Genomic DNA, 41,142 nt, shown 5'->3' with positions numbered 1-41,142 from the left:
TCGGCATCGGCATCGGCATCGGCATCGGCATCGGCATCGGCATCGGCATCGGCATCGGCATCGGCATCGGCATCGGCGACAGCGAATGGCGGCGATCGTTCGAAATTGACGGTTGCGCGTGGCGATTCGTTAGCGTCGACGGCCGGCGTCGACGGCATCGACGGCCGGTCGACTTGACGGCCGTTGAGCGTCGAGTCAGCGCGACGCGAGCCGGCCGTGTGAATCGGCGCGCGTGAAGCGACGTGTGCGAAGCGACGCGCGTGATGTGCGAAGCAGCGCGAATCGATACGCGTGAAGCGATGCGCGTCGGGCCGCTCGGAAGAAGAAACGGAGCCGGCGCGCGGGCGTCCCGCTTGCATGGAGACGACGGGCGGCGCGGCCACGGCGTCGCCCGCCGCCCGCCGCCCGCCGCCCGCCGCCCGCCGCCCGCCGCGCCCGCGGCTTACGTCATCCGGCTCTTCGCGAGCGGCGGATTCGCCGCGAAATAGCGCTTGATCCCGCGAAAGATCGCGTCGGCCATCTGGTCGCGGTACGCGTCGTCGTTCAGCCGGCGCTCTTCGTCCGGATTGCTGATGAACGCGGTTTCGACGAGGATCGACGGAATGTCGGGCGCTTTCAGCACCGCGAACCCCGCCTGCTCGACCGAGCCCTTGTGCAGCTTGTTGATGCCGCCGACTTCGCGCAGCACGTAGTTGCCGTAGCGCAGCGAATCGCGGATCTGCGCGGTCGTCGACATGTCGAAGAGCGCGCGGTTCACCGCGACGTCCTGCGTCTTGATGTTGATCCCGCCGATCAGATCCGACGAGTTCTCCTTGTTCGCGAGCCAGCGCGCGGCCGCGCTCGACGCGCCGTGATCCGACAGCGCGAACACCGACGAGCCGCGCGCGGACGGCGTCGTGAACGCGTCCGCGTGGATCGACACGAACAGATCCGCGCCGACGCGCCGCGCCTTTTGCACGCGCACGTTCAGCGGCACGAAGAAGTCGGCGTCGCGGGTCATCATCGCGCGCATGTTCGGCGCGGCGTCGATTTTCGCGCGCAGCTTCTTCGCGATGTCGAGCGCGACGTGCTTCTCGTACGTGCCGCCGCCGCCGATCGCGCCCGGGTCCTCGCCGCCGTGGCCCGGATCGATCGCGACCGTCAGCAGGCGCACGGTGCCGCGGCCGGACTTCGGCGCGGTGAACGCGTAGGTGTCGGCGTCGCCCGAATCGTCGTCGTCGTTCTTGCGCGCGATGACGGGCGGCGGCTTGACCGCGGGCCGCGACGGCGCGACGGGCGGCGGCGTTTGCGCGAGCGGCGGATTGGCGGCGGCGCCGGGCGCCGGGCGCGCCGCGTGCGCGGGCGGCGGGCCGTTCTGCGCGAAGCGCTGGAAGAATGCGTCGCTGTTGTCGGTCGCGGCGGGCGGCGCGGCGGTCGGGCCGTTGAGCGCGGCCGTCGGCGGCTGCGCCTGCTGCGCGCGCAGCGTGTCGTTCAACTGCTGCTCCTTGCGTTCCGTCTGCGCGATCAGGTCGGACAGCGGATCGGGCGCGACGGCCGGATACAGGTCGAACACGAGCCGGTACTTGTAGGTGCCGACGGGCGGCAGCGTGAACACCTGCGGCTTCACCGAGCCCTTCAGGTCGAACACCATCCGCACGACGTGCGGCTGATACTGGCCGACCCGCACCGACTGGATCTGCGGATCGTTCGGCGCGATCTTCGATACGAGGTCGCGCAGCGCCTGGTCGAGCTCGAGGCCGTTCAGGTCGACGACGAGCCGGTCCGGCCCTTGCAGCAACTGCTGCGTGTTCTGCAGCGGCTGGTCCGATTCGATCGTCACGCGCGTGTAGTCGCGCGCGGGCCACACGCGCACGCCGAGCACGGAGCTCGCGTGCGCGAGGCGCGGCAGCGCGAGCCCGAGCACGAGCGTCGACGCGCCGGCGCGCAGGATCTGCCGGCGTCGCCAGTTATGGGTCGCGGTGGCCGCCGATTCGATCGAGCGGAACGGTTTGATCAACATCTTTCGAGACATGCCTTTCCTGATGCGCTGTACGCCCGGGCGGTGAGGAGCCGGCCTTCGCCGTCCACCTCGAGCGAGAACACGAGATCCGGCACGCCGAGGAGCGCGCCCGCCCGCTGCGGCCATTCGACGATGCAGATCGCGCCGGAATTGAAATACTCGCGAAAGCCGGCGTCGGCCCATTCGGCCGGATCGCTAAAACGGTACAGATCGAAGTGATAGACCTCGAGTTCCCCATCGGAACGCGCGAGTGCGTACGGCTCGACGAGCGTGTAGGTGGGGCTCTTCACGCGGCCGGCGTGGCCGAGGCCGCGCAGCATCGCGCGCACGAGCGTCGTCTTGCCCGCGCCGAGATCGCCGTGCAGCTGGATCTGGAGGCCGTCGAACGCGTGCGCGGCGGCGCGCGCTTCGCGCATCGCGTCGAGCGCGTGCGCGAGGCGTTCGCCGAACGCGATCGTCGCCGCTTCGTCGGCGAGCGCGAGCGTGCGCTCGGCGAGCGGAGCGGGCAGGGTGGGCGCGGCATGCGCGTGGCTAGGCTGCTCGGGCATTCTCGTAAAATAGAGCGATGAACCGAATTCTGGAACTCGCAGTCGCAGATGCGCGCCCCTCGCACGACGGGCGCGCCGCGCCGTCTCGCCTCGACGATGCGAAGCTCGCCGAGCTCGCGTCGCGCATCAAGGCGTGGGGGCGCGAATTGGGTTTCGGGGCGATCGGCATCAGCGATACCGATCTCTCGGATGCCGAAGCAGGGCTCGCCGCCTGGCTGGAAGCCGGATGCCACGGCGAGATGGATTATATGGCCAAACATGGGATGAAACGCGCGCGGCCGGCCGAACTTGTGGCCGGCACGCGACGCGTGATCTCCGCGCGGCTCGCCTATCTGCCCGCCGCGACGCTCGGCGACGCGTCCGGCTCCGCAGGCGCTCGGCGCGACTGGCGCGCGCGCGAGGCGGCGCGCATCGCCGATCCGCAGGCGGCCGTCGTGTCCGTTTACGCGCGCGGCCGCGACTATCACAAGGTGCTGCGCAACCGGCTGCAGACGCTCGCCGAGCGGATCGAGGCCGAGATCGGCGCGTTCGGCCATCGCGTGTTCACCGATTCGGCGCCCGTGCTCGAAGTCGAGCTCGCGCAGAAGGCGGGCGTCGGCTGGCGCGGCAAGCACACGCTGCTGTTGCAGCGCGACGCGGGCTCGTTCTTCTTCCTCGGCGAGATCTACGTGGACGTGCCGCTGCCGACCGATGCGCAGACTGCGCCCGACCTCGCGCCCGAGACGCCGGGCGCGCACTGCGGCAGTTGCACGCGCTGCATCGGCGCGTGCCCGACCGGCGCGATCGTCGCGCCGTACCGCGTCGACGCGCGGCGCTGCATCTCCTATCTGACGATCGAATTGCACGGCAGCATCCCCGAGCCGCTGCGCCCGCTCATCGGCAATCGCGTGTACGGGTGCGACGACTGTCAGCTCGTGTGCCCGTGGAACAAGTTCGCGCAGGCTGCGCCCGTTGCCGATTTCGACGTGCGGCACGGGCTCGATCGCGCATCGCTCGTCGAGCTGTTCGGATGGACTGCCGAGCAATTCGACGAACGCATGCAGGGCAGCGCGATTCGCCGGATCGGCTATGAGCGCTGGCAGCGCAATCTCGCGGTGGGCCTCGGCAATGCGTTGCGCGCGGCGCCCGGCAGCGTCGAGCCTGCCGCGCGCGCGGCGATCGTCGCGGCGCTGCGCGCGCGCTCGGGCGACCCGTCGGTGTCCGCGCTCGTGCGCGAGCACGTCGACTGGGCGCTGCGCGCCGCGTGAAGGCGGCGTAAAGTGACGGTTTGGCGGGCGGCCGGCGCGTCGTGCGTGCGCGCCCCTTTCTGGAGACAACGATGTTCAACGCGGTAATCGATGCGCCGTTCGGCAAGATGGGCATTCGCACCGATGCGTCGGTCGTGCGCGAGATCGTCTATTTGCCCGAATCGATGAAGAGCGTTGCGCCGGACACGACGCTCGCGAAACGGGCCGTGCGCCAGATCGAGCGTTATTTCGAGCGCGCGTCGGCCGGTTTCGACCTGCCGCTCGCGGAAGTCGGCACGCCGTTCCAGCATCGCGTGTGGAGCGCGATCGGCGCGATTGCGCCCGGCGTCGTACTGACCTACGGGCAGCTCGCGAAGCAGATCGGCAGCGCGCCGCGCGCGGTCGGCCAGGCATGCGGGGCGAATTATTTTCCGCTCGTGATCCCGTGTCACCGCGTTGTCGCGTCGGGCGGGATCGGCGGCTTCGCGAACCGCGACGACGAAGGCTACTACCTCAAGGTCAAGCGCTGGCTGCTCGCGCATGAGGGCGTGCGGTACTGATGGCGCGCGCAGCACGGGTTCCCGAGGCCGACATGGCGGCCGCCGATGCCGAGCGCGCGCTTGCGCCGTCGGCGGACCGTCCGTCCGGCGAACTGGCCGCGTCGCCCGCGTGGGTCGACAGCCGAGCGTCGATCGATCTGTTCTGCGATGCGATGTGGCTCGAGCACGGGCTGTCGCGCAACACGCTCGATGCGTACCGGCGCGATCTGCAGCTCTTCGCGCAGTGGCTGGCCGCGCGGCACGCGGTGAGCGTCGATCATGCGAGCGAGCCGATGCTGACGGGCTACATCGCGGCGCGCAGCGACGGCAAGGCGACGTCGTCGAATCGCCGGTTGTCGGTGTTTCGGCGCTACTACGGCTGGGCGGTGCGCGAGCATCGCGCGACTGTCGATCCGACGCTCAGGATCGCGTCGGCGAAGCAGGCGCCGCGTTTTCCGTCGACGCTGTCCGAGGCGCAAGTCGAGGCGCTGCTCGCCGCGCCGGACGTCGACACGCCGCTCGGCTTGCGCGACCGCACGATGCTCGAGCTGATGTACGCGAGCGGGCTGCGCGTGAGCGAGCTCGTCACGCTGAAGACGGTCGAGGTCGGCTTGAACGAGGGCGTCGTGCGCGTGACGGGCAAGGGCTCGAAAGAGCGGCTCGTGCCGTTCGGCGAAGTCGCGCACGGCTGGATCGAGCGCTATCTGCGCGACGCGCGGCCCGCGCTGCTCGGCGCGCGCGCGGCCGATGCGCTGTTCGTGACCGCGCGCGGCGACGGCATGACGCGCCAGCAGTTCTGGAACATCATCAAGCGCCACGCGCAGCAGGCGGAAGTTCGCGCGCATCTGTCGCCGCACACGCTGCGGCACGCGTTCGCGACGCATCTGCTGAACCACGGCGCGGACCTGCGGGTTGTGCAACTGCTGCTCGGCCATAGCGACATCTCGACGACGCAGATCTACACGCACGTCGCGCGCGAGCGGTTGAAGACGCTGCATGCGGCGCATCATCCGCGCGGATGAGGCTTGCACGGTGCGGTTGCGAGGGCGGTGGGCGTTCGCATCGGATACATCCGATGTGTCCGATGAGTTCGATGAGTTCGATGAGTTCGATGAGTTCGATGAGTCCGATGTATCAGACGCATCGAGGCGCGCATCGCGTGCGAATTTGGCGTTTCGCAGCCGCGGGATATCCGATGGCTCGCGGGCCGCACGCGCCGGCCGCCGGTGCGGCGCGCGGGCCGCGTTTCGTCAAAGCATCTCGCGCAGCCGGTGCTTGAGCACCTTGCCCGTCGACGCGGCCGGCAGCGCGGCGAGCGTGCGAATTCGCGCGGGGCGCTTGTACGGCGCGAGGCGCGTCGCGCACCAGTCTTTCAGATCGTCCTCGGTCGCGGCCGCGTTCGGCGCGAGCTCGACGAACGCGATCACTTCCTCGTTGCCTTCGATCGCGCGCCCGATCACGGCCGACTGGACGACGTCCGGATGCGCGTTCAGCGCCTGCTCCACTTCGGCGGGATAGACGTTGAAGCCCGAACGAATGATGAGCTCCTTGCTGCGGCCGGCGATCGTCACGGCGCCGTCGTCGCCCGCGTGTGCGAGGTCGCCCGTCTTCAGCCAGCCGTCCGCCGTGACGGCCGCGCGCGTGCCTTCCGGATCGCGGTAGTAGCCGAGCATCACGTTCGGCCCGCGCACCCACAGCTCGCCGACTTCGCCCGGCGCGACGTCGGCGCCGCACGTCGTGCAGAGGCGCACGGCGACGCCCGGGATCGGCACGCCGACCGAGCAATCGGCGCGCGGCGCGTCGATCGGCGTTTGCGTGATCGTCGGGCTGCTTTCGGTCATTCCGTAGCCGTTGTGAAGCGGCAGGCCGTAGACACGTTCGACGCGCGCCTTCAGATCGGCGTCGAGCGGCGAGCCGCCCGAGTAGATGAAGCGCAGATGCGGCGCGCGCCACGCGTGCCCGTGCGTGCGCAGATGCTCGAGCAGCTTTGCGTGCATCGCGGGCACACCCTGAAAAATCGTGACGCACTCGTCGACGAGCGCGCGGCGCAATGCCTGCGGTGAGAAGCGAGGCGCGAGCCTGAGCGTCGCGCCCGCATAGAGGCTGCCGAGGCATACCGACGCGAGCCCGTAGACGTGCGACACGGGCAGCACCGCGTAGACGACGTCGGTCGGCGCGACGCGCCGCTGTGTGCTCGACACGGCCGCGACGAACAGCAGGTTGCGGTGCGACAGCATCACGCCCTTCGGCGCGCCGGTCGTGCCGGTCGTGTAGATGAGCGCCGCGCACTGGTGCGCGGCGTCGGTTTCGACCGGCTCCGCGCGCGCGTTCGCATCGATCGTGTACGACCACGCGCCGATGTCGGGCGTGACCGGCGCGGCCGGCTGCGCGCCGCTGCGTTCGGCGTGCGCGCTTGCATCGGGCAACGTGCCGGTGACGAACGCGATCAGGCGCGGTCGCGCGTGTGCGGCGATCCCTTCCAGCTCGGCTGCCGCGAGGCGCGCGTTCGATGTGATCGCCCATGCGTCGAGCCTTGTCGCGGCGAGCAGCAGCACGATCTGCGCGACGCTGTTCTCCGCGACGATCATCACGCGGTCGCCGGCTTGCACGCCGAGCGCGCGCAGCCGGTCGGCCGCGGCGTCGATCGCGCGCGCAAGCTGCGCGTACGTGAGCGCGCGCGCGTCCTCGATCAGCGCGACGTGATCGGGCGCGTGTTCGGCGATGCGCGCGGGCAGCGCCGCAATTCGCGGCGGCAGGGCGGCGAGCAGCGCGTCGACGTCGATCGTCGGGCCGGCGGTGAATTGGGTCGTCATGGTATCTCCGGTTGATCGGCGCGAGCGCGGTGCCGCGCAGTTGCCGACCGTGTGGCGACGATCGTGCCATGCGTCCGTCGCGCGGACAATCTGCCATTCGGACAATAGTCCCGCGCGCCGCCTGCAATTAAAATGCGCACATGAGCAAATCCAAACACGTTTCCGAAACGCCCGCGACGCAGTTCCTGCGCCGACACGGCGTCGCGTTCGACGAGCACGTCTACGAGTACGTCGAACACGGCGGCACGTCCGAGTCGGCGCGCCAACTGGGCGTCGACGAGCACGCTGTCGTCAAGACGCTCGTGATGGAGGACGAGCACGCGAAGCCGCTCGTCATCCTGATGCACGGCGATCGCACGGTGTCGACGAAGAATCTCGCGCGGCAGATCGGCGCGAAGCGCGTCGAACCGTGCAAGCCGGAAGTCGCGAACCGGCATTCGGGCTACCTCGTCGGCGGCACGTCGCCGTTCGGCACGAAGAAGGCGATGCCCGTCTACGTCGAATCGTCGATTCTCGAGTTGCCGTCGATCTACCTGAACGGCGGCCGCCGCGGCTATCTCGTGAGCGTTGCGCCCGTGGTGCTGACGACGCTGCTGAACGCGCGGCCCGTGCAATGCGCGAGCGTCGACTGAGGGTTTCACCCGCGTGGCGCGCCGCGCCGCTTCGGTAGAATGAGCGCCGCCGCGGCTTCGCGATCGAGGCCGTCCAATCCATCCATACGTTGAAACAAGAGTCCTTCGCATGCAGATCCTGCTCGCTACCGTCGCCGCCTATCTGATCGGATCGGTGTCGTTCGCCGTCGTCGTCAGCGCCGCGATGGGGCTCGCCGACCCACGCTCGTACGGCTCGAAAAACCCCGGCGCGACCAACGTGCTGCGCAGCGGCAACAAGGGGGCCGCGATCCTCACGCTCGTCGGCGATGCGTTCAAGGGCTGGCTCGCAGTCTGGCTCGTCAGGCGCTTGGGCATCGGCGGCGAGATCGGCGTCGCGCTTTCGGCGATCGCCGTGTTTCTCGGCCACCTGTACCCGGTGTTCTTCCGCTTCCAGGGCGGCAAGGGCGTCGCGACCGCGGCAGGCGTGCTGCTCGCCGTGCATCCGGTGCTCGGCCTCGCGACCGCGCTGACCTGGCTCATCGTCGCGTTCTTCTTCCGCTATTCGTCGCTCGCGGCGCTTGTCGCCGCGGTGTTCGCGCCGGTTTTCGACGTGTTCCTGTTCGGCACGCGCAACAATCCGGTGGCTTGGGCGGTGCTCGCGATGAGCGCGCTGCTGATCTGGCGGCATCGCTCGAACATCTCGAAGCTCCTCGCCGGCGAGGAAAGCCGGATCGGGCAGAAGAAGACGGGCGCGTGAGTCGCGCCAATCCGGCCCGTGCGCTGGGATGAGGCACGCGGCGCGTGCCGGCGCCCGACCCATCGGGCCGAACGCGATCGGCGCCGTCACGGCGGCGCTGCGATGGCGGCCCGTGCGTTTCGGATTCGGACGTCGACTGCGTTCGCGAACGATCGATGCCACAGCTCGCGCAAGCGGCGTGCGAATGCGTATGAATGCGTGCGAATGCGCGCGGGACCGAACGACACGCGTGGCGCGCTCGCGCATTCGTCGCTGCTGCGATGCGGATCGCTCGACGGCATCGAATGTCGAACGCGAATGCCGAAACGCATATGACGGAAGGGCTTGCGCGGCGCCGGCGACTGATTGCCCGGCGAACGTGGCATGCGGTCGATTCGGCCCGGTCATCCTGCCGTTCGTCACGCCGCGAGCGACGCGGCGGTCGTTGTGGCGTCATGCTGCGTCGTGCGGCGTCGTGCGGCGAGACGAGCGGCACGACGATCTCTTGGATGCCCGATCCCGTCACGGTCAGCGCCCGCCGAATCGAAGCCGTCCTCCGCGATATGGCCGGCGAGTTACACGATCGGCGAGTTAGACGACCGGCGAGCCGCACGACGAGCGAGCCCCGCAACCGCCGAGCCCCACGACCGCCGACTTCCGCGGCCAACATCCTTCCGCCTTCAGTCGCGGAAATTGTTGAAATCGAGCGGCGTATCGGCCACTTCCTTGCGCAGCAGCGCGATCACGCTTTGCAGATCGTCGCGCTTCGCGCCGGACACGCGCACCGCGTCGCCCTGGATGCTCGCCTGCACCTTGATCTTGCTGTCCTTCACGATGCGCACGACTTTCTTCGCGAGGTCGCCCGACACGCCTTTCTTGATCGTCGCGACCTGCTTCACCTTGTCGCCGCCGATTTTCTCGATCTTGCCGTATTCGAGGAAGCGCACGTCGACGTTGCGCTTCGCCATCTTGCCGATGAGCACGTCCTTGACCTGGCCGAGCTTGAAGTCGTCGTCGGCGTAGAGCGTGAGCTCGCGCTCCTTCTGCTCGACGCGCGCGTCGGAGCCCTTGAAATCGAAGCGGGTCGAAATTTCCTTGTTCGACTGCTCGACTGCGTTTTTCACTTCGATCATGTTCGCTTCGGAAACGACGTCGAACGATGGCATGGCATTCTCCTGTAGGGTGTGCCGCGCGCGGCCTGCGCGCGGGCACTCGCTATAATTGCGGACTGACCGCCATTTTACCGGCGCCCCTAGATTTGCCCAAGGCCGCGGATTTGACCGTGTGCCGGCGCAACCGCGAATGCCGATGTCCCGTCCCGATTCCTCCGTTCAGTTGATTCCCGATTTTCCGCTGCGCGCGCACAACACGTTCGGCTTCGACGTGCGCGCGCGCCTTGCCGCGCGGATCGGCTCGCCCGCGCAGTTCGCTTCGCTCGCGCGCGATCCGCGCGTCGCGGGGCTCGACGTGCTCGTGCTCGGCGGCGGCAGTAATGTCGTGTTCACGGGCGACTTCGACGGCCTCGTGCTGCTCGACGAGATTCGCGGCCGCGCGCTCGTGCGCGAAGACGAAGGCGCGTGGTTCGTCGAGGCGGGCGGCGGCGAGAACTGGCATGCGTTCGTCGAATGGACGCTCGCCGAAGGGATGCCCGGGCTCGAGAATCTCGCGCTGATTCCGGGCACGGTGGGCGCCGCGCCGATTCAGAACATCGGTGCGTACGGGATCGAGATGAAGGAACATTTCGCGTCGCTGCGCGCGGTCGAGCTCGCAACGGGCGAGATCGTCGAATTCGACGCGCAGCGCTGCGCGTTCGGCTATCGCGACAGTTTTTTCAAGCGGGAAGGGCGCGGCCGTTTCGCGATCGTGTCGGTGACGTTCCGGCTGCCGAAGGCGTGGACGCCGCGGCTCGGCTACGCGGACGTCGCGCGCGAGCTCGCCGCGCGCGGGATCGACGCGAGCCGCGCGAGCGCGCGCGACGTGTTCGACGCGGTCGTCGCGATCCGCCGCGCGAAGCTGCCCGATCCGCTCGAGCTCGGCAACGCGGGCAGCTTCTTCAAGAATCCGGTGATCGACGCGCAGGCGTTCGTCGCGCTGCGCGCGAGCGAGCCGGACGTCGTGTCGTATCCGCAGCCCGACGGTCGAGTGAAGCTCGCGGCCGGCTGGCTCATCGACCGTTGCGGATGGAAGGGGCGCTCGCTCGGCGCGGCGGCCGTTCACGAGCGGCAGGCGCTCGTGCTCGTCAATCGCGGCGGCGCGTCGGGCGCCGACGTGCTCGCGCTCGCGCACGCGATTCGGCGCGACGTGCTCGAGCGCTTCGGCGTCGAGCTGGAGGCGGAACCCGTGTGCCTGTAGTAGGCGGCTTGGCCGCGCGCACATCGACCATAAAAAAACCTCGCTGATTCACGGCGAGGTTTCTGGTCACGCCGAAGGAGCGCGCCGGCGCCGCGATCCGCGGGCGCCGCGCTCGCGCGCCGAGCGGCAACGCGCGGCCGCCGCAGGCGCGCGTCAGTGGTTCAAGCGTCCGAGCAGCAGGAACTCCATCAGCGCCTTCTGCACGTGCAGGCGGTTTTCCGCCTCGTCCCACACGACGCTCTGCGGGCCGTCGATCACGCCCGCCGTCACTTCCTCGCCGCGGTGCGCGGGCAGGCAGTGCATGAAGAGCGCGTCGGGACTCGCGTGCGACATCATTTCCTCGTCGACGCACCAATCCGCGAACGCCTGCTTGCGCGCCTCGTTTTCCGCTTCGAAGCCCATGCTCGTCCAGACGTCGGTCGTGACGAGATCCGCGCCCCTGCACGCTTCGTTCGGATCGTCGAACACCTGGTAGAACGGCGCGCTTTCCGGGTCGACGAGCTTCGCGTCGAGCGCATAGCCGGGCGGCGTCGACAGCCGCAGCTTGAAGTCGAGGATGCGCGCGGCCTGAATCCACGTGTACAGCATGTTGTTCGCGTCGCCGACCCATGCGACCGTCTTGCCGCGGATCGGCCCGCGGTGCTCGTAATACGTGAAGATGTCGGCGAGCACCTGGCACGGGTGGTACTCGTTCGTCAGGCCATTGATCACCGGCACGCGCGAATTCTCGGCGAAGCGCTGGATGATGTCCTGCTCGAACGTGCGGATCATGATGATGTCGACCATCCGCGAGATCACCTGCGCCGAATCCTCGACGGGCTCGCCGCGGCCGAGCTGCGTATCGCGCGTGCTCATGAACACGGCGTGGCCGCCGAGCTGGAAGATCCCGGCTTCGAACGACAGGCGCGTGCGCGTCGAGCTCTTCTCGAAGATCATCGCGAGCGTGCGGTCGTGCAGCGGGTGATAGGTCTCGTAGTTCTTGAATTTGCGCTTCAGGATACCCGTGCGTTCGAGCACGTACTCGTAGTCTTCCAGCGAGAAATCCTTGAACTGCAGGTAGTGACGAATGGTTTTGGCGGTCATGAAACGAAACGCGGCGGACTCACCCGGCGGCCGATGCGCCGGACGGCGCCGCCGTCGGATGTGATAACTCGAAGCAGCATAAAGGATTTTTTACGCTTTGACGAGCCGCGCGCCCGCGCCGCCCGGCGCGCGGGACGGCTTGCTGCCGGCTTGCGGCGCGCGCGCGACACGACGCGCGATGGCGCGCTGCGGTATAATTTCGAAGTTTTCTCAAGCCCGGCGGGCAAGATTCATGCTTGGTCTGCCGGACACAATCGACCAAGGCGGCGGCTTGCCTGCGCGCGATGCGCCGCAAGCCGGAACGCACGTTCAGGCGGGCTCGTCGCGAGCCGCCGCGAAACCGCTTCCATTGTGTTCGAAGTGTCCAGGCGAAGCTTCGCCGGTGCACTGCTGGGCCGTCACTTGGGTACCCTCATGGCTGAAACTCTCCCGACCGAATATTTCATTCAGGGCATCACGAAAGATGGGAAGAAGTTTCGGCCGAGCGACTGGTCCGAACGTCTCGCCGGCGTGATGTCGTGCTACGGTCCGGGGGCGAGCGGGCCCAATGCCCGCCTTCAATATTCGCGCTATGTGCGCCCGACGCTGCTCGGTGACCTCAAGTGCGTGATCGTCGATTCCCGGCTGCGCGACATCGAGCCGATGGCGTTTGATTTCGTGATGAATTTCGCGAAGGACAACAACCTCGTCGTTACCGAGGCGTGCGAACTGCCCGATTACAGCAAGGCGCAGAAGTAAGCAATGCGCCGGCGCTCCGGCGGCGGGGCTCGGCGATCGCGTGGCGGTGGCGCCGCGGCAATCGCGCGCGACGGCCGCGGTTGGCGGAACATCGAGCGAAGTCGAAAGGCGCAGCGCGAAATCCAGCAAAAAAAGCCCGCGCGAAGCGGGCTTTTTCGTCGATCGCAGAGGAAACAGGGCGCCCGCCTCGCGGGCGCGCCGGATTTACTGCGCGGCTTGCGCCTGCAGGCCCTTGACGGCTGCGGCGAGGCGGCTCTTGCTGCGAGCGGCCTTGTTCTTGTGAACGATCTTCTTGTCGGCGATCGTGTCGATCGTCTTCGTGGCGGCCTTGAACAGCTCGGCGGCCTTTGCCTGATCGCCGGCGTCGATCGCCTTGCGGACTGCCTTGATCGCGGTACGGAATTTCGAGCGCAGCGCCGAGTTGTGCGAGTTTGCCTTCGCAGCCTGGCGGGCGCGCTTGCGTGCTTGTGCGGAGTTAGCCATGACGGTTCCTTATCCTGTCCTGTTTCCAGAGCTTGGAGCCTGACGGCCAAGCGCTGCTTTTCGATCCGACTCCCGGAAGCGATTGTCCGGGAGCGCAAAAAAACGTCGGTTTTAACCGAGGCCGGCCGACACGCTTGACCGCGAAACGCCGCTCGCGCGACGCACGCAATGCGTATGACAGGCTCAGAAACCGGCAATTATAACAACAAAATCAAGCGAGTGGCAAGCGCAAGCCGCACCTGCCGGATCGCCCGCGCCGGGTCGTCCGCCTTTTCCTCGGACGTACCGGCCGCCGCCGCCCGAGGTCCGTATAATAAGCGCCCCATGAATCTATTCCGAGCCCTGCTGACGGTCAGCGGCTTCACGCTGCTGTCGCGCGTGACCGGACTGGCCCGCGAGACGCTGATCGCCCGTGCGTTCGGCGCCAGTCAATTCACCGACGCATTCTACGTTGCGTTCCGCATTCCGAACCTGTTGCGCCGGCTGTCCGCCGAGGGCGCGTTCTCGCAAGCGTTCGTGCCGATTCTCGCCGAGTTCAAGAATCAAAAAGGGCACGATGCGACGAAGGCGCTCGTCGACGCGATGTCGACCGTGCTCGCGTGGGCGCTCGCGTTCCTGTCGCTCGCCGGCGTCGCCGGTGCGTCGTGGGTCGTGTTCGCTGTCGCGTCGGGCCTGCGCACGGACGGGCAGGCGTTCCCGCTCGCCGTCACGATGACGCAGATCATGTTCCCGTACATCGTGTTCATCTCGCTCACGACGCTCGCGTCGGGCGTGCTCAACACGTACAAGAGCTTTTCGCTGCCCGCGTTCGCGCCCGTGCTGCTGAACGTCGCGTTCATCGTCGCGGCGGTGTTCGTCGCGCCGCATCTGAAGGTGCCCGTCTACGCGCTCGCGTGGGCGGTGATCGCCGGCGGCGTGCTGCAGTTCGCGGTGCAACTGCCGGGGCTGAAGAAGATCGACATGGTGCCCGCGATCGGCGTCAATCCGAGGCGCGCGCTCGCGCATCCGGGCGTGAAGCGCGTGCTCGCGAAGATGGTGCCCGCGACGTTCGCGGTGTCGGTCGCGCAGTTGTCGCTCATCATCAATACGAACATCGCGTCGCGGCTCGGGCAGGGCGCCGTGTCGTGGATCAACTACGCGGACCGGCTGATGGAGTTCCCGACCGCGCTGTTGGGCGTCGCGCTCGGCACGATCCTGCTGCCAAGCCTGTCGAAGGCGCACGTCGACGCCGATTCGGCCGAGTATTCCGCGCTCCTCGACTGGGGGCTGCGGGTCACGTTCCTGCTGGCGGCGCCGAGCGCGCTCGCGCTGTTCTTCTTCGCCGAGCCGCTGACGGCGACGCTCTTCAACTACGGCAAGTTCGACGCGCACACGGTCACGATGGTCGCGCGCGCGCTCGCAACGTACGGGATCGGCCTCGTCGGCATCATCCTCATCAAGATTCTCGCGCCCGGCTTCTACGCGAAGCAGGACATCAAGACGCCCGTGAAGATCGCGGTCGGCGTGCTCATCGTCACGCAGTTGTCGAACTACGTGTTCGTGCCGATCATCGGCCACGCGGGGCTCACGCTCAGCATCGGCGTGGGCGCGTGCCTGAATTCGCTCCTTCTGTTCATCGGGCTGCGCCGCCGCGGCATCTATCAGCCGTCGCCCGGCTGGCTGCGCTTCTTCGCGCAGCTCGCGGGGGCGTCGCTCGTGCTCGCGGGCGTGATGCACTGGCTCGCGATCAATTTCGACTGGACGGCGATGCGCGCGATGCCGCTCGAGCGGATCGCGCTGATGGCCGCCTGCCTCGTTCTGTTCGCTGCACTATATTTCGGTATGTTGTGGCTGATGGGTTTCAAATACGCGTACTTCAGACGGCGCGCCAAGTAACGGACCCCAATGACTCGCGTTCTCGACTATTTCAGTGCGCTCGTCGCGGAAGACGACGGCCTGCCGCTCACCGAGGCGGCGCTGTCGCTCGCGCTGGACGCCTATCCCGACGCGGATCTGCAGGGCGTCCTCGCGGAGCTCGACGCGCTCGCGGTGCGGCTCGTCAGGCGGCTGCCGGACGGCGCCGGCGCGAGCGACAAGCTCGCGCTCCTGAACGACTTCTTCTTCCGCGAGCTCGGCTTCGCGTGCAACCACAACGACTACTACGATCCGGACAACAGCTACCTGAACATGGTGCTCAAGCGCCGTCGCGGGATTCCGATCTCGCTCGCGGTGCTGTATCTGGAGCTCGCCGAGCAGGTTGGGGTGCCCGCGCGCGGCGTGTCGTTTCCCGGGCATTTCCTGCTGCGCATCGCGCTGCCGGACGGCGATGCGATCCTCGATCCGACGACGGGACGCTCGTTGTCGGAGACGGAGCTCGTCGAGATGCTCGAACCGTACGTCGCGCGCGCCGACGGCGGCGCGACGAGCATGCTGCGCGCGCTGCTGCAGCCGGCCACGGATCGCGAGATCGTCGCGCGGATGCTGAACAACCTGAAGGCCGTCTATCTGCAGACGGAACGCTGGCAGCGGCTGCTCGGCGTGCAGGAGCGGCTCGTGATCCTGCTGCCCGGGCAGCTCGACGAAGTGCGCGACCGCGGCTTCGCGTACGCGCGGCTCGACTATCTGCGCCCGGCGCTCGAGGATCTGGAGACGTATCTCGGCGAGCGGCCCGATGCGGCCGACGCGACGGTCGTCGAAGCGCAATTGAGCGAATTGCGGCAGCGGATGCAGCGCGACGACGACGATTGAGCGGCGAGCCGGCTGGGCAGCGGCCCGATGCCGGTGCGCGACGCCGGTGATCGGAGCGGCGCGACCGACGATGCGATGGAAGGATCGTCGCTCGCACCGCGCCTGCTTCGATGTCGCGTTCGAATCCGACGATTGACGTGATGACGACGTGACGACATGACGACATGACGACGCCCGCGGATGCCGACGCATCCAGCGGGCGTTTTTTTTTCGTGCCCGACGACGCGCCGCTCATGCGGCGCAGCCGGTGCCGAGCGCATGCGCGCGGCCGCATTACTTCGGTTGCATCCGGATCGCGCCGTCGAGGCGGATCACCTCTCCGTTGAGCATCGGGTTCTCGACGATCTGCTTGACGAGCATCGCGTACTCGGCCGGCTTGCCGAGGCGCGGCGGGAACGGCACCATCGCGCCGAGCGCGTCCTGCACTTCCTTCGGCATGCCGAGCAGCATCGGCGTTTCGAAGATGCCGGGTGCGATCGTCATCACGCGGATCGCGTTGCGCGACAGGTCGCGCGCGACGGGAAGCGTCATGCCCGCGACGCCCGCCTTCGACGCCGCGTACGCGGCCTGGCCGATCTGGCCGTCGAACGCCGCGACCGACGCGGTGCTGACGATCACGCCGCGCTCGCCCGTTTGCGTCGGCGCGTTCGCGGCCATTGCGGCGGCCGCGACGCGAATCATGTTGAACGTGCCGATCAGGTTCACGGTGATCGTTTTCGCGAACAGGTCGAGCGGGTGCGGGCCGTCCTTGCCGACCGTCTTCGCCGCGGGCGCGATGCCCGCGCAATTGACGAGCCCGCGCAGCGTGCCGAGCTTCGTCGCGGCGGCGACGGCCGCCTGCGCGTCTTCCTCGCGGGCGACGTCGCACTTGACGAACACGCCGCCCAGCTCGCGCGCGAGCGCTTCGCCCGCTTCCTGATTGAGGTCGGCGAGCACCACCTTGCCGCCCGCCTCGGTCAACAGGCGCGCGGTGCCCGCGCCGAGCCCCGATGCGCCGCCCGTGATCAGGAAGACGTTGTCGCGAATCTCCATGTTTGCTCCTTCTCCTTGGATTGGTACGAATGCCGATCGAATGTCGTGACGCGCCGTGCGCCGTGCGACGATTGTACGGGCGAGCGCCGAAGCCCGGCGCGAAGCGAACGACCGGACGAAAAAAAACCGCCCGGGGAGGGCGGTTTTCCGTTCGGCGTCGCGCGCCGCGTGCGCGGGGCGCGATTACTTCAGTGCGTCGAACACGCGCGTGCGGATTTCGTCGACGCCGCCGAGGCCGGAGATCTTCCGGTACGCCGGCGCTTTCAGGCCGTTCTCCTCGCCGCGCTTCGCCCAGTCGCCGTAGTACGTGATGAGCGGCTTCGTCTGCGCTTCGTACACGTCGAGACGCTTCTTCACCGTCTCTTCCTTGTCGTCGTCGCGCTGGATCAGGGGCTCGCCCGTCACGTCGTCCTTGCCTTCGACCTTCGGCGGGTTGAACGTCACGTGGTACGTGCGGCCCGACGCCGGGTGCGTGCGGCGGCCGCTCATCCGTTCGATGATTTCGGAGAACGGCACGTCGATCTCGAGCACGTAGTCGATCGCGACGCCCGCTTCCTTCATCGCGTCGGCCTGCGCGATCGTGCGCGGGAAACCGTCGAACAGATAGCCGTTCGCGCAGTCCGCTTGCGTGAGGCGCTCCTTGACGAGGCCGATGATCAGCGAATCCGGCACGAGCTTGCCTTCGTCCATGTACGTCTTCGCTTCGACGCCGAGCGGCGTGCCGGCCTTCACGGCGGCGCGCAGCATGTCGCCCGTCGAGATTTGCGGGATGCCGAACTTTTCCTTGATGAAGTTTGCCTGGGTGCCCTTTCCCGCGCCGGGCGCGCCCAACAGGATCAAACGCATGGTGATATCTCCGGTATGTGAATGCTTTGGCGCGAGACGCTACGGGACCCGCGGCGCGGCTCGGCGGTTCTGTCGCAAGCGCGGTCGACCGGTCTAACTGCGGCGCGTCGGTGGCGACGCGTGGCGGCCGGCGAATGACGGGCTTGGAGCGAATCTCGGTGAGCGGCGCGGGCGGATCGCTCGCACAATCGTTCGATTATGCCATGGGTTATTTGGCGCGAGACCGAAAAAGGGCCTGCACGCGTTCGAGATCGGCCGGCGTGTCGATGCCGGCCTCGGGCGCGTGCTCGGTGACGAGCACCGCGATGCGCTCGCCGTGCCACATCGCGCGCAACTGCTCGAGCTGCTCGGCCGCCTCGATCGGCGCCTGCGCGAGCGTCGGATACGTGCGCAAAAAGCGCGCGCGATACGCGTAGAGGCCGATGTGCCGATAGACGGGGCACGTCGGCGCGGGCATCGCCGCGACGTTCGGCCAGTGCGGCAGGTACGCGTCGCGCGACCACGGAATCGGCGCGCGCGAGAAGTACAGCGCGACGCCGTTCGCGTCGAGCACGACCTTCACGTAGTTCGGATTGAACACGTCCTGCGCTTCGTGCAGCGGGTGCGCGGCCGTCGCGATCGCGCACGACGGATGCGCGGCGAGGTGCGACGCTACGTCGCGCACGAGCTGCGGATCGATCAATGGTTCGTCGCCTTGGACGTTGACGACGATCGTGTCGTCGCCGAAGCCGAGCTTGGCGGCGACTTCGGCGAGGCGGTCGGTGCCGGACGGATGGTCGGCGCGCGTGAGCACCGCGTCGAAGCCGTGTTCGCGCACCGCGTCGAGGACGTTTTGCGCGTCGGACGCGACGAGCACTTGCTGCGCGCCCGCCTCGCGCGCGCGTTCGGCGACGCGCACGACCATGGGCTTGCCGCCGAGATCGGCGAGCGGCTTGTTCGGCAGGCGGGTCGACGCGAGGCGGGCGGGAACGACGGCGACGAAAGGGAGCGAGGAGGTCATCGGACGTGCGCGAAGCGGCAAAGGGTTCGAAAAGTGCGCCCGCGTGGCTTGGCGGGCGGCGGAGTCGGGGCGGGCGGTGCTTCGGCGCCCGCGCGCGGGTGAGGCGGCAACGGCGCGCGCGACGCGAGGCGCGCGGCGCGGCGTTGCCTTCAGCGGCCCTGCGCCGGGCCAGCCGGCTCGACCGGCGTGCCTTCGACCGTCTGGCGCGCTTCGTCGACGAGCATCACCGGGATGCCGTCGCGGATCGGGTACGCGAGCTTGTCGGCGTTGCAGACGAGCTCCTGCGCGCCGCGGTCGTAGTGGAGCGAGCCCTTGCAAATGGGGCATACAAGGATTTCAAGCAGGCGTGCGTCCACGGAGTTTCTCCACAACGAGAGCGATAAGGCGGGGGTCGAGCGCGGCTTCGACCGGGACGACCCAGATTCGAGCGTCGCGCCACGAAGTCCCCAATTTTACTGCATCCTTCTCGGTGATCAGGATCGCGTCGAAATGATCGTCGACGAACGGGTTGCGGGCGAACGCGTAGTGGTCGGGCAGCGCGCGCGTCGCGGGCGCGACGCCCGCCGCGCGCAGCGTCGCGAAGAAGCGCTCGGGCGCGCCGATGCCGGCCGCCGCGAGCACGCGCTCGCCCGCGAACTGCGCGAGCGGCTTGCGGCGCGACGGCTCGTCGAGATGCCACGCGTCGCCGGGCGCGAGCGAGAGCGCGAACGTGTCGGGCCACGGCGGTAGCGCGCGGCTGTACGGATCGTTGACGAGCGTCGCGTCGCGACGGCGCGACAGCGGCTCGCGCAGCGGGCCGGCGGGCAGCAGGAAGCCGTTGCCGCCCAGGCGGTGATCGAACACGACGATCTCGACTGCGCGAGCGAGCCGGTAATGCTGCAGGCCGTCGTCGCTCACGACGACGTCGACGTCCGGATGCGCGGCCGTGAGCGCGCGCACGGCCGCGACGCGGTCCGGGCACACCCACACGGGCGCGAGCGTGCGGCGCGCGATCAGGAGCGGCTCGTCGCCCGCCTGTTGCGGCGGCGACGCGGGCGTGACCGCGGTGGGCGCGGCGATCTTCGCGCCATAGCCGCGCGACACGACGCCCGGCGTGAAGCCCGCGGCGCGCAACGCGTCGACGAGCGCGATCACGGTCGGCGTCTTGCCGGTGCCGCCGACCGTCACGTTGCCGACGACGACGACGGGCACGCCGCAGTCGATCCGCTCCTTCCAGCCGCGCGCGTAGGCGGCGCGGCGCAGCGCGGCGATCGCGCCGAATGCGCATGCGAAGGGCGCGAGCGCCCATGCGAGCGCGCCGCGGCGCTGCCACTCGCGGGTCAGGCGCGCTTCGGCGCGCGCGAGGAGTCGCGGCTGCGCGCTCATGGCGCGAGGCGCGAGGCGCCGCGCGGCGCGGCAGAGGACGGATTCGTCAACACGTTTCTCCGGAAGGCGGCCGGCGGCCGCGCGGTCTGCGAAAGGCGGCACTCTAGCGCGCCCGGCGCGCGGCCGGCAAGTCGCGCGGGTGCGGCGTGCGGCCCGCGCCGCGCCGTCGCGCGCTGGAACGGGCTGTGGATAACTCTGTGAAAAACTTGGCGCCCGGCTGTCCGGCAGGGCCGCGCGGCGGGCTTTCAATCGGCGGGATGCGTGCGAGGGATGCCGAAAAACTCATTGAAATCAAGTGCTTGCTTGAAATCATCAGGGGTTTCGGGGCGATTGTTACGACGCCGTCCCTGTTTCGATGCCCGTGTGGACACTTGAGCGGCCCCGCACGCGCGGCTTGCCGTGCGCGCCGAGGCAGTCTATCGTTGGGCCGCCTGAAATCATCCGACCGTCCATGCATTCCGAAACCACTTTCGCCGGCCCCGGGGGCGCGCCCGCGGGCGACGGCGTCATTCCCGTGTCCGCGCTCAACCGCGCGATCGGCACGATGCTCGAACGCACGTTTCCGCTGCTGTGGGTCGCGGGCGAAGTGTCGAACTTCACGCGCGCGGCGAGCGGCCATTGGTACTTCTCGATCAAGGATCAACAGGCGCAGATGCGCTGCGTGATGTTCCGCGGCCGCGCGCAGCACGCGGAATTCACGCCGCGCGAAGGCGACAAGATCGAGGTGCGCGCGCTCGTCACGATGTACGAGCCGCGCGGCGAGGTGCAGCTCAGCGTCGAGGCGATCCGGCGCACGGGCCAAGGGCGGCTCTACGAAGCGTTCCTGCGGCTGAAGGCGCAGCTCGAGGCCGAAGGGCTCTTCGCGCCCGAGCGCAAGCGGGCGCTGCCGACGCATCCGCGCGCGATCGGCATCGTCACGTCGCTGCAGGCGGCCGCGCTGCGCGACGTGCTGACGACGCTCGCGCGCCGCGCGCCGCACGTGCCCGTGATCGTCTACCCGGCGCCCGTGCAGGGCGCGGGCGCGGCCGAGAAGCTCGCGGCGATGGTCGAGGCGGCGAACGCGCGGCGCGAGGTCGACGTGCTGATCGTCTGCCGCGGCGGCGGCTCGATCGAAGACTTGTGGTCGTTCAACGACGAGGGGCTTGCGCGCGCGATCGCGGCGAGCGGGGTGCCCGTCGTCTGCGGCGTCGGGCACGAGACCGATTTCACGATCGCCGATTTCGCGGCCGACGTGCGCGCGCCGACGCCGACGGGCGCGGCCGAGCTCGTGAGCCCGCAGCGCGCGCTGTTGTTGCGGGAGCTGAGCGACAGGCAGGGCGCGCTCGCGCGCGGCCTGCGGCGCGGGCTCGATCTGCGCGCGCAGCAGCTCGACTGGCTCGCGCGCCGATTGGTCAGCCCGGCCGAGCGTCTGGCGCGTCAATACACGCACGTGGGCCAGCTCGCCGCGCGGCTCGCGGCGGCGGGCGCGCGGCCCGTGCGCGACGCGCGCGCGCGCTTCGCGCTCGTGCAACTGCGCTGGCAGCGCGCGCGGCCCGACGTCACGCAGGCGCGGCAGGCGCTCGCGACGCTCGCGCAAAGGCTCGAGGCGACGCTGCAGCGGCGCCTCGAACGCGATGCCGCGCGCGTTGCCGCGTGCGCGGCGCGGCTCGAGGTGTTGAGCCCGCAGCGCACGCTGGAGCGCGGCTATGCGGCGCTCATCGACGCGCAGACGGGCCGCGCGGTGCGCGCGCCGTCGACGCTCAAGCCGCAACGCCGGCTCACCGTGCATCTCGCGGAAGGCTCGGCCGACGTGTCGCTTGCCGACGTGCAACCGCGTCTTTCGGATACATTCTGATGATGCGACGCGCGTGCGGCATGCGAAACGGCACGTGCTTCGCGCGCGCCGTTTCGCGCGTCGCGGATGCCGCGTCAACGTCGATTTTTCGGATGTGACGGATAAAGGCCCGCGAGTTTGCGGGGTTATTCGGAGTCGCCTACAATCGGGCGTTCCGCGGCATCCAATATTGCCCTCCCTACATACAACTTCGAAGGAACCGATCATGGCTCATACGCTCCCGCCGTTGCCGTACGCTGAAGACGCGCTCGCTCCGCACATCTCGCAGGAGACGATCCAGTTTCACTACGGCAAGCATCACCAGGCTTATGTGACGAACCTGAACAATCTGATTCCCGGCACCGAGTTCGAGAGCCTGTCGCTGGAAGAGATCGTGAAGAAGTCGTCGGGCGGCATCTTCAACAATGCCGCGCAAATCTGGAACCACACGTTCTTCTGGAACAGCCTGTCGCCGAACGGCGGCGGTGCGCCGACGGGTGCGCTCGGCGACGCGATCAACGCGAAGTGGGGCTCGTTCGACGCGTTCAAGGAAGCGTTCACGAAGGCGGCGGTCGGCACGTTCGGCTCGGGCTGGGCGTGGCTCGTGAAGAAGGCGGACGGTTCGCTCGACATCGTGTCGACGAGCAACGCCGCGACGCCGCTCACGACGGCCGACAAGCCGCTCCTCACGATCGACGTGTGGGAGCACGCTTACTACATCGACTACCGCAACGCGCGTCCGAAGTTCGTCGAGGCGTTCTGGAACATCGTGAACTGGGACTTCGCCGCGAAGAACTTCGCGTAAGCGGCCCGTCATCCGACGAATTCAATTCGGAAAAGAATCGAGCGATACGCAGTGACAAGATTTCGAATCCGTCTCGAAGAAAAAGCCCTCCGCCGGAGGGCTTTTTTTTCGCCTTTAACGGGGGCTCACCCTACTTGCATTGCGTTGACGTTACATCAGCGGATTGGCCGATGGCCGTGAGTTTCGGCATCGACGAGCGGGCCGCATGCGCTCGTCGGGGGACGCATCGCGACGGCCGGCCGATCCGTCCGTTCACCGCGCGCTCTGCGTGAGCGATTGCGGTTCCATCGCATTTTTTTCGGGGCGTGGCGTTGGCTCGCCACGTCCCGTTTCGCCGGGCGACGGTGATTTCATCGTCGCCCGGCATCTTGTGTGCCGTCGCGTCCGGGGGGGCGCGGTGCTTTTCTTTCTTCTTAGAAAAGGTAGATGACAACATGGCACTTTCACGAGGCACTCGCACCTTGATCGGTGCAACGCTTTGCGCATCCGTCGCGCTGATGACCGCTGCTTGCGGCGGCTCGGACGGCTCGGGCGACGGGGCGAGCGCGAGCGTGCTCAAATCGCCGCATGGCCAGGGCAAGTCGGGCACCACCAGCAGCACCGGCGGCACCAGCACCACCGGCAGTACGGGCAGCACCAGCGGCAGCGGCGGCACCAGCAGCACGCAGAGCACGATGGCGCTGCAGATGGCGGACTTCATCCTCGCGCAGCAGGACGTCAACGGCGCGATTCCGGACGAGGCCGGCACCGCCACCGCCAATACGGACTCCGACATGGAGTACGCGTTGATCGGCCTGGCGGCCGCCTACGGCGCCACCCATGACGCCAAGTATCTGAACGGTCTCGAGAAGGGCATCGCGTGGCTCGCCGCACGCGAGGAGATGACCGATCCGGCGTGGACGGGCAGTTGGCGTTACGCGTATTCGATGACGCCGCCGTACGACGCGATCCCGACGTCGCCCGGCGCCGGCATCGCCGACGTGCGCGGCGTGGACGCGACGTCCGCGCTCTTCGTCTATCTGCTCTACCTCGACCGTCAACTGACGGGCAGCACGGCGCTCGTGACGCAATACGGCGCCAACGCGCGGGCGGCGCTCGACTTCGTTCTGGCGAAGAACATCAACCCGAGCGGCTACTCGGGCAGCTCGTGGCAACTGCCCGTCGGCAGCACCACGTGGCAGTTCTGGCCGTACGAGTACGCGGCGGATCAGGGCGACGTCTATCTCGGCATGAACGCGGGCGGGCTGTTGTTCCCGGACAATCCGAACTACGCGGCGAAGGCGGCGTTCCTGAAGGCCAACGTGCCGTCGCAGTTCTACATGACGGACGCGCAGCGTTATTCGGTCGGCCGCGACACGGGCGCTCCGCTCGACGCGGATCTCGGGATCGACACGATCTTCCCGCAGGGCTACCTGCCGTGGGTGTTCGGCGCCAATACGCAGAGCATGGGTTCGATTCAGTGGATGATCAACCAGACGGCCGCCGACGGCAGCATCCGCTCGCCGTCCACCGATCCCGCCTATGCGCTGTCCAACGTGATCCTGCTGCTCGGCGCGCCGACGCAAGGCATGCAGGCGCCGTCGACGACGCTGCCGTGGATCGTCAACAACGTGCTCGATCCGCAGACGTACGGCATCCACGACTTCCCCGGCTCGCCGGACCTGGAGACGAACGTCTCCGGCTTTGCGGTCACGGCGCTGCTCGGGACGAAGGCGTTCCCCTGATCGGGGCGTGAATCCGGCGGGCGGCATCGGATGCCCGCCGGGTTCGGCAATGGCGGCCGGATGCGTTCGACGGAACGCGTCCGGCTCGCCCGCCCGCGCTGCCGGCGACGGCGGCGCGGGGGCGCACGGCGCGATCGCGCCGGCTCGCGCGGCATCGGCGACGCCAAGGCGATGCGCATTCGCGCGCCCGATCCCGCAGCGCAATTCCGCATCCCTTTCCGTGATGTCGTTGCGTCATCCGATCGATGGCGGGCATGCGCGCGCGATCAACGAGGTGCGCGCAGGCGTGGCCGCCGCAGCGGCGGCCGTCGTCGTCGTCGTCGTCGAGCCGCGTTCGACGATCCTCAGATCCTTCGTTCCTTCAATATGCCGATTCGCCGATTCGACGATTTGACGATTTGACGATTTGACGATTTGACGATTTGAATATCCGACCACCGGCGACGATTTGCGTGCCGCAATCGGCCGATCGGGTGGTCGATGCAATCCGATCACGCGGAAAAGACGGCCCACCCCGCGATGCAAGCGCCGATCACCACGATCCAAGGCGGCACGCGCCAGAACGTGAGCGCGACGAACGCGACGAGCGCGGCGACGAAGTCGCGCGGCGCGAGGATCGCGCCCGTCCACACCGGCTGATAGAGCGCGGCGAGCAGCAGCCCGACGACGGCCGCGTTGACGCCCGCGAGCGCCGCCTGCATCCGCGCGTTCTTTCGCCAGCGCTCCCAGAACGGAATCGCGCCCGCCACGAGCAGGAACGACGGCGCGAAGATCGCGACGAGTGCGAGCGCGCCGCCGAGCCAGCCCGACGGCGCATCCTTCATCGACGCGCCGAGAAACGCGGCGAACGTGAAGAGCGGGCCGGGCACGGCCTGCGCGGCGCCGTAGCCCGCGAGAAACGTCTGGCCGCCGACCCAGCCGGGCGCGACGACCGACGCCTGCAGCAGCGGCAGCACGACGTGCCCGCCGCCGAACACGAGTGCACCCGCGCGATAGAACGCATCGACGATCGCGAGCGCGTGGCTGCCCGACGCGCGCGCGGCGAGCGGCAGGCCGATCAGGAGCGCGCCGAACAGCGCGAGCAAGCATGCGCCCGTGCGGCGGCGCAGCGCGATCGGCAGCGGATCGTGCGCGCCGTCGCGCGCGGGATCGACGTGCAGCAGCCCCGCGCAGCCCGCGGCCGCGATGACGGCGAGCTGCGTCCACGTCGACGGCGCGACGAGCGCCGCGCCCGTCGCGATCGTCATGATCGTCACGCGCCGCGCGTCGGGGCACAGATTGCGCGCCATGCCCCAGACCGCCTGCGCGACGACGGCCGCCGACACGATCTTCAGCCCGTGCAGCGCGCCCGGCGCGAGCGCATGGCCGGTCGCGCCGGCCATGCCGTAGGCGAACGCGATCATCGCGAGCGCGGACGGCAGCGTGAAGCCGGCCCACGCGGCGAACGCGCCGGCGTAGCCCGCGCGCGACAGGCCGATCGCGATGCCGACCTGGCTGCTCGCGGGGCCGGGCAGGAATTGGCAGAGGCCGACGAGGTCTGCGTAGCTGCGCTCGCCGAGCCAGCGCCGCCGCACGACGAATTCGTCGCGGAAATAGCCGAGGTGGGCGATCGGACCGCCGAACGACGTGAGGCCGAGGCGCAGGAACGCGACGAAGACGGGCCAGGCGCGGCCGGGGGCGGAGCGGGATGCGTGCATACGGTGGCGGTCGGGCGTGCGGACGGAGGGCGATACGCGATGATAGCGGACGCGCAGGGAGCGCCGCACGGGTGCGCGGATTCCGATCCTGCCGCCGCTGTTTGCGGCTACGGCTGGCCGCGCGCGGCGCGCGCGCGGCTCGCGTCGTCGGTGTCGTTCGCGTTTTCCGCGTCGTTCGTGTTGTTTGCGTCTTTCGCGTCTTTCGCGGCGTCCGCGTTATCCGTGACGTCCGCGTCGCCGGACGCCCGTGCATCGCCTGGCCGCCGCGCGCCGCCGCGCGCGCCATCGCCGGCGTTCCCCGCGTCGCCCACGCCGCGCGCGCCGCCTTCCGCGCGATCCGCCGCGCCGCTCGCCGCCCATAGCGCGTCCAGGTCGATGATCTCGATTTCGCCGACGTGCAGCTTCACGACGCCGCGCGCCGCGAGATCCTTGAGCAGCTGGTTCGCGGTTTGCCGCGACAGCGACAGCATCGCGCCGAGCCGCTCCTGCGACAGCCTGATGCGCCGATGCCGCGCGCTGATCCCGCCGTAGCCTTCGGCGATCATCAGCAGCCGCGCCGCGAGCCGCTGCGCGGCGGGCAGCAGCGTGAGCGCCTCGACGTTCAGGAACGACATGCGCAGCTTCTGCGCCATCAGAAGCGCAAAATGTCGCCAGTAGCGCGGCGTGTCGTCGAGCAATTGCTGCAGCGCAGCTTGCGGGATGTGCAGGAGCAGCGCGTCCTCGAGCGCGATCGCGTCGTGCGTGCGCGGCAGTTCGTCGAAGAGCGCGATTTCGCCGAACCACGTCGTCGGCCCGGCGACGGTGAGAAGCGCCTCCTTGCCGCTCGCGTCGACGGCGCCCACCGACAGCGCGCCGCCCAGCACCGCGTAGAGCCCGCACGGCGCGTCGCCGCGGCGGAACAGGACCTGGCCTGCCGCGAGCCGCCGCGGCGTCGCGGCCGCGGCGAGCGCATCGCGCAGCTCGGCGGGCAGCGCGCCGAACCACGGATGCGCGTCGAGCTGGGAGCGGTAGGGTTCGAGGAGCGGATGCATCGGCCGTGGGGGTGTCGGGTAGCTGACAGAGAAATCGTCGCGTGACGGGCATGATAGCGCTCACTCGCAACCGGCATCGAACATCAGGCGTCAGGAGGAGACACGATGAGAACCTTGGTCGATCAACTCGCGCAGTACGCGGCCTATCATCGCGACGCGCGCAACATCGCGACGCATCTCGTCGGCATTCCGATGATCGTCGTCGCGGTGACCGTGCTGCTGTCGCGGCCGGCGTTCGCCGCGTGGGGCGCGCTTGCGCTCACGCCCGCGGCGCTCGTCGCGCTCGCGGCGGCGATCTTCTATCTGCGGCTCGACCTGCGCTTCGGCGCCGCGATGGCCGTGCTGCTCGCGCTGAGCCTCTGGGCCGGCCGCGCGCTCGCCGCGCAGACGACCGCGCTCTGGCTCGGCGCGGGTCTCGGGCTCTTTTTCGTCGGTTGGGTGATCCAGTTCGTCGGCCATTACTTCGAGGGGCGCAAGCCCGCGTTCGTCGACGATCTGGTCGGGCTCATCGTCGGGCCGCTGTTCGTCGTCGCGGAAGTCGCGTTTTTCGTCGGGCTGCGCGGCGAAGTGCGCGACGAGATCGAGCGGCGCGTCGGGACGGTGCGCGCCGGCGCGCGCAATGCGCGCGTCTGATTCGCGTCGATGGCGACGATCTGCATCTACGGCGCGGGCGCGGTCGGCTGCTACATCGGCGGTCGGCTGCTCGCGGGCGGCGCGGACGTCGCGCTGATCGGCCGCGAGCGGATCGGTGCCGAATTGCGCGCGCACGGTCTTGCGCTGTCCGATTATCGCGGCCGTGACGCGCGCGTGCCGCCTTCCGCGATCGCGTTCTCGACCGTCGATGCCGACGCGGATGCGAACGCTAACGCAGACCTTAGCGCCAGCACCAACGCCAGCACCAACGCCAGCACCAACGCCAGCGCCAGCGCCAACACCAACGTTGCCGCGGCCGCCGAGCTCGTGCTCGTGACGGTGAAATCGGCGGCGACCCCTGCCGTCGCCGCCGCGCTCGCGCGCGTCGTGCGGCCTGGCGCGATCGTCGTCAGCTTCCAGAACGGCGTGCGCAACGCGGACGCGCTGCGCGCCGCGCTGCCTGGCGCGACCGTGCTCGCCGGCATGGTGCCGTTCAACGTGATCGCGCGCGGCGCGGGCGGTTTTCATCAAGGTTCGGCGGGCGAGCTGCAAGTCGAGGCCGCGCCCGCGCTGCAACGTTTCGCCGGCGCGTTCGAGCGCGCGGGGCTGCCGCTCGTGCCGCGCGCGGACATGCGCGCCGTCCAGTGGGCGAAGCTGCTGCTCAATCTCAACAACGCGATCAACGCGCTCGCGAACCGGCCGCTGAAGGAAGAGCTTGCCGCGCGCGGCTATCGGCGCTGCCTCGCGCTCGCGCAGACGGAGGCGCTGCGGCTGCTGTCGGCGGCGGGAATCCGCCCGGCGCGGCTCACGCCGCTGCCCGCCGCGTGGGTGCCGCGATTCCTGAGCGTGCCGGACGCGTGGTTCGCGCGGCTTGGCCGGCAGATGCTCGAGATCGATCCGCTCGCGCGCTCGTCGATGTCGGACGACCTGGCCGCGGGGCGGGCGACCGAGGTCGACTGGATCAACGGCGAGATCGTGCATCTTGCGCAGCGGCTCGGGCGCGCGGCGCCCGTCAACGCGCGCCTGTGCGCGCTCGTGCACGAGGCTGAGCGGGCGCAGGCGCGGCCGGCGTGGGGCGGTGATGCGCTCTATGCCGACTTGCGCGCGGCGGCGCGGGCGGGGTAGCACGGCTACGGCTGCGGCGCAGGACGGGGCGGTGCGAGGACGCTCGCGCGTGGTGCCGCGCGGTTGTCGGAACGCGGCGCTTCGATTGCGTCGCGCCGCGCGGTTCGATGCGGCGATGACCGGCCGCCCGTGATTCGTTCGATCGCCGGTTCGGCGACGGCCGATAGGGCATCGTCGAAGATCGGATGTTGATCGCCGGCGCAGTCGATTTATCATGCTGGCCGACAGGCGACAGGCGACAGGCGACAGGCGACAGGCGACAGGCGACAGGCGACAGGCGACAGGCGACAGGCGACAGGCGACAGGCGACAGGCGACAGGCGACAGGCGACAGGCGACAGGCGACAGGCGACAGCCGGCAGCCGACAGAGTGGAGGCAACAGCCGGTGCTCAATGGTCGATGGCTTCTGGCTCGTCGGCGGCTATCGCATCACGGCCGTCCCGGGCGGATCTCTTGGCGTTCATGCACGCGACCGAGTGCATCGGCCGGGGCGGCCGACGCCACCAACATCAACGCCAACGCCACTTTCGAAGTCGAAGTCCACATCCGCACCAACGCAATCGACACCAGCCGCCGCAACGCGCGGCGAGCCGCGCCCGCGTGCCGAATCTCGTAGTCGCCGCATCGACGCCATCGTCGCCGCGCCTCTCGCCTGCGCGACGTCCGCATGCGCGAAGCGCCCGCGGCGATTACCATGACGCGAGCGCGCGCCCGCGCCCCGCGAGCCGATGCGCAGCCGCCCGCCGAGGAGACGACGATGGACCGCACGACGCTCGACGCGTACGACCGCCACGCGGCCGACTACGCACGCGAATGGGCCGAACAACCCGCGCCCGACGACATGTACGCGCTCCTCGAGCGCTACTTCGAACCCGGGTCGACCGTCGACATCGGCTGCGGCGCGGGCCGCGACGTCGCGTGGCTCGCGAGCCGCGGCTTCGATGCATGCGGCTACGACGGCAGCGCGTCGCTCGTCGCCGAAGCGCGGCGCAGCCACCCGGCGCTGCGCTTCGAGCAGGCGCTGCTGCCCGCGCTCGCGGGCGTGCCGTCCGGCGCGTTCCGCAACGTGCTATGCGAGACGGTGATCATGCATCTGCCGAGCCAGGACGTCGACGCCGCGCTCGCGCGGCTCGTCGAGCTGCTCGCGCCGGGCGGCACGCTGTATCTGAGCTGGCGCGTGGCGTCGGACGGCGCGCAGCGCGACGGGCGCGGCCGCCTCTACGCGGTCGTCGAGCCCGCGCGCGTGCACGCGGCGCTCGGCGACGCATGCGACGTGCTGTTCGAACAGGAAAAGGTGAGCGAGTCGTCCGGCAAGTGCGTGCGCCGGCTCGTCGTCAGAAAGCGCGCTCGCGCGGCCGGCTGAACGTCGCGTCGTGCGCGCGAACGGCGCAGCGACGCGCGGCCAGGAGCGAAGCGGCGGCGGGCGAGCGCCCGTCCCGGTCTAGTCGCGGTGCGCGGCCGCTTCCCAATTGACGTCGACGCACAGCACCTGCATGCCTTGCGCGGCGGGCGTCGCGATCGACGCCGTCACGCACAGGTGCGCTTCGTTGATCGACAGATAGGGCGGCGTGAAGTGCACGCGCCCCGGCACGCGCATCGCCTCGATGAAGTACGGCCGCCGTTCCCAGCTCGCGCCTTCCGAATGCAGCAGCGGGCTGAAGCGCTTTGCGCGTTGCGACGCGTGCACGTGCGGCAGCACGTTGTCGCCGATCTGCCGGCCCGACGCGTCGAGCAGGAAGCAGCGCGCGGCCTCCGGCAGTTCGAGCAGTTCCTTCGACGCTTCGGTCAGGTCGCGGCCTTCGCGCAACAGCGCGCTCGCCTGCAGCAGCGCGGCGACGTACGGCGCGAGGCGCGCGTCCTGCGCGCGCGAACGCTCGGCGACGCGCAGCCGCAGCGCGGCCGACAGCGTATCCATGATCGACGCCGCGACCTGCGGCTGCACCGGCTCGACGCTCGGCCCGGCGAAGTACTGCCCTTGCACGAAATCGACGTCGCATTCGAGCGCGATGAGCGCCTCGCGCTCGGTCGTGATCCCGCCCATCAGCACGAGCTGCCCCGATTCGTGCAGCAGCGACACGAGGCCGGGCAGCACGCGCTCGAGGTGCGAATGCTCGCTCGCCTGCGCGAGGATGCCACGATCGAGCGTGACGATGTCCGGATGCAGGTGCCAGACGCGGTCGATGTTCGAATGCTTCGCGCCGAAGCCGCCGAGCGCGATCAGAAAGCCCGCCTTGCGCAGCCCGTCGACGATCGCCGCGAAGCGCGGCGTCTCGCCGCCCGCCTGCTCGGGCACTTCGAGCACGACGCGCTGCGCAGGCAGGCCGAGCGCCTTCAGGTTCGCGAGGAGCGCGTCGCCGTAGACGGTGTCCATCAGCGCGGCCGGATGCAGGCTCAGGAAGAGCCATTCGTCGTGGCTGTCGAACGTGTGGAAATTGCCGAGATGCAGCGATTCGGCGAGGCGGCCGAGTTCGAGCAGATCGCCGCGGCGCGCGGCCTGCGTGAACACCTCGTGCGACGGCACCTGGTTGCCGTGCGCGTCGTGCGCGCGCAGCGACGCGTGGTAGCCGATCGCGCGGCGATGCGACACCGAGAACACCGGCTGGAACACGCTGAATACGGTGTAGTCGCCGTACAGCACGGTGCGCCGGTTGCCGTCGTCGCCCGCGATCGGGCGCGGCGACTGGAAGCTGGGGGGATCGATGTCGATCATGCTCATGATTCGGCTGCTTGAGAACCGTCAGTTTACCTACAGAATAGGCGAGCAAGAACTGTGCGCAAAAAGGCGCTCCGGCGTGCCGCAGCATCGCGCGCCGAGCGGGGGGCGTGCACCCGTGTGGTGCGCGGCGCTTCGCGATGGCGCGAAAGCCGGGCGCGCGGCCCCTGGGGCGATTCGCGGCGGCGTCGCGATGGGCCGGTGGACGGGCGGCGACGCGCGTCGCGGCGGGTTGCGCTGCGACAATCGGACGCTCGGATGCGTAACGGCTTGTTCGCTCAGAGGTTCGGACGCTCGGACGCGAACGCGTTCGCGGCGCGCATGCGTGGCGTGCGAAGCGGCGCGCCGAAGCGGCCGCGCACCTTTCGCGGCCGTCGCGCGCGCAAACGCCCGCGCGCCGGGCTCCCCGCCGCTCGTGCGCCGTGCGCCGCCTCCGCCATGCCGGTTGCACGTTCGTCGGTCGCGGCGGCGGCCGCGTTCGCGTCACGCGCGCTCGGACGGGTCGGTCTTGCGCCGAGCGGCGCCGCGCACGTCGGGGGACAGTTGCGCGAAGATCCACGCGGACGCGGCGGTGATGATGCCGACGCAGATGAACGTTGCGTGAAACGCGGGCAGCGAGTGCGTCGGCGTGACGCTTCGCATCATGCCGGTGAATGTCGCGAGGAGCGCGCCCGCGACCGTCACGCCGAGACTCATCGACAGCATCTGCACGAGCGAGAACAGGCTGTTGCCGCTGCTCGCGCCGCCCGTGCCGAGATCCTTCAGCGTGAGCGTGTTCATCGCGGTGAACTGCATCGAGTTGAAGCCGCCGAACAGGGCGAGCTGCGCGATCTTGAGCCAGGCCGGCATCGCGTCGCTCATCAGCGCGAAGCTCGCCATCATCAGCCCGACCATGATCGTGTTCGCGAGCAGCACTTTGCGATAGCCGTGCCGCGTGATGAGCACCGTGATGATCCGCTTCGAGAACATCCCCGCGGCCGCGACGGGCAGCATCATCAGGCCCGCTTCGAACGCGCCGTAGCCGAGGCTCACCTGCAGCAGCAGCGGAATCAGATACGGCATCGCGCCGCTGCCGATGCGCGCGAACAGGTTGCCGAGCAGGCCGACGCTGAACGTGTGGATCTTGAAGAGCTCGAGCGAGAAGATCGGCTGCGGCGCGCGCACCGCGTAGAGGCCATACGCGACGAAGCACGCGAGGCTCAGGATCAGCAGCACGAGCACCATCGCGTGCTGCATGCCGAGGTCGGCGAGGCCGTCGAGCGACATCGAGATCGCGATCATCCCGATCGTCAGCAGCAGATAGCCTTTCAGGTCGAAGCGGCCCGCGGCCGGATTGCGCGCGTCGGGCATCGAGTAGAACGTCGCGATGCAGCCCGCGATGCCGACCGGCACGTTGATGAGGAAGATCCAGTGCCACGATGCGATCTTCACGAGCCAGCCGCCGAGCGTCGGCCCGATCAGCGGGCCGATCAGGCCCGGAATCGCGACGAACGACAGTGCGGGCAAATAGCGCTCGGCGGGAAACGTGCGCAGCACGGCGAGCCGTCCGACGGGCAGCAGCATCGCGCCGCCGATGCCCTGGATCACGCGGAACGCGACGAGGAGCGGCAGCGTGCGCGCGTTCGCGCACAGGAGCGAGCCGAGCGTGAAGATCAGGATCGCGCTGAAGAACACGCGGCGCGTGCCGAGCGTATCGGCGAGCCAGCCGGATACCGGGATCATCACGGCCATCGTCAGCGAGTACGCGATCACGACCGACTGCATCCGCAGCGGCGATTCGCCGAGGCTCGCCGCCATCGACGGCAGCGCGGTGTTGACGATCGTCGCGTCGAGGGTCTGCATGAAGAAGCCGGTGGCGACGAGCCACAGCATCACGGTCAGCGATTTTTCGCTCGGGGAGACGGCGGGCGGGGCTTGGAACATGAAAGCGAGGCGCGGCGGGCGCGTTCGGGGCGGGCAGCCGACATTGTAGGGAAAGCCGGCGATGCGTGCAGTAACGGGGGCGGTGCGCGAGATCGCCGCGCCCGCGGCCTTGCACGAAGACGGCCGCGGGCGCGGCGAAGGGCAGCAGCGCGAGCGCGCGCTCGAGCGGCGGGCGATCGCGCCATGGATCGATCGCGCCGTGCCAGCGCGCCGCGTCGAACGACGGCGCGGCGAAGGGCGCCGCCTGCACGCGCGCGAGCGGGCAGTCCCACAGCAGCGCGGCGGCCTCCTCGAGCGTCGCCGTCGTCGCGAGCGCGATCGCATCGCGGCCGCGATAGTTGAGCGCGCCGTCCGCGATCTGCGTGATCCGCGATTCGAGAACGGGCACGCCCCAGTCGAGCGTGCGCTCGGCGACGTTGCCCGCGCGCTTAGCGTCCGCGCGGCGGCGCGCGAGCAGGCGAACCTCGTTCGCGCCGTAATAGCGGCGCTTGCTCGCGCCGTCGGCGCGCGAGCGCAGCAGGCCGCGGCTCACATATATGCGTAGAGGGTCGTCACGCTGACGCCGAGCAGTCGCGCGGCTTCGATCGCGCTCAAGCGGGGCATGCCGGCAGTTCTTCGTGTCGAAGAGCGCACGTTCGGGCGCGGCGCGCGCCAGCGCTCGCGTGGCGGCCGCGCGCCGCGCATGGATGCGCGCATTCGGGATTGAATGCGCGTGCACGCAATTCTAGACTCGTTTGCATGCACACCACGACGAGGCCGCTGCGATGAATCCCCGGCGCGCATTGACGCATCTGTGGCATCTCGCGGACGGCGATCCGGCCGCGCTCGAACGCGTGGATCTCGACGGCGACGATCCGTGCCTGCCGTCGGCGCATCGAATCGGCGCGCTCGCGGCGGCGTCGATCGCGGCGGCGGGGCTTGCCGCCGCCGAATGCGATCGCTTGCGAACGGGGCGCGCACAGCGGGTTCGCGTGTCGGTGCGGCATGCGCTCGCGGCGTTTCGCAGCGAACGGTATCTGCGCGTCGACGGCCGCGCGCCGCCCGAGCCGAGGCATCCCGTCACCGGTTTCTACGAGACGCGCGACGCGCGCTGGATTCAACTGCACGCGAATTTCCCGCATCACCTGCAAGGCGTGCTCGACGTGCTCGGCTGCGGCGGCGAACGCGCGCAGGTCGCGGCCGCGATTCGCGGTTGGGACGGCGACGCGCTCGATGCCGCGCTCGCCGACGCAGGGTGGTGCGCGGCGCTGATACGGTCTCCCGAAGAATGGCGCGCGCACGAGCAGGCGCGGGCGCTCGCGTGTGAGCCGCTCTTCGAGATCGAACGCACGGGCGACGCGCCGCCGCGGCCGATCGGCGCGGGCGCGGCCGGGCAGCCGCTTTCCGGCGTGCGCGCGCTCGATCTGACGCGAATCATCGCGGGGCCGGTCGCGGGGCGCACGCTCGCCGCGCACGGCGCGCAGACGCTCGTTGTCACCGGCCCGCATCTGCCGAACATTCCCGCGTTCGCGATCGACAACGGTCGCGGCAAGCGCGCGGCGTTCGTGGATCTGCGCGACGCGGCGGGCTGCGCGACGCTCGATGCGCTCGCGTCGCAAGCGGACGTGTTCGTGCAGTCGTACCGGCCCGGCGCGCTCGATGCGCGCGGCTTCGGCGCGCGCGATCTCGCGAGGCGGCATCCGGGCATCGTCTGCGTATCGGTGTGCGCATACGGCTACGGCGGCCCGTGGGCGTCGCGTCGCGGCTTCGACAGTCTCGTGCAGTCGGCGAGCGGCATCGCGTGGGTCGAGCGGCAAGCGGCGGGCGGGCGCGTGCCGAGGCCATTGCCGTGTCAGGCGCTCGATCACGCGACCGGCTATCTCGCCGCGTTCGGCGCGATGACGGCGCTCGCGCGTCGCGCGCGCGAGGGCGGCAGCTGGCACGTGCGCGTGTCGCTCGCGCAGACGGGGCGATGGCTGCAATCGTTCGGCATCGTCGAGGGCGGCGAGCGCATGCGCGACACGACGCTCGACGACGTTCAGGACTGCCTCGACGACGCGCTCGCGTCGCCGTTCGGCGCGGTGTGCGGGGTGCGGCACGCGGAGACGCTGTCGGCGACGCCGCCGCGCTTTTCGCGCGGGCCCGTGCCGCCCGGCAGCGACGCGCCGCGCTGGCTGCCGTGACGCGTGCTTGCGGCGCGCGGCCTACTTGCGCAGCTCGACGACGAAATCGTAATAATCGTTTCGACAGTAAGTGTCGGTGAGCTCGATTGCGCGCTGATCGTGCGTGAAGCCGATCCGCGTGATGAGAAGGAGCGCGTCGTGCGGCGCGATGCCCATCTGCCGCGCGATCTCGTCGGTCGCGTTGACCGCGCGAAAGTGCTGCAGCGCGCGCACGATCGGCGTGCCGCGCTGTTCGAGATAGCTGTACAGCGAATCGCCGATCGCCTGCGGGTCGGGGACGATCGTTGCGGGAAACGTCGAGTTCTCGACCGCCATCACGATGCCGTCCGCGAGCCGCAGGCGCTTCAGGCGCGTGACCGACGCGGCGGGCGACAGCCCGAGCTGGATCACCTCGTCGCGGTTCGCGGGCTGGATCTCGCGCGAAAGCCACGTCGAGCTCGGCGTGAAGCCGCGGCGCTTGAGCATCTCGCTGAAGCTCGACAGCCGCGACAGCGGATCTTCGTAGCGCGGCTGGATGAAGTTGCCCGCGCCTTGCGTGCGCCGGATCAGCCCTTGCTCGACGAGGAGCGCGATCGCCTTGCGCGCGGTGATCCGCGACACGCCGAGCGACTCCGCGAGCAATCGCTCCGACGGCAGCGCTTCGCCCGCGGCCCAGCGGTTGTCGTGAATCGCGTCGCCCAGCTTGCGGGCGAGTTGCAGGTAGAGCGGCGTGTCGTTGTCGGGGTCGGGGCGCAGGTCGGACCAGCGGTCTTCCGTCGATGGCTTCATGGAGTGGACGTAGAAAACAGTGCGGCCATTCTAAGACATCGCGTGCCGCGGTTATACCCGGTTTTTGCGCCGAACGCCGTCCGAGGCCGCGCGAGTCGCTACACTGACGAATCACTCGCGGGCCGCGCGCGACGCGCACCGCATCCGAACCTGTGACGAGGAACGATATGGCCAGCATGCTCGACACCGTCGCGTTGCCCGGAGGAGAACGCATACCGAAGCTCGGGCAGGGCACCTGGGAAATGGGCGAGCGGCCCGCGACGCGCGCGGCCGAAATCGCCGCGCTGCGCGAAGGCGTCGAGCTCGGGATGACGCTCATCGACACCGCGGAAATGTACGGCGACGGCGCGACCGAGACGTTCGTCGGCGAAGCACTCGCCGGCGCGCGCGATGCGCTGTTCATCGTGAGCAAGGTCCTGCCGCATCACGCGAGCCGCGCGGGCGTTGTCGCCGCGTGCGACGCGAGCCTGAAGCGCCTGCGCACGGATCGCGTCGATCTGTATCTGCTGCACTGGCGCGGCGCGATTCCGCTCGCCGAGACGATCGCGGGCTTCGAGGCGTTGCGCGACGCGGGCAAGATCCGCCACTGGGGCGTCAGCAATTTCGACGTCGACGACATGGAAGCGCTCGCCGCCGAGGCGGGCGGCGGCGTCTGCGCGACGAATCAGATCCTCTACAACCTCGCGCGCCGAGGCCCCGAGTTCGATCTGCTGCCGTGGCTCGCGCACCGCGAGATGCCGGCGATGGCGTACAGCCCGATCGATCACATGCGCCTTCCGAAGCGCACCGCGCTCGACGACATCGCGCGCGGGCGTGGCGTATCGCCGATGCGCGTCGCGCTCGCGTGGGTGCTTAGGCAACCGAACGTTCTGGCGATTCCGAAGGCAGGCAGCGTCGAGCATGTGCGCGACAATCGCGCGGCGCTCGACCTCGCGCTCGACGAAGAGGAGCTCGCGCGGCTCGACGCGCACTTCAAGCCGCCGCGCGGCAAGCGGCCGCTCGAAATGCTGTAGCCGCGCAGCGCACGTCGCGCAGACGCGATCGATGCGGGCGGGCGGCGGCTCGCGCAGTGCGTGGGCCGCGCGGCGCGCCTGACCGATCGGATCGCCCGCCCGCGGGCGGGTAACGGAAAGCTCGTCCGTTGTTGGACGGGTTTTCGTCTCATGGGCCGCACAGCGCCATGTTCGCCGCCGGGGCATGAGCTGTTTCGACGCGGCAGACATCGAGAACTCGTCGACGACGCATGGGGTGCGGCAGGCGCGACCCAACAGATTCTCTACAACATTGCGCGCGCGCGGATCGGAAATCGACCTGTCGCCGCGGCTCGTGGTGCGTCGGATGTTATCGATGCCGTATCGTCCGATCGACCACGCGCGCCGCGCCTGCCGAAGCGTTCGTTGCTGGACGAGATTGCGTGGGTGCGCCGCGCGCTCATATGGTGCCCGTCCAGCCTGGCGCGTTCGCGGCCACGACGGCGGCAGTGATCGAGCGCGCGCGAGAACCGCGCCGCGCTCGATACCGTATCGTGCGATGACGAATGGCGCGCGGCTCGGCGCGCACCTTCGTCCGCTGCACGGCACGCGCGCTCGCGGCGCTTTGACCTGAGCGCCGCCGCAGGTCAGTGGCCGTTCCCGTGGCCGCCGTTGCCGCCGCCGCCATTGCCATGGCCGCCGCTGCTGCCGCCGTTGCCGCTGCCGCCGGCACTGCTGCCGCCGTTGCCATGGCCGCCGTTGCTGCTGCCATTGCCGTTGCCAACGCCGTTGGCACCACCATTGCCGGCGCCACCACTGCCGTTGCCATTGCCGTTGCTGCCACCGTTGCCATGACCGCCACCGTTGCCGGTGCCGCCGGTGCCGCCGTTGCCGTTGCTGCCGCCGTTGCCGTTACCACCGGCATTGCTGCCACCGTTGCCGTGGCCGCCATTGCCGCCACCGTTACCGGTGCCGCCATTGCCGTTGCTGCCGCCGTTGCCGTGGCCGCCGTTGCTGCCGCCATTGCCGCCACCGTTACCGGTGCCGCCATTGCCGTTGCTGCCGCCGTTGCCGTTACCACCGGCACTGCTGCCACCGTTGCCGTGGCCGCCGTTGCTGCCGCCATTGCCGCCACCGTTACCGGGGCCGCCATTGCCGTTGCTGCCGCCGTTGCCGTTACCACCGGCACTGCTGCCACCGTTGCCATGGCCGCCGTTGCTGCCGCCATTGCCGCCACCGTTACCGGTGCCGCCATTGCCGTTGCTGCCGCCGTTGCCGTTACCACCGGCATTGCTGCCACCGTTACCGGTGCCGCCATTGCCACCATTGCCACCATTGGCGGCACCACCACTGCCATTGCCGTTGCTTCCGCCGTTACCGTGACCACCACCGTTGCCACCGCCACCGCCACCGCCATTGCCTCCGTTGCCGCCGCCGTTGGCACCACCGTTACCGGCACCGCCATTGCCGCCGCTACCTTGACTGCCACCGCTATTTCCGCCGCCGTTGCCGTGACCCCCACCGCTGTCGCCGCCGCTACCGCCGCTGTGTCCACCATGGCCACTGCTCGACGTGCCGCCGCTCGAAGTGCCTCCACCCGAAGTACCGCCACTCGAAGTGCCGCCGCTCGAGGTGCCGCTGCCCGACGTGCCGCCGCTTGAAGTGCCGCCACCCGAAGTACCGCCACTCGAAGTGCCGCTACCCGAAGTGCCGCCGCCCGAAGCACCGCCGTTCGAGGTGCCGCTGCCCGACGTGCCGCCGCTTGAAGTGCCTCCACCCGAAGCGCCGCCACCCGAAGTGCCGCTACCCGAAGCACCGCCGTTCGAGGTGCCGCTGCCCGACGTGCCTCCACCCGAAGTGCCTCCGCCCGAAGTGCCGCCGCCCGAAGCACCGCCGTTCGAAGTGTCTCCACCCGAAGTGCCGCCACCCGCAGCACCACCACCCGACGTACCACCACCCGAATGTCCGCCGCCGGCGTTGCCGATGCCCGATGCGTTGCCCGATGCGTTGCCCGCGGAGTTACCGCTGCCGCGGCCCGTGCCGGTCGTGCCGCCGGAGGTCGAACCTGTCGTCGTGCCGCCCCCGATGCCCGCCGGCCCGACGGCGCCATCCCCGTTGTTTCCATTGCCGCCGCTTCCACGGCCATTGCCCGGGCTGCCGCCGGTTCCGACTCCGTGCTCGCCGTTGCCCCCCGCGTCGTTGGCGAGATGAAGCACGGATTCGCACGCTGCCGGATCGGCGGAACAGGGCGACGCCAGTTCCGCGGGCGGCATCGCGACGTCCGCATTGGCGGACACATCCGGCGCGCCGGCCTGCGTCGCGTTTTGCGCAACCGGCAACGGTGCGGAAAGCGGCGCGTCGTCGCGTGACTGCGCGGCGCTCGGCCCCGCGGGCATGATTTCTTGCGCGAGCGCATACGAGCCGCAGCAGTACGCGAATGCGGCCGCCGCCAGCAAGGTCGCGCGATAGCATCGGCCCGCCGCGCGGTACGGCTGTTTCGTCTTGTGCATCATGGGTCTCCCGAAGCGCGCGGTCCGTGTTGCCGCGCGGTTTTATGCGTGTGTTGCCCGGGGGCCGGAAGATGCGTTGTCGTTTCAGTGGCCGATCTCGTCCGGACTGGTGCGAGACCAGCCGGCCGCGTCGATCGGCACGCGGGCCCGCCGTGCGCGCCCCTCACTGCGATAACCGTGCCATCGGCCGCTCACGCCCATCGAGCAAGGCGTGGGCGCTTCGCGAACGCGGCGCTGAAACATCGGAGAAGCGGTTTTGTTTCCGAAATGAAACGTCGGGAGGAAGGTCCGCGCGTGGACGCGTCGGCCGCGCGCCGCGAGCGGCGGCGCAGGATCGATGCGATCCGGCAGGCCAGGAACAGCGCGGCGATCCCACATCCGATCGCGCCGACCCTCTCGCCGATCGCGTCGAGCGGGTTGCGCTCCGCGCCCGGCGGCGAGAGCGTGTGGGCGAGCAGGGAGGCCGCCTGGATGCCGCCGATCGCGCATGCGCGCGTCGAGGGCACGGCCATTGTGCTCGCGTCGTGAAGATGCTCGCGCTGCGGATCGCCCGTCTCCCGGCCGCGCGCGCGGCTCATCGGCACGTCGTCCGTCGAGCCGATCGGCGTCATTGGGGCCATGAACCGCGCGGGAAACGGCGGAATCCGGAAGAGCGGCAGGTCCTGGCTCGCCGGTGTGGCGTCGATCGCAAGGAGGCGGGTTTGGTTACAGAATTGAAACCGAGCCGGCCGGCACGGCGGCCGGATACCTGTTCCGGCTAGTCGAAACGAACCGGAGCCGCGGGCACGCCAAGCGCGCGAAGAAGCGGGCGAAGAAGCCCGCGGATGCGCATGCGTGCCGGCCGAGTCCGCAGCGTCCGGCGCGCGGCGGGGTTATGCCGCCGCGCGATTCTGCGGGATCGCGCGGTTCAGGCCTGCCAGCCCGAGCGGGAACGTTACGGATATCGTGCGCGGTGCGCTTGCGCCGCCTATATCGCAAAACGTGTTGAAAGGTGTCGAAGCGGTCACGCAGCGCGACCGCGGTCAGCGCCGCGCCGAGCGTGGCGGGGAGACGACGCCTCGTCGCGAGGCGGGCGGCGTGAACGCTCCGCCGTGGCCTCGTCGATGCCCGGGCGGCGCGTGCCGAAAAAAAAGCCCGTCCGTTTCCGGACGGGCTTTCGTTTCATGGGCCGCGCGGCGCGATGCCGC

At 69.5% G+C, this 41,142-nt stretch carries 37 protein-coding genes and 2 pseudogenes; 19 read left to right on the top strand and 20 right to left on the bottom strand.

Going from position 1 to position 41,142, the window contains the following annotated elements:
* From WS91_RS35405 to tsaE, 3 genes are all read right to left on the bottom strand, one after another.
* Positions 1–383: hypothetical protein (locus WS91_RS35405; protein WP_197422200.1), on the bottom strand; the 383-nt coding region annotated here is incomplete at its 3' end.
* Positions 384–442: 59 nt separating this feature from the next.
* Positions 443–1,999 (bottom strand): N-acetylmuramoyl-L-alanine amidase, encoded by a 1,557-nt coding sequence (locus tag WS91_RS02670; protein ID WP_059581412.1) that lies wholly within the window; start codon positions 1,997–1,999, stop codon positions 443–445.
* On the bottom strand, positions 1,993–2,547 hold the full coding sequence (gene tsaE, locus WS91_RS02665) for a tRNA (adenosine(37)-N6)-threonylcarbamoyltransferase complex ATPase subunit type 1 TsaE (RefSeq protein WP_038752136.1): 555 nt from the start codon (positions 2,545–2,547) through the stop codon (positions 1,993–1,995). Before tsaE ends, WS91_RS02670 begins: the two co-directional genes overlap by 7 nt.
* A gap of 17 nt (positions 2,548–2,564) precedes the next feature.
* On the opposite strand from tsaE, the gene queG reads away from it, so the two are divergent.
* From queG to xerD, 3 genes are all read left to right on the top strand, one after another.
* On the top strand, positions 2,565–3,794 hold the full coding sequence (queG, locus tag WS91_RS02660; protein ID WP_059669685.1) for a tRNA epoxyqueuosine(34) reductase QueG: 1,230 nt from the start codon (positions 2,565–2,567) through the stop codon (positions 3,792–3,794).
* Positions 3,795–3,865: 71 nt separating this feature from the next.
* On the top strand, positions 3,866–4,333 hold the full coding sequence (locus WS91_RS02655) for a methylated-DNA--[protein]-cysteine S-methyltransferase (protein ID WP_059669684.1): 468 nt from the start codon (positions 3,866–3,868) through the stop codon (positions 4,331–4,333).
* Positions 4,334–4,365: 32 nt separating this feature from the next.
* On the top strand, positions 4,366–5,334 hold the full coding sequence (gene xerD, locus WS91_RS02650) for a site-specific tyrosine recombinase XerD (protein WP_082717346.1): 969 nt from the start codon (positions 4,366–4,368) through the stop codon (positions 5,332–5,334).
* Positions 5,335–5,562: 228 nt separating this feature from the next.
* Here the strand turns inward: xerD and WS91_RS02645 are convergent, their stop codons facing one another.
* Complete coding sequence (locus WS91_RS02645; RefSeq protein ID WP_059669683.1) at positions 5,563–7,125, bottom strand: class I adenylate-forming enzyme family protein; 1,563 nt, start codon at positions 7,123–7,125, stop codon at positions 5,563–5,565.
* A gap of 140 nt (positions 7,126–7,265) precedes the next feature.
* Between WS91_RS02645 and ybaK the strand changes: the two genes are divergently transcribed.
* Positions 7,266–7,757, top strand: a complete 492-nt coding sequence (gene ybaK, locus WS91_RS02640) for a Cys-tRNA(Pro) deacylase (RefSeq protein ID WP_038752123.1) — start codon at positions 7,266–7,268, stop codon at positions 7,755–7,757.
* A gap of 109 nt (positions 7,758–7,866) precedes the next feature.
* Positions 7,867–8,475, top strand: a complete 609-nt coding sequence (gene plsY, locus WS91_RS02635; protein ID WP_059669682.1) for a glycerol-3-phosphate 1-O-acyltransferase PlsY — start codon at positions 7,867–7,869, stop codon at positions 8,473–8,475.
* Between the two features lie 659 nt (positions 8,476–9,134).
* Here the strand turns inward: plsY and WS91_RS02625 are convergent.
* Positions 9,135–9,620: a YajQ family cyclic di-GMP-binding protein gene (locus WS91_RS02625; protein WP_038752114.1), complete on the bottom strand. Its 486-nt coding sequence runs from the start codon at positions 9,618–9,620 to the stop codon at positions 9,135–9,137.
* A 136-nt stretch (positions 9,621–9,756) separates the two neighbouring features.
* Here WS91_RS02625 and murB point away from each other — a divergent pair, with 136 nt between their 5' ends.
* Positions 9,757–10,806 (top strand): UDP-N-acetylmuramate dehydrogenase, encoded by a 1,050-nt coding sequence (gene murB, locus WS91_RS02620; protein ID WP_059669680.1) that lies wholly within the window; start codon positions 9,757–9,759, stop codon positions 10,804–10,806.
* A gap of 153 nt (positions 10,807–10,959) precedes the next feature.
* Here the strand turns inward: murB and argF are convergent, their stop codons facing one another.
* Complete coding sequence (argF, locus tag WS91_RS02615; RefSeq protein ID WP_059581445.1) at positions 10,960–11,889, bottom strand: ornithine carbamoyltransferase; 930 nt, start codon at positions 11,887–11,889, stop codon at positions 10,960–10,962.
* Between the two features lie 414 nt (positions 11,890–12,303).
* On the opposite strand from argF, the gene WS91_RS02610 reads away from it, so the two are divergent.
* On the top strand, positions 12,304–12,627 hold the full coding sequence (locus tag WS91_RS02610; protein WP_038752104.1) for a DUF3579 domain-containing protein: 324 nt from the start codon (positions 12,304–12,306) through the stop codon (positions 12,625–12,627).
* 204 nt (positions 12,628–12,831) lie between these two features.
* On the opposite strand, the gene rpsT is transcribed toward WS91_RS02610, so the two are convergent.
* Complete coding sequence (gene rpsT, locus WS91_RS02605) at positions 12,832–13,110, bottom strand: 30S ribosomal protein S20 (protein ID WP_038752101.1); 279 nt, start codon at positions 13,108–13,110, stop codon at positions 12,832–12,834.
* Between the two features lie 168 nt (positions 13,111–13,278).
* On the opposite strand from rpsT, the gene murJ reads away from it, so the two are divergent.
* Positions 13,279–14,985 carry a murein biosynthesis integral membrane protein MurJ gene (gene murJ / locus WS91_RS02600; RefSeq protein WP_326929492.1) on the top strand — a complete coding sequence of 569 codons (1,707 nt, stop codon included), beginning with the start codon at positions 13,279–13,281 and terminating at the stop codon, positions 14,983–14,985.
* A 9-nt stretch (positions 14,986–14,994) separates the two neighbouring features.
* The gene (locus WS91_RS02595) at positions 14,995–15,837 is read left to right on the top strand and encodes a SirB1 family protein (RefSeq protein WP_038752096.1); all 843 of its coding nucleotides are present in this window, start codon (positions 14,995–14,997) and stop codon (positions 15,835–15,837) included.
* Positions 15,838–16,110: 273 nt separating this feature from the next.
* On the opposite strand, the gene WS91_RS02590 is transcribed toward WS91_RS02595, so the two are convergent.
* The 5 genes from WS91_RS02590 to lpxK all read right to left on the bottom strand — a co-directional run bounded on the left by WS91_RS02590 (position 16,111) and on the right by lpxK (position 20,080).
* The gene (locus WS91_RS02590; RefSeq protein WP_059669679.1) at positions 16,111–16,869 is read right to left on the bottom strand and encodes an SDR family NAD(P)-dependent oxidoreductase; all 759 of its coding nucleotides are present in this window, start codon (positions 16,867–16,869) and stop codon (positions 16,111–16,113) included.
* A 183-nt stretch (positions 16,870–17,052) separates the two neighbouring features.
* Positions 17,053–17,715 carry an adenylate kinase gene (gene adk / locus WS91_RS02585; RefSeq protein ID WP_038752090.1) on the bottom strand — a complete coding sequence of 221 codons (663 nt, stop codon included), beginning with the start codon at positions 17,713–17,715 and terminating at the stop codon, positions 17,053–17,055.
* 208 nt (positions 17,716–17,923) lie between these two features.
* The gene (kdsB, locus tag WS91_RS02580) at positions 17,924–18,715 is read right to left on the bottom strand and encodes a 3-deoxy-manno-octulosonate cytidylyltransferase (RefSeq protein WP_059581452.1); all 792 of its coding nucleotides are present in this window, start codon (positions 18,713–18,715) and stop codon (positions 17,924–17,926) included.
* A gap of 149 nt (positions 18,716–18,864) precedes the next feature.
* Positions 18,865–19,071, bottom strand: a complete 207-nt coding sequence (locus WS91_RS02575; protein WP_059581455.1) for a Trm112 family protein — start codon at positions 19,069–19,071, stop codon at positions 18,865–18,867.
* Complete coding sequence (gene lpxK / locus WS91_RS02570; protein WP_038752083.1) at positions 19,052–20,080, bottom strand: tetraacyldisaccharide 4'-kinase; 1,029 nt, start codon at positions 20,078–20,080, stop codon at positions 19,052–19,054. Before lpxK ends, WS91_RS02575 begins: the two co-directional genes overlap by 20 nt.
* 451 nt (positions 20,081–20,531) lie before the next feature.
* On the opposite strand from lpxK, the gene xseA reads away from it, so the two are divergent.
* Positions 20,532–21,914, top strand: coding sequence for an exodeoxyribonuclease VII large subunit (xseA, locus tag WS91_RS02565; protein WP_059669678.1), 1,383 nt, complete (start codon positions 20,532–20,534; stop codon positions 21,912–21,914).
* A gap of 205 nt (positions 21,915–22,119) precedes the next feature.
* A complete protein-coding gene (sodB, locus tag WS91_RS02560; RefSeq protein ID WP_038752078.1) occupies positions 22,120–22,698 on the top strand; it encodes a superoxide dismutase [Fe] in 579 nt (192 codons plus the stop codon).
* 130 nt (positions 22,699–22,828) lie between these two features.
* On the opposite strand, the gene WS91_RS37120 is transcribed toward sodB, so the two are convergent.
* Complete coding sequence (locus tag WS91_RS37120; RefSeq protein ID WP_226377154.1) at positions 22,829–23,398, bottom strand: hypothetical protein; 570 nt, start codon at positions 23,396–23,398, stop codon at positions 22,829–22,831.
* Between WS91_RS37120 and WS91_RS02555 the strand changes: the two genes are divergently transcribed.
* Both WS91_RS02555 and WS91_RS02550 read left to right on the top strand, forming a co-directional pair.
* Positions 23,385–24,422, top strand: coding sequence for a hypothetical protein (locus tag WS91_RS02555; protein WP_226377153.1), 1,038 nt, complete (start codon positions 23,385–23,387; stop codon positions 24,420–24,422). The two genes, WS91_RS37120 and WS91_RS02555, sit on opposite strands and share 14 nt — an antisense overlap.
* 60 nt (positions 24,423–24,482) lie before the next feature.
* Positions 24,483–24,824: a hypothetical protein gene (locus WS91_RS02550; protein ID WP_156432266.1), complete on the top strand. Its 342-nt coding sequence runs from the start codon at positions 24,483–24,485 to the stop codon at positions 24,822–24,824.
* Positions 24,825–24,913: 89 nt separating this feature from the next.
* Here the strand turns inward: WS91_RS02550 and chrA are convergent, their stop codons facing one another.
* Entirely contained in the window at positions 24,914–26,119 is a 1,206-nt protein-coding gene (gene chrA, locus WS91_RS02545) for a chromate efflux transporter (protein ID WP_059669676.1), read from the bottom strand.
* 284 nt (positions 26,120–26,403) lie between these two features.
* Positions 26,404–27,150 (bottom strand): annotated as a pseudogene (locus tag WS91_RS02540) (Crp/Fnr family transcriptional regulator); the annotation flags it as partial.
* Between the two features lie 105 nt (positions 27,151–27,255).
* On the opposite strand from WS91_RS02540, the gene WS91_RS02535 reads away from it, so the two are divergent.
* The 3 genes from WS91_RS02535 (at position 27,256) to WS91_RS02525 (ending at position 30,271) form a co-directional block, all read left to right on the top strand.
* Complete coding sequence (locus WS91_RS02535) at positions 27,256–27,783, top strand: Mpo1 family 2-hydroxy fatty acid dioxygenase (protein ID WP_038752067.1); 528 nt, start codon at positions 27,256–27,258, stop codon at positions 27,781–27,783.
* Positions 27,784–27,792: 9 nt separating this feature from the next.
* A complete protein-coding gene (locus tag WS91_RS02530) occupies positions 27,793–28,908 on the top strand; it encodes a 2-dehydropantoate 2-reductase (RefSeq protein WP_059669675.1) in 1,116 nt (371 codons plus the stop codon).
* A gap of 757 nt (positions 28,909–29,665) precedes the next feature.
* Complete coding sequence (locus tag WS91_RS02525; RefSeq protein WP_059643820.1) at positions 29,666–30,271, top strand: class I SAM-dependent methyltransferase; 606 nt, start codon at positions 29,666–29,668, stop codon at positions 30,269–30,271.
* A 78-nt stretch (positions 30,272–30,349) separates the two neighbouring features.
* On the opposite strand, the gene WS91_RS02520 is transcribed toward WS91_RS02525, so the two are convergent.
* The 3 genes and pseudogenes from WS91_RS02520 to WS91_RS31840 all read right to left on the bottom strand — a co-directional run.
* Positions 30,350–31,624, bottom strand: a complete 1,275-nt coding sequence (locus WS91_RS02520) for an EAL domain-containing protein (RefSeq protein WP_059581473.1) — start codon at positions 31,622–31,624, stop codon at positions 30,350–30,352.
* A gap of 480 nt (positions 31,625–32,104) precedes the next feature.
* Entirely contained in the window at positions 32,105–33,544 is a 1,440-nt protein-coding gene (mdtD, locus tag WS91_RS02515; RefSeq protein WP_038752059.1) for a multidrug transporter subunit MdtD, read from the bottom strand.
* Between the two features lie 120 nt (positions 33,545–33,664).
* Positions 33,665–34,147 (bottom strand): annotated as a pseudogene (locus WS91_RS31840) (MerR family DNA-binding transcriptional regulator); the annotation flags it as partial.
* 161 nt (positions 34,148–34,308) lie between these two features.
* On the opposite strand from WS91_RS31840, the gene WS91_RS02505 reads away from it, so the two are divergent.
* The gene (locus WS91_RS02505; protein ID WP_059669690.1) at positions 34,309–35,706 is read left to right on the top strand and encodes a CoA transferase; all 1,398 of its coding nucleotides are present in this window, start codon (positions 34,309–34,311) and stop codon (positions 35,704–35,706) included.
* 21 nt (positions 35,707–35,727) lie between these two features.
* Here the strand turns inward: WS91_RS02505 and WS91_RS02500 are convergent, their stop codons facing one another.
* Positions 35,728–36,474 (bottom strand): GntR family transcriptional regulator, encoded by a 747-nt coding sequence (locus WS91_RS02500; protein ID WP_038752055.1) that lies wholly within the window; start codon positions 36,472–36,474, stop codon positions 35,728–35,730.
* Positions 36,475–36,641: 167 nt separating this feature from the next.
* Here WS91_RS02500 and WS91_RS02495 point away from each other — a divergent pair, with 167 nt between their 5' ends.
* A complete protein-coding gene (locus WS91_RS02495; protein WP_059669674.1) occupies positions 36,642–37,487 on the top strand; it encodes an aldo/keto reductase in 846 nt (281 codons plus the stop codon).
* Between the two features lie 605 nt (positions 37,488–38,092).
* Here WS91_RS02495 and WS91_RS31835 read toward each other — a convergent pair.
* Entirely contained in the window at positions 38,093–39,955 is a 1,863-nt protein-coding gene (locus tag WS91_RS31835) for a hypothetical protein (RefSeq protein ID WP_082758064.1), read from the bottom strand.
* Positions 39,956–40,249: 294 nt separating this feature from the next.
* Between WS91_RS31835 and WS91_RS37115 the strand changes: the two genes are divergently transcribed.
* Positions 40,250–40,483, top strand: coding sequence for a hypothetical protein (locus tag WS91_RS37115; RefSeq protein WP_060822074.1), 234 nt, complete (start codon positions 40,250–40,252; stop codon positions 40,481–40,483).
* Positions 40,484–41,142 lie beyond the last annotated feature (659 nt).

Source organism: Burkholderia sp. MSMB1498, assembly GCF_001526245.1.
GTDB lineage: Bacteria > Pseudomonadota > Gammaproteobacteria > Burkholderiales > Burkholderiaceae > Burkholderia > Burkholderia savannae.
This window is presented reverse-complemented; position numbering and strand designations above follow the sequence as displayed.

Excerpts from the sequence above, each read along its gene's own strand:
- WS91_RS02670 (WP_059581412.1), bottom strand. The coding sequence starts at position 1,999 with ATGTTGATCAAACCGTTCCGCTCGATCGAATCGGCGGCCACCGCGACC.
- tsaE (WP_038752136.1), bottom strand. The coding sequence starts at position 2,547 with ATGCCCGAGCAGCCTAGCCACGCGCATGCCGCGCCCACCCTGCCCGCT.
- queG (WP_059669685.1), top strand. The coding sequence starts at position 2,565 with ATGAACCGAATTCTGGAACTCGCAGTCGCAGATGCGCGCCCCTCGCAC.
- WS91_RS02655 (WP_059669684.1), top strand. The coding sequence starts at position 3,866 with ATGTTCAACGCGGTAATCGATGCGCCGTTCGGCAAGATGGGCATTCGC.
- xerD (WP_082717346.1), top strand. The coding sequence starts at position 4,366 with ATGGCGGCCGCCGATGCCGAGCGCGCGCTTGCGCCGTCGGCGGACCGT.
- WS91_RS02645 (WP_059669683.1), bottom strand. The coding sequence starts at position 7,125 with ATGACGACCCAATTCACCGCCGGCCCGACGATCGACGTCGACGCGCTG.
- ybaK (WP_038752123.1), top strand. The coding sequence starts at position 7,266 with ATGAGCAAATCCAAACACGTTTCCGAAACGCCCGCGACGCAGTTCCTG.
- plsY (WP_059669682.1), top strand. The coding sequence starts at position 7,867 with ATGCAGATCCTGCTCGCTACCGTCGCCGCCTATCTGATCGGATCGGTG.
- WS91_RS02625 (WP_038752114.1), bottom strand. The coding sequence starts at position 9,620 with ATGCCATCGTTCGACGTCGTTTCCGAAGCGAACATGATCGAAGTGAAA.
- murB (WP_059669680.1), top strand. The coding sequence starts at position 9,757 with ATGCCGATGTCCCGTCCCGATTCCTCCGTTCAGTTGATTCCCGATTTT.
- argF (WP_059581445.1), bottom strand. The coding sequence starts at position 11,889 with ATGACCGCCAAAACCATTCGTCACTACCTGCAGTTCAAGGATTTCTCG.
- WS91_RS02610 (WP_038752104.1), top strand. The coding sequence starts at position 12,304 with ATGGCTGAAACTCTCCCGACCGAATATTTCATTCAGGGCATCACGAAA.
- rpsT (WP_038752101.1), bottom strand. The coding sequence starts at position 13,110 with ATGGCTAACTCCGCACAAGCACGCAAGCGCGCCCGCCAGGCTGCGAAG.
- murJ (WP_326929492.1), top strand. The coding sequence starts at position 13,279 with ATGCGTATGACAGGCTCAGAAACCGGCAATTATAACAACAAAATCAAG.
- WS91_RS02595 (WP_038752096.1), top strand. The coding sequence starts at position 14,995 with ATGACTCGCGTTCTCGACTATTTCAGTGCGCTCGTCGCGGAAGACGAC.
- WS91_RS02590 (WP_059669679.1), bottom strand. The coding sequence starts at position 16,869 with ATGGAGATTCGCGACAACGTCTTCCTGATCACGGGCGGCGCATCGGGG.
- adk (WP_038752090.1), bottom strand. The coding sequence starts at position 17,715 with ATGCGTTTGATCCTGTTGGGCGCGCCCGGCGCGGGAAAGGGCACCCAG.
- kdsB (WP_059581452.1), bottom strand. The coding sequence starts at position 18,715 with ATGACCTCCTCGCTCCCTTTCGTCGCCGTCGTTCCCGCCCGCCTCGCG.
- lpxK (WP_038752083.1), bottom strand. The coding sequence starts at position 20,080 with ATGAGCGCGCAGCCGCGACTCCTCGCGCGCGCCGAAGCGCGCCTGACC.
- xseA (WP_059669678.1), top strand. The coding sequence starts at position 20,532 with ATGCATTCCGAAACCACTTTCGCCGGCCCCGGGGGCGCGCCCGCGGGC.
- sodB (WP_038752078.1), top strand. The coding sequence starts at position 22,120 with ATGGCTCATACGCTCCCGCCGTTGCCGTACGCTGAAGACGCGCTCGCT.
- WS91_RS02555 (WP_226377153.1), top strand. The coding sequence starts at position 23,385 with ATGGCGGACTTCATCCTCGCGCAGCAGGACGTCAACGGCGCGATTCCG.
- WS91_RS37120 (WP_226377154.1), bottom strand. The coding sequence starts at position 23,398 with ATGAAGTCCGCCATCTGCAGCGCCATCGTGCTCTGCGTGCTGCTGGTG.
- WS91_RS02550 (WP_156432266.1), top strand. The coding sequence starts at position 24,483 with ATGCGTTCGACGGAACGCGTCCGGCTCGCCCGCCCGCGCTGCCGGCGA.
- chrA (WP_059669676.1), bottom strand. The coding sequence starts at position 26,119 with ATGCACGCATCCCGCTCCGCCCCCGGCCGCGCCTGGCCCGTCTTCGTC.
- WS91_RS02535 (WP_038752067.1), top strand. The coding sequence starts at position 27,256 with ATGAGAACCTTGGTCGATCAACTCGCGCAGTACGCGGCCTATCATCGC.
- WS91_RS02530 (WP_059669675.1), top strand. The coding sequence starts at position 27,793 with ATGGCGACGATCTGCATCTACGGCGCGGGCGCGGTCGGCTGCTACATC.
- WS91_RS02525 (WP_059643820.1), top strand. The coding sequence starts at position 29,666 with ATGGACCGCACGACGCTCGACGCGTACGACCGCCACGCGGCCGACTAC.
- WS91_RS02520 (WP_059581473.1), bottom strand. The coding sequence starts at position 31,624 with ATGAGCATGATCGACATCGATCCCCCCAGCTTCCAGTCGCCGCGCCCG.
- mdtD (WP_038752059.1), bottom strand. The coding sequence starts at position 33,544 with ATGTTCCAAGCCCCGCCCGCCGTCTCCCCGAGCGAAAAATCGCTGACC.
- WS91_RS02505 (WP_059669690.1), top strand. The coding sequence starts at position 34,309 with ATGAATCCCCGGCGCGCATTGACGCATCTGTGGCATCTCGCGGACGGC.
- WS91_RS02500 (WP_038752055.1), bottom strand. The coding sequence starts at position 36,474 with ATGAAGCCATCGACGGAAGACCGCTGGTCCGACCTGCGCCCCGACCCC.
- WS91_RS02495 (WP_059669674.1), top strand. The coding sequence starts at position 36,642 with ATGGCCAGCATGCTCGACACCGTCGCGTTGCCCGGAGGAGAACGCATA.
- WS91_RS31835 (WP_082758064.1), bottom strand. The coding sequence starts at position 39,955 with ATGCACAAGACGAAACAGCCGTACCGCGCGGCGGGCCGATGCTATCGC.